Origin of the sequence: Paenirhodobacter ferrireducens, from assembly GCF_004022265.1 — a bacterium.
GTDB classification, from domain to species: domain Bacteria; phylum Pseudomonadota; class Alphaproteobacteria; order Rhodobacterales; family Rhodobacteraceae; genus Rhodobacter; species Rhodobacter ferrireducens.
Genome location: NZ_SAVB01000015.1, coordinates 1 through 54,634, shown reverse-complemented (window position 1 = coordinate 54,634; position 54,634 = coordinate 1). Strand labels below are relative to the sequence as shown.

The window sequence follows — 54,634 nt, the reverse complement described above, 5'->3', positions numbered from 1 at the left end:
CAGGAACACCGTGGGTTCCAGCACCGGGTGCGCGGCGGCGCTTGGCCGGGCCGACGGGCGGCGCGGCGCAAGATAGGAAAGCAGCATCAGCGCAAGGAGTGCGGCGCCGATCGACGTGGTCACGATGATCAGGGCCTCGAGCCAACCGCCTTGCATCACCGCATCCTTTCACCCTTTGCTCGATCCTCGGGGAAGATGGTTAACTCAACGTTAAGTTGAGTCGTCGGTGCCGGCTGGTGCCGGCCGATCAGGGCGTGATCGGGATATTTTCGCCCAGAGGGCCGGTTTCGGGGGCAAGCAGCCGCGCCGCGGGCCAGCGCACCTCGACCACGGCGCCCGAGCGGCGCGGGGCGGCGCCTTCTGCGGCCACCGGTTCGGCGCCATTGGCGAATCGCAAGCTGGCGCCGGTGCGCTCGAGCAGGGTCTTGGCGATGAACAGACCAAGGCCCATGCCCTCGTATTCCGGGCGGGCGCTGCGCTCGGTCGGGCGGCTGTGCAGGAACGGGTCGCCGATCCGGCCGAGCACGCCGGGCGCATAGCCGCGGCCGTCGTCGGTGATGCGCACGGTGATCTGCTGGCCGGTCCATTCGGCATCGACCCAGACCGTGCTTTGCGCGAAGTCGACGGCATTCTGCACCAGGTTGCGCAGCGCGTGGATGAGTTCGGGATAGCGATAGATCGACGGCTGCCGGTCCGAGCCGCCGGGGGCGGGGGCGGCCTCGAAGCGGATCTCCTTGCCGCGGTCGAGATGCGGCTCGGCCGCCTCGCGCAGTACGGCCAGCAGCGGCGCCGAGCGCAGGTGCAGGTCGTCCTTTCCGGCGCGGCCCATCGAGCGCAGGATGTCGCGGCAGCGGTCGGCCTGCTCGCGGATCAGCAGCGCGTCCTCGTAAAGCTCGGGCCGGTCGTCGAGCTCGTCGGCAAGCTCCGAGGAGACCAGCTTGATCGTCGCGAGCGGCGTGCCGAGCTCATGCGCCGCCGCTGCCACCACGCCGCCAAGGTCGGTCAGCTTCTGCTCGCGGGCCAGCGCGAGCTGAGTGGCCAGCAGCGCGTCGCCCATCGAATGGATCTCGCCGGCGATGCGGTGGGCATAGCCGCCGAGGAAGATCACCCCGACCACGATCGCGACCCAGGTGCCGAATTCGATCATCGGCGGCATCGCCAGCTCGACGCCCTCCTTCGTGGTCAGCGGCAGGTTGAAGAGCGCGACGCAGGAGATCATCGCGATCGTCGCGGTGCCCAGCAGCAGCGTCGGGCGCAGCTCGAGCGCGGTGGCGGCGATCGTGGCAGGCACCAGGATCAGCAGCGCGAAAGGGTTGTTCAGCCCGCCGGTGAGGGCGAGCAGCAGCGCGAGCTGCGCGGTGTCGAAGAGCAGCGTCGCTGTCACCTCGGCCTGGCTCAGCCGCCGGCTTTCCGGAAAGAGCCGGATCGCCACCAGGTTTGCCGCGACCGCGGCGCCGATCGTGGCCAGGCACAGCGGCAGATCGAGCGCGATGTCGAACCAGTAGCAGGCGACGAGCAGCGCGCCGAGCTGCCCGGCAATCGCGGTCCAGCGCAGGAAGATCAGCGTGCGCAGCCGGACCCAGTCCTGATGGCTTTCGGCCAGGCGCAGTCCGGGTTCGGGCCGTTCCGCCATCTCCGCTCCGATCCGGACCCGTATTTCATGGGTCCTGTTGTCACATTTTCCGTCGCGAACCTTGATAGTAGCGTCCCGCCCTGCGATCAATGCACAGCCCACCGGAAGGACCGATGATGAAGATCACCCCGAAAGCCGCCGCCATCGCCGCCGCCGTCCTCGTGGTCGCCGGACTGGGCGCCACCTGGCTTGCCAGCCGGGGCGGCGATGCCGACATGTTCGCGCAATGCCGCAAAAGCGTCGTCGGCGGCACCGCGAAGATCGGCGGGCCCTTCACTCTCGTCGACGAGACCGGCAAGACCGTCACCGACAAGGACGTTTTCATCAAGCCGAGCCTGCTTTATTTCGGCTATACCTATTGCCCCGATGTCTGCCCGATGGACAATTCGCGCAATGCCGAGGCGACCGATATCCTTGACGAGCGCGGCTATGACGTGACGCCGGTGTTCATCTCGGTCGACACCGACCGCGACACGCCCGACCTGTTGCGCGAATTCACCGACATCATGAGCCCGAAGATGATCGGTCTCACCGGCTCGAAAGAGCAGGTGGCGGCCGCCTCGCGCGCCTATCGCACCTATTTCAAGGTGCAGAACCCGGGCGACCCCTACACGCTGATCGACCACTCGACGCAGACCTATCTGGTCTTCCCCGAGATCGGCTTTGTGGAATTCTACAACCGGGATACCACCGCCGAACAGATGGCCGACTCGGTCGCCTGTTTCGTCGATGCGTGGAAGGGCGCGGAGAAATAAGGGATTTCCGCGGCAGCCGGAAATTGACCCGTTCCTCCGGACGCCTTAGAACCGTGGCAGGAACCATGCGGGGGACGGATGATGGCCGAGGACGAATTCGCGAAACTGGGGGCGGACCGGACGCTGCTTCTCGTCGATGACGACGTGCCGTTCCTCACCCGTCTGGCCCGGGCGATGGAGAAACGCGGCTTCGAGACCGAAACCGCCGAGACCGTTGCCGCCGGCAAGGCGATCGTGCAGGGCCGCCCGCCCGCCTATGCGGTGATTGACCTGCGGCTTGAAGATGGCAACGGGCTCGAGGTGGTCGAGGCGCTGCGCGAGAAGCGCCCCGATGCGCGGATCGTGGTTCTGACCGGCTATGGCGCGATCGCAACGGCGGTGGCCGCGGTGAAGATGGGGGCAACCGACTATCTGTCGAAACCCGCCGACGCGAACGATATCACCAGTGCGCTTCTGGCGAATGGCGAGGCCCTGCCGCCGCCGCCGGAAAACCCGATGAGCGCCGATCGCGTGCGCTGGGAGCATATCCAACGTGTTTATGAATTGTGCGACCGCAATGTTTCGGAAACGGCCCGCCGGTTGAATATGCATCGCCGCACCTTGCAGCGCATTCTGGCGAAGCGCAGCCCCCGCTGAGTTTTCGAAAAACTTGAAATCGACTCCATTTTGATGTTTATCTCCGGAAAACCCACCCTGGAGAGTCCGGAATGGATATCAATTTCGACGACCTGACACTTGCCGAACTCAAGACGCTGCGCACGAAAGTCGACCGTGCGATTGAAACCTATGAGGATCGCAAGAAACGCGAGGCGCTGCTCGAGCTCGAGGAAACCGCGCGCAGGATGGGCTATTCGCTCGCCGAGCTTGCCGAGCTGAGCAGCACGAAACCGCGTAAGGCGGTTGCGCCGAAATATGCCAACCCCGAAAATCCGGCCGAAACCTGGACTGGCCGCGGGCGCAAGCCGAAATGGGTCGAGGCCGCGCTGGCTGCCGGCAAGTCCCTCGAAGATCTGGCGATCTGAGGCTCAGACCTCGGTTTTCAGCCAGTCGACGAAAATCTGTGCCGCCGTGCTCAACGGGCCCGGCGGCCAGACCAGATAATAGCCGAGGCTTTCCTCGTTCAGCTCGCGGATTTTTATCAGCCAGCCGATTTTCAGGTCTTCCTCGATCAGCGCCTCGGTTTCGAGGTGCAGGCCAATGCCTTCGCGTGCGGCCGACAGCGCCAGTTCCTCGTTCGGGAAGTCAACGAATTTCAGCGCCGCGGGTTTCAGCCCGATCGATTCCAATAATTGCATTTGTTCGGGCCAATCGCCCTCGCGGATCCAGGGCAGCATCGACATTTCGCGCAGGCTGAGTTTCTGGCGCCCGCCCAGCAATTCCGGTGCGGCGACGACGATTTGCGGAGCCGAGGTGAGAAATTCGGAATTCACCCCCGGCCAGCGGCCATTGCCGAAACGGATGCCCAGATGCGCGCCCATTTCGCGCAGATCGCCGACCCGCGGTTCGGGCAGCAGCGACAGCGCAATCTCCGGATGCCGCTTCCAGAATTTCGCCAGTCGCGGCATCAGCCATTCGGCGGCGAAGGCCGGCGGCAGGGTGACGGTCAGCGGCCGCTCGGTCCGGGCCGTGCGCAGCCCTTCGACCGCAGTCTGGATCAGCAGGAAGCCATCAGTCAGCGCCGAGGCGAGCCGTTCCCCCTCGGCGGTCAGGTGCACATGCCGGCCCTCGCGCCATAGCAGCGCGACGCCGAGGTCCGCCTCGAGCGCGCGGACCTGCTGCTGCACGGCTGCCGGGGTGACGTTGAGCTTGCGCGCGGCGGCGCTGAAGCCGCCCTCCCGCGCTGTCGCGGCAAAGCCCCGCAGTGCCGTCAACGCCGGCATGTGACGCCAGTCGATTTCACTCATCTGTTAGATCACCTTGCAGGTCTGGAAAAATTCCTGACTCGCAAAAATCCACGAGTCAACGCAAATACAAGGCATCAACAGAACAAAGGAGATCAGAAAATGATCCGTATGCTTGCAGAAGTGATGACCCTCGCGATGGGCGGCTACGCGCCGCGGGCCGCGCGCAAGGGCGAATACACCTTCAATCGTTGAGCGCGCTCAGCAGGGCCATGTGGCGCGCGGTATACTCCGCGCGCACCTCGGCGGCGGGACGCAGACGGATCGCGAGCCCCCGCATCTGCCCCGGATCGGGGTGCCCGAAGATCCGGTCCGCCTCTTCCCGCGAAAATCCCGCGATCTGCTCGGCCTCGAGCCGGGCCGAAAGCGTATCAGCTTTCTTGATCGCTTTCTTGATCGGTGCGGGCAGCACCGCGGGCAGGCCGAAGCGCAGGTGCACCGCTGCGCTGAGCCGCGCATCAAGCTCGTGATAGCCTTCGCCGATCGCCGCCTTCACCGGGCTTATCATGTCGCCCAGCACGTATTCCGGGGCGTCGTGCAGCAGCGCGGCCAGCTGCCAGCGCGTGCCGATGCCGGGGTTCTGCCGGTCGAAGATCTGCTCGACCAGCAGCGAATGTTCCGCCACCGAATAGGGGTAGTCGCCGTGGGTCTGGCCGTTCCAGCGCGCCACGAAGGCCAGGCCGTGGGCGATGTCCTCGATCTCGATATCGACCGGCGTCGGGTCGAGCAGGTCGAGCCTGCGCCCCGAGAGCATCCGCTGCCATGCCCGTTTCATGCCGCCCTCCGCTGTGCTTTGCCTGTGCTAGCGAATGCGCGCCGGGCTGTAAACGCCGCGCGGCGCTGCGGCGCCGGCGCCTGCCCGGGCGATGATTGCCGCGCCGGCCCCGAAATGGTAGACAATGCCTTAATGCCGACATTTGGGAGCCATTCATGGCCGATTACATCGTCAAGGACATTGCTCTGGCCGAGTTTGGCCGCAAGGAGCTCGATATTGCCGAAACTGAAATGCCGGGCCTGATGGCCTGCCGCGAGGAGTTCGGGAAGACGAAGCCGCTCGCCGGGGCGCGGATCGCCGGGTCGCTGCACATGACGGTGCAGACCGCGGTGCTGATCGAGACGCTGAAGGTGCTGGGCGCCGATGTCCGCTGGGCCTCGTGCAACATCTTCTCGACCCAGGACCACGCCGCCGCCGCGATCGCCGCGACCGGCACCCCGGTCTTTGCGGTGAAGGGCGAGAGCCTTGAGGAATACTGGGCCTATACCGACCAGATCTTCCGCTTTGCCGAGGGCACGGCGAACATGATCCTCGATGATGGCGGCGACGCGACGCTCTACATCCTGCTCGGCGCGCGGGTCGAGGCGGGCGAGACCGAGCTGATCGCGGTGCCGACCTCGGACGAGGAAGTCTGCCTGTTCAACCAGATCAAGAAGCGCATGGCGGAAACCCCCGGCTGGTTCACCCAGCAGCGCGCCGCGATCCAGGGCGTGTCCGAGGAAACCACCACCGGCGTGCATCGTCTTTACGACCTGCACAAGAAGGGCCTGCTGCCCTTCCCGGCGATCAACGTGAACGACAGCGTCACCAAGTCGAAGTTCGACAACAAGTATGGCTGCAAGGAATCGCTGGTGGACGGCATCCGCCGCGCGACCGACGTGATGCTGGCCGGCAAGGTCGCCGTCGTGTGCGGCTATGGCGACGTCGGCAAGGGCTGTGCCGCCTCGCTGCAGGGCGCGGGCGCGCGGGTGAAGGTGACCGAGGTCGACCCGATCTGCGCGCTGCAGGCGGCGATGGACGGCTTCGAGGTGGTCGTGCTCGAGGATGAGGCGCCGAAGGCCGACATCTTCGTCACCACCACCGGCAACAAGGACGTGATCCGCATCGAGCACATGCGGGTGATGAAGGACATGGCGATCGTCGGCAACATCGGCCATTTCGACAACGAGATCCAGGTCGCCAGCCTGCGCAACCACAAGTGGACCAACATCAAGGATCAGGTGGACATGATTGAGATGCCCTCGGGCAACCGGATCATCCTGCTGTCCGAAGGGCGTCTGCTCAACCTCGGCAACGCGACGGGTCACCCGAGCTTCGTGATGTCGGCTTCCTTCACCAACCAGGTGCTGGCGCAGATCGAGCTGTTCACCAAGGGCGATGAGTATGCGCCGGGCGTCTACATCCTGCCCAAGCATCTCGACGAGAAGGTGGCGCGGCTGCATCTGGCGAAGATCGGCGTCAAGCTGACCGAGCTGCGCCCGGACCAGGCCGAATATATCGGCGTCACCGTCGACGGTCCTTACAAGGCGGATCACTACCGCTATTGAGCGCTGCAGGCGCCGAAATCGGGCCGCGCCTCCTTCCCCGGGGGGCGCGGCCTTCGCATTTTTAGGGGGCCCGATCGGCGGATTTTCCCCTGTGGGGATCTGCCGCGGAAGAATAGCTTTGTTCCCGGCGCGCCCTGTCCTAGGCTTCATGCGCGAGGCCGCCCCGAAGACGGTCGCGAGGTTGACATTTCAGGTGAGGATTCCGGGATGGGGAAGAGAGACGAACTGATTGCGAAATACGCCGAGGATCTGAAGACCAAGTGCGGCATGATGCCGGACATGGATCTGCTGACCAAGGTCACGATCGGCTGCGGGCCGGCGATCTACAACGCCGATGCCGAGACCGTCGCCGCCTCCGATCCGAGCGAGCTCGAGACGGTGAAGACCAATTTCCTGATGAAGAAGCTCGGCCTGGCCGACGGGCCCGAGCTGATGGACGCGATCGATGCGGTGATCGAGACCTATGGCCGGTCCGAGCGCAACAAGTATCGCGCCGTGGTCTATTACATGCTGGTCAAGCAATTCGGTAAGGAAGCCGTCTACGCCTGAGCCGCAGGGGTTTGGACGCGCCCGGGGCACTCCCGGGCGCGTTCGTCTCAGAACAGCGCCTTGATCCCGGCGATATGGGCGGGGGCCGCGGCGCGGGCATCGGTGGCCAGCGCCGCGACGGTCTCGGCCATCGCCTCGGGCGCGACGATGCGGTCGATCAGTCCCCAGGCCAGGGCCTCCTCGGCCTCGATCTTTTGTCCCGCCATCAGGATCATCTTCGCCCGTGCCGGCCCGATCAGCGCTGCCATCCGGCCCGGATCCGAGGGCTGCGGCAGGAAGCCGAGCTTCATCACCGGATAGAAGAACTTCGCGCCGGGCACCGCAAGGCGCAGGTCGCAGGCCAGCACCATCCCCATCGCCCCGCCCGCAAGCGTGCCGTTCAGCGCCGCGATCGTCAGGCAGGGCATCCGCGCGATCGCTCCCGAGAGCCGTTCCCAGACCGGGTTGGTGGCAAGCCCCGCCCGCGCCTCGTCAAGGTCGGCGCCGGCCGAGAACACCTTGCCGGTGCCGCGCAGCACGAAGACCTTCACCCCGGCCTCGGGTGCCGTCTCGGCGGCCGCGGCGAGCGTCGTCAGCATGTCGGTGGTCAGCGAATTGGCCTTCTCCGGCCGGTCGATGGTGACGGTGCGGACCCCGTCTGCGGTTTCAACCCGGATCATTCTTCTCCCCTCGCACGCGCGTTCGTGAAAGTCCTAGCAAGGCCGCGGGCTCTTGACCATCACCCCGGGTCAAAGGATGCTTCGCGCGACAGTTCTTTCGGAAGGGTGCAGGATGGCACGGGTCGGTTCCGCGGCGATGAGCGCGGCGATTTTCACGCTGATGGCGACGACGGCGCTTCGTGCCGATGTGACGGCGGACCAGGTCTGGCAGGCCTGGAGCAAGCAATATACGGCCTATGGCTATCAGGTTGCGGTCGGCGACAGCGCGCGCTCGGGCGATACGCTGACGCAACGTGATGTGCGGCTGGCGCACCAGGCCGAGGGCTCCGATTTCTCCATGACGATTCCCGAGCTGCACCTGCGCGAGCTCGGCGACGGCACGGTCGAGGTGACCGTGGCCGAGAAGATCAGCGCCGAGGCGAACAGCGCGATCGAGGGCCAGACGCCGCTGCAGATGGCGATCGACATCACCCAGGCGAATGCGGTGACGATCGTCTCCGGCACGCCCGATCAGCTTTCCTATCATGTCACCGCCCCCGAGATGGTGATCGACATGGACCAGACCACCGCGGGCGGTCAGACCGAGGTGCCGGTGAAGGTGTGGATGTCGCTCTCGGGCATCGACGGAACCTATCAGGTCACCACCGCGGGCGGCCAGCACGAGACCTCGGAGGTCGCTGTCGCCGGGCTGAAGATGACCGCCTCGGGGGCCGATCCCGAGACCAACGGCACCTTCAATATGGATGCGAGCCTCGTGAACCTGAACATGCGCAGCGAGGTGACCCTGCCCGAGGATTCCAACATGGAAAATCTTGGCGCCGCGCTGGCCAAGGGGCTGCGGATGGATGTCTCGGGGACCTATGGCGCCACGACCTTCACCGTCGATGCCAGCGCCGAGGAGGGGCCCAGCAGCCTGTCGGGTGGCGCGCAGTCGGGCAGCTTCACCATGACATTGGCGCCCGAGGGGATGAAATACGCCGCGACCGGCGAGGGCGCGACGATCGAGGCGAAGACTGCGCAGGTGCCGGTGCCGCTGTCGGCGACGCTCGACCGGGCGGATTTCGAACTCTCCTTCCCGCTCAAGGGCAGCGATGCGCCGCAGCCCTTCACCGGGCGGATCGGGCTCGACGGGCTCGGCCTCTCCGAGGAGGTCTGGAAGATGGTCGATGCGCAGGGCCTGCTGCCGCATGACCCCGCGACGCTGGTCGTCGACCTCACCGGCACCGCGCGGCCGACGATGGACCTGTTCTCGCCCGAGGCGGCGCAGGCGCAGATGCCGCCGGTCGAGGTCAACAGCCTCGAGGTGAAGCGGCTGCAGCTGACGCTGGCGGGCGCCGACCTCTCCGGCCAGGGCGCGGTCACCTTCGACAATTCGCAGGGCACGCCGATGCCGCTCGGCGCGGTCGACCTGAAGCTTGCGGGGGCGAATAAGCTGATGGACAGCCTGGTGAAGATGGGGCTGATGCCGCAAGATCAGGTGATGTTCGCGCGCATGATGCTTGGGCTTTATGCCGTTCCGGCGGGCGACGACCTGATGACCTCGAAGATCGAGTTCAAGGAAGGCGGCAAGATCCTCGCCAACGGTCAGCAGATCCAGTAAGAGAGCCACATTGCGGGGCCGCCCGGAGTTTCCGGGCGGCTTTTGAGTCACGGAGACCCCATGTCCGACACACGCCTGAGCGATCTGACCGAAGCCCTTCTCGACGCGGCGAAAAAGGCGGGTGCGGGGGCTGCCGACGCGATTGCCGTCGATGGCCGGGCGGTGTCGATCGACGTGCGCGAAGGCCGGCTTGAGCAGGCCGAGCGCGCCGAGGGCGTCGAGATCGGGCTGCGCGTGCTGCTCGGTCAGCGTCAGGCCTGCGTCTCGGCTTCGGACATTTCCACGCGCACCATCGCCGAGATGGCGGAACGCGCGGTGACCATGGCGCGGCTGGCACCCGAAGACCCCTATATCGGCTTGGCCGACCCCGCGCAGCTGGCGCGGGGCTGGGATATGGCGGCGCTCGAACTGGCAGACCCTTCTGCCGAACCGGCCGCCGCCGATCTCGAACACGACGCCCGCGCGGCCGAGGCCGCGGCGCTGGCCGTCGAGGGTGTGTCGCAGGTGCAGTCGGCCTCGGCCTCCTATTCCGCGCGGCGGCTGCATTTCGCCGCGACGAACGGCTTTTCCGGCGGCTATGCCCGCAGCTCGCGCTCGGTCTCGGCGGTGGCGATCTCGGGCGAGGGGCTCGCGATGGAGCGGGACTGGGCGGCCGAAAGCCGCACCTTCCAGTCGGATCTGCCGGCCGCCGACAGCGTCGGCCGGCAGGCGGGCGAACGCGCGGTCGAGCGCGCCAATCCGCGCCGCCCGAAGACCGGCGCCTTCCCGGTGCTGTTCGACGAACGGATTGCGGGCAGCCTGATCGGCCACCTTCTGGCGGCGATCAACGGCACGGCGATCGCCCGCGGCGCGTCCTGGCTGCGCGATGCGATGGGAACGCAGGTTCTGCCCGCCGGCATCAACCTGATCGAGGACCCGCTGCGGCCGCGGATCTCGGGCTCGCGCCCCTTCGACGCCGAGGGCCTGCCCACGGCGCGGCGCGCGATCGTGGCGGATGGCGTGCTGCAGGGCTGGACGCTCGACCTCGCCACGGCGCGCAAGCTCGGCCTTGAAAGCACGGCGAATGCCTCACGCGGAACGGCCTCGCCGCCCTCGCCCTCGGTCGGCAACGTGGCGCTGACGCAGGGCCGCCTTGGCCGCGACGGGCTGATTGCCGAGATGGGGACGGGGCTTCTGGTCACGTCGTTCATCGGCGCGACGATCAACCCGACGACGGGCGACTATTCGCGCGGCGCCTCGGGCTTCTGGGTCGAGAATGGCGAGATCCTCTATCCGGTGAACGAATGCACCATCGCCGGCAACCTGCACGAGATGCTGCGCCGGATCACCCCGGCAAATGACGCGCGCGCGCATCTGAGCCATCTGGTGCCGTCGCTTCTGGTCGAGGGGCTGACGCTTGCCGGGGCCTGAGAATGACGCGGATCTTCAGCTTCTGAGCGAGGCGGCCGAGGCGGCGGGCGCGCTTGCGCTGCGCTATTGGAAGCATGCGCCGAGTGCCTGGGAAAAGGATGCCGGCGCCGGGCCGGTGTCCGAGGCCGATCTTGCAGTCAACGACCTGCTCGAGGCGCGGCTGCGCGCGGCGCGGCCCGATTACGGCTGGCTCTCCGAGGAAAGCCTCGACGATCCGGCGCGGCTGCAGGCGGAGCGGATCTTCGTCGTCGATCCGATCGACGGCACCCGTGCCTTCCTGAATGAGGAGGGCGGTTTCGCCCATGCGCTGGCGGTGGTCGAGCGCGGCCGGGTGGTGGCGGGGGTGGTGCATCTGCCGGTGCTGAACCTGCACTACAGCGCTACCGCGAGCGGCCCGGCGCTGCTCAATGGCGAGCCGATCCGGCCAAGCGCCACGGCCGCGGTCGACGGCAGCACGGTGCTGACCTCGAAGCTCTCGGACGATCCCGCACAGTGGCGCGGCCCCGTGCCCGAATATCGGCGCAGCCTGCGCAGCTCGCTCGCCTGGCGGCTGTGCCTGGTGGCCGAGGGGCGGTTCGACGCGACGATCTCGCTGCGCCCGGCCTGGGAATGGGACATCGCCGCCGGCAGCCTGATCGCCGAGCGTGCGGGCGCCGTCGCCAGCGACCGGCTGGGTCGCCCGATCGCCTTCAACGCCCCCACGGCGCAGGCGAACGGGCTGGTCGTGGCGCCGCCGGTTCTGCACGAGGATTACATTCGTCGGCTGCGGCCCTGGCCGGGCTGAGCGGCACTTACCGGATGTAAAGATTCAGCCCCTAGCTTCGGCCTCGGCAAGAACTGCTGAAGCAGGGAGAAACCCATTGCAGACCCTCTGGCGCCTCGTTTTGGCCCTGCTGTCCCTTGTGGCCTGCCTGCCGGCTGTGGCGGCGACGCCGGCCGAGCTGTCGGCGAGCTGCGAACGCGCCGCAGAGGAGGCCTCGCGCCGCACCGGTGTGCCGGTCTCGGTGCTGAAGGCGATTGCGCTCAATGAAAGCGGGCGCAAGGTCGGCACGGGCTTCGGTCCCTGGCCCTGGACGGTGAACATGGAGGGCGCCGGGCACTGGTTCGACACGCCCGACGAGGCGCGCGCCTATGTCTATCAGGAGTTCAAGCGCGGCGCGCGCAGCTTCGACGTCGGCTGCTTCCAGATCAACTACAAGTGGCACAACGAGAATTTCTCGTCGATCGACGAGATGTTCGACCCGATGTCGAGCGCGGTCTATGCCGCGAAATTCCTGGCCGAGCTTTATGCCGAATCCGGGTCGTGGAACGCCGCCGCGGGGGCCTATCACTCGCGCACCAAGGAATTTGCCGACCGCTACGCCGCGCGCTTTGCCACCCTGCGCGCGCGTTTCGCCGCGCAGGACGGGATGCCGCTGCCGCCCGGCGGTTCCTCGACCTCGCCCGACGACATCCCTGAGATCCCGGATATCGTGCAGGCGATGAACGGGCCAGAGCGGCCGCCGCGGGTGAACACCTACCCGTTGCTGCAGCGCGGTGATGCCGCCCCGCCACCGCTCGGTGCCGCCGCGGGCGCCAGCCTGTTCGCCGCCGCGCTGACCCGCGCCGGGGTGGAGTGAGAATGCAGCGCCTTTTGCTGACCACCCTGTTCCAGCCGACGATCCTGCTCGCCCTCGCGCTGATGGCAGTGATCGTGATGATGATCCTGCCGGTGCCCTCCTTCGTGCTGGACATCGGCCTCGCCGCCTCTTTCGCGCTGGCGATCCTGATCTTCACCGTCACCCTGTTCATCGAGCGGCCGCTCGACTTTTCCGCCTTTCCGACGATCCTGCTCGCCTCACTGATGCTGCGGCTGTCGCTGAACGTCTCCTCGACCAAGCTGATCATCGGTCAGGGCCATTCCGGCACCGGCGCCGCCGGCCATGTGATCCAGGGCTTCGCCAATTTTATCATGGGCGGCTCGGTGCTGATCGGCCTTGTGGTCTTTGGTGTCATCCTGATCGTGAACTTCATCGTCATCACCAAGGGCGCCGGCCGCATGGCCGAGGTGGGCGCGCGCTTCGCCCTCGACGCGATGCCGGGCAAGCAGCTGGCCATCGACAGCGACATGAACGCCGGCGCCATCGACCATGCCGAGGCCCGCGCCCGGCGCGAGCGCGAACAGGCCGAGACCACCTTCTTCGGCTCGCTCGACGGCGCGTCGAAATTCGTCAAGGGCGATGCGGTGGCGGGGCTGATGATCACGCTTCTGAACCTCGTCGTCGGACTGATCATCGGCACCGTGGTTCATGGCATGCCGATCGGTCGTGCGCTGGAAACCTATGCGATCCTGACCGTGGGCGACGGGCTGACCAGCCAGATCCCCGCGGTCATCATCTCGATCGCCTCGGCGATCCTGCTGTCGCGCGGCGGTGCCAAGGGCTCGGCCGACATGGACCTGTTCCGCCAGCTGTCGCGCTATCCGCCGGCGCTTGGCACCGTCGCGGTGCTGATGGCGCTCTTTGCGCTGGTGCCGGGGCTGCCCTTCCTGCCGTTCATGGCGGGGGCGCTTCTGCTCGGCGGCACTGCCTGGATGGTGCAGCGCGCCGAGCAGAAGCGCGCCCGGCGCGAGGCGATGAAGATGCCGCTGCCGGCCGAGCCGAAGCGGCGCTCGATGGGCGATGTGCTCGACGTCGACGACATCCATGTCGAATTCGCGCCCGATCTGGTGGCGATGGCGCTCGACCCGGCCACCGGCCTCGATGCGCGGATCTCGAACATGCGCAACCATGTCGCGGCAAGCTACGGGCTGATCCTGCCCGAGATCCGGCTGACCGACGACCCGACGCTCGACCCCGGCTGCTATCGCATCCGCATCCAGGGGGTCGAGCAGGCGAAGGACCGGCTGCATCCCGACCGGGTGCTGGCGCTGATCGCTGACAACCGCGACCTGCTGCCCGAGGGCGAGGATGTGCGCGAGCCGGTCTATGGTGCCCCGGCGCGCTGGCTGCCGCGCGCGCAGCAGGAAGAGGCGTCGCTGTCCGGCTCGACCGTGGTCTCGCCGACCGAGGTGCTGGCGACGCATCTGCTCGAGGTCATCAAGCGCAACTTCCCGCGTCTGATGACGCTGCGCGCGCTGCGCCGGTTGCTCGAGGAGATGGGCAACCTGTCCGACCCGGCACGCGCCGAGTCGAACCGGCGCATCCTCGACGAGCTGATCCCCGACAAGGTGCCGGTCGATCTGCTGCTTGCGGTGCTGCGGCTGTTGCTCGAGGAGCGGGTCTCGATCCGCAACCTGCTGCTGATCGTCGAGGCGATCGCCGAGGTGCGCGCGCTGCCATCGCCCGAGGCGATCTGCGAGCATGTGCGCCAGCGTCTCGGCTTCCAGCTGGTGGCCGAACTGAAGCGCGAGGACGGCACGCTGCCGCTTCTGCAGCTTGCGCCCGAGTGGGAGGAGACCTTCGCTGCCCATCAGCTGCCGGGCGATCGCGGCGCGGGCGACGTTGCCTTGCCGCCCGACAAGTTCAACCGCCTTGCCACCAATGTGGCCGAGCGCATCGCGCGGGCGGGTGAGGCCGGGATCTTCCCGGCGCTCGTCACCTCGACCCGGCGGCGGCGTTTCCTGCGCACGGTGCTGGGGGCGAAGGGGCTCACCACGCCGGTGCTCAGCTTCGAGGAGATCGGCCTCGATGCGCGTCCGGCGATGGTCGGCGTGGTGCCGACATGACGGCCGATCTTGCGCAGCTGATGGCGCAGGCGCAGGGTTTTCTGGCCGCGGCCTTCGTCGTCTTCCTGCGCGTCGGTGCGGCGATGGCGCTGATGCCGGCCTTCGGCGAGCAGTTCCTGCCGATGCGGGTGCGCCTGGCGCTGGCCGTGGCCTTCACCCTGATCGTGCTGCCCGCGCTCGGCCCCGCACTGCCGGTGGCGGGTTTTTCGCCGGTGCTGTTTGCCGAGGTGCTGATCGGCCTTTTGCTCGGGATGATGCTGCGGCTTTTCGTGCTGGCGCTGCAGGTCGCGGGCACGATGATCGCGCAGTCGATCTCGTTGTCGCAGCTCTTCGGCGGCACCGATGGCGAGCCGCAACCCGCGGTCGGCAACCTTCTGATCCTGTCGGGGCTGGCGATGGCGGTGCATCTCGGCCTGCCGGTCAAGCTCGCGCAGCTTTTGGTGCTGTCCTATGACGCGCTGCCGCCGGGCCGCGTCCCGGACGGGGCGCTGGTGCAGGCCTGGGGGCTGTCGGGCGTCGCACAGACCTTCACCCTCGCCTTCTCCATCGCCATGCCCTTCGTGCTGGGCGCGCTGGTCTACAACGTCGCGCTTGGCGCCATCAACCGCGCCATGCCGCAGCTGATGGTGGCCTTCGTCGGGGCGCCGGCGCTGACGCTCGGCGGGCTGATCCTGCTGTTCATTGCGCTGCCCTCGGGGCTGATGCTCTGGTACGGCGCCTTCGACGCCTTCATCGCCGATCCGTTCGAGATCCACCGATGAGCGAGGAGGACGACAGCGAACGCGAGTTTGACCCGACGCCGCACAAGCTCGAGGAAGCGCGACGCAAGGGCGATATCGTGCGCTCGAGCGAGATCACCGTCGCCGCGGCCTATGGCGGCATCCTGCTGGCCTCGCTCGCGCTTGGCGGGCGGGCGCTGATTGCCTTTGGCGATCAGGCGATGGTGCTGCTCGATCAGGCGGACGGGCTGTCGCGGCAGATGCTGGGCGGTGGCGGCGCGGTGGCCGCGGGGGTGGTGGCGCGGATGCTGGGGCCGGCGATGCTGTGGCTGCTGGCGCCCGCTGTCCTCGTGCTGCTCGCGCTGCTGGCGCAGCGGGCGATTGTCGTCGCGCCCGACAAGATCATGCCAAAGCTCAGCCGCATCGACCCGCTGGGCAATGCGCGGCAGAAATTCGGCCGCACCGGGCTTTTCGAATTCCTGAAAAGCTTCGTCAAGCTGGTGGTGATCGCGGTGATCCTGGCGCGGTTCCTGTCGGGCAAGGTGGCGCAGATCATCGCCACGCAGGAAATGGGCGTGCAGATCGCGGTGGGCGAGATGCTGCGGATGCTGCTCGATTTCCTGACGCTGCTCGCGGTGATCGCGGTGGTGATCGCGGCGATCGACTATCTGTGGCAGCGCGCCGAATTCCTGCGCCGCAACCGGATGACGCGCAAGGAGCTGATGGACGAGATGAAGCAGTCCGAGGGCGATCCGCATATCCGTCAGCAGCGTCGGCAGAAGGCGATTGCGATCGCCACGCGGCAGATGATTTCCGAGGTCGCGAAGGCCGACGTGGTGGTGGTGAACCCGACCCATTACGCGGTTGCGCTGCAATGGCAGCGTGGCTCTGGCCGGGCGCCGGTCTGCGTCGCCAAGGGCGTGGACGAGATCGCCGCGCGGATCCGCGAGGTGGCGCAGAAATCGGCGGTGCCGATCCATTCCGACCCGCCAACGGCGCGCGCGCTCTATGCGACGATCGACATCGGCGCGGAGATCCGGCCCGAGCAGTATCGCGCCGTAGCCGCCGCGATCCGCTTCGCCGAGAAGATGCGCGCCCGCGCGAAAGGCAGGCGGTGATGCGTGCGAAGGATCTGGCCGGGCTGAACCGCATCGCACGGATGCGGCGCGAGATCGCGCTTGCCGAACTCGCGGCACGGGCGGACGAGGAGGTGCGGCTGCGTGCGGCGCGCGCCGAGCTGGCCGAGGCGGCGCAGAGCGCACGGCGCGACGGGCAGGGCTCGGTTGTCGCGGCGCAGGCGGCCGAGCAGTTCAGCCATTGGGTCGATGGCCAGGATGCGGCATTGCGCGCGGCGCTTGCCGAGGCCGAGGCGCAGAAGGCTGCGCAGCTCGCCGTGGCGGCGCAGGCGGTGGGCCGTCAGCAGGTGCTTGAACGGATCACCGAACGGTTGCGCAAGGGGCAGCGTCGCTGAGCCCGGGGGCCGGGCTCAGTTGTGGTCCTGGCGCGCGATGTCGGAGATCAGCACTGCCTTCACCGTCGGACCGAGGATGCGGCGCGCCGCCTCGAGCAGCGCGCGGCGCAGGTCCTCCATCTGCCCGGCGGCGGTGAAATCGCCGCGGAAGCCGCGGGCATTGGCATGGTCGAACAGCACCTGCAACAGCGCATCGCGCAGCTTCGGCTCGGCCGCATAGACCGCCTCGGTGCCGCCGGTTGTGACTTCGAGGCTGAGTGACAGCACGACGAGCGAGACGATTGCGCCGTCGTCCAGATCGGGCACGATGAACTGGTTGTTCAGCTTCACGAATTCGGAGCCTTCACCGGAGGCGTCGGGGTCCGGGCCCGGTGCCGGTGCGGCCGGTTCCGTTGCTGCACCGGTCTCGGCCTGCGCCGGCGCGGCCGGGCGCAGGACATAGCCGGCGCCAGCGCCGACGGCGATGCCGAGCAGGGCAAGGAGGAGCGGGAGGATCAGCCGGCGCATCGCAGGGCCTCAGAACGGCAACAGCACGTCGGCGACCTGCTGGCCGTAGCGCGGTTGCTGCACATCGGTGATCTGGCCGCGCCCGCCATAGGAGATCCGCGCGCCGGCGATCTTGTCATAGGTGATCTCGTTCTGCCGGCTGATGTCCTCGGGCCGGACGAAGCCCGAGACCAGCAGCTCGCGCACCTCGTAGTTCACCCGCACCTCCTGACTGCCCTGGATCCGCAGCACGCCGCTTTGCAGCCGGTCGAGCACCGTCGCCGCCACCCGCAGCGTCAGCTTTTCCTTGCGCGCGACCGAGCCGTCGCCCTGATAGGAGGAGCTTGAATTCGTCTCATAGGCATTGGCCATCGAGGCGCCGTCGGGCATGTGCCGGTCGATGCGCTGCGGGATGCCGCCGAGGTTCGGGATGCCCATCTTGTCCGAGCCCGAGCGGCTGCGGTCGGTGGTGTTCGAGATCTCGGCCTTGTCGTTGATCTCGATCACCACGGTCAGGATGTCGCCGCGCCCCATCGCGCGCCGGTCGCCCAGCAGCGAGCCGCGGTTGCCCGACCACAGCGAGGCCTCCTGCGCGGGGGTCTGCCGGTTCAGCCGGTCGGGCATCGCGGCGCTGTTCATCGCGAAGAACTCGTCGCCGTCCTCGACCGGGGTCATGCCGGGCACCTTGCCGACGTTCTCGAGCCTCTGGCAGGCGATAAGCGATCCGGCGAGCAGGATCAGGATCAGCGGACGCATGGCAGCCCTTTCATTGCGACTGGACCTGGGTTGAGCCGTCGGCCGCAATCGTGGCGAGGACGATGGCCTTGGAGGCGGTGTTCATCACCCGGATCGTGTCGCCGACGCCGCCGCGGTCGAGGGCGCGGCCTGCGGTCCGGATGTCGAGCGGGCCGCGGTGATAGGCGAGCGGCACGGTCTGGTTGCGCTCGATGATCGCGGGCGGGCCGAGATCGGCGAGCAGGATCGGCCGGCCGGGATAGATCGCGACCCGGGTCTCGAGCCCGATCGCGTCGCGCGGGTCGGTCAGCGCACCCGGCACCGTCTGCTCGTCGAGCGTCACGTCCGCGGCGGTCAGCACGGTCTGGGCGCGCAGCACGCGCGCCGCGACCAGCGTCTCGGCCGGGGCGGGGGCTGCGGCCAGCAGCGCAAGCGCAAGGGGCAGGGCGGTCCGCATCAGCGCAGCTGCGTGGTGGCGCCGAGCATCTCGTCGGCGGCGGTGATGACCTTGGCGTTCAGCTCGTAGCCGCGCTGCGCCTTGATCAGCTCGGTGATCTCGCGCACCGCATCGACCGAGCTTTCCTCGAGATAGCCCTGGCGCAGCGTGCCAAGCCCGTTCTGCCCGGGGTCGGAGACCTGCGGCGGGCCCGAGGCCTCGGTCTCGAGGAAGAGGTTCGAGCCGATCGCCTCGAGCCCCTTGTCGTTGCTGAAGTCGGCCAGCGTGATCTGGCCCAGAAGCTGCGGCTGCACCTGGGTGTTGAAATAGGCATAGACCTCGCCCGCGGCGTTGATCGCGAGCGTGCTGGCATCGTCGGGGATGGTGATGCCGGGGGCCACCGGATAGCCGTCCGAGGTGACGATCTCGCCATCGGGCGAGCGTTTCAGCCCGCCGTCGCGGGTATAGCCCGAGGCGCCCGAGGGCATTGTCACCTCGAGATAGCCGGGACCGTCGATGGCAAGGTCGAGATCGCCGCCGGTCTGGGTGAGCGTGCCCTGCGCGAGGTTCACGCTGACTGCCGTCGGGCGCACGCCGAGGCCGAGCTGCACCCCTGCCGGGAGCACCGTGCCGTCGGTCGAGCTGATCGTGCCGGGGCGGGTCTGCTGCTGGTAGAACAGGTCGGCAAATTCGGCGCGGCGGGCGTTGTATGCCGTCGTCGACATGTTCGCGAGGTTGTTCGAGATCACCTCGACCCGCGTTTGCTGGGCACTCATCCCGGTGGCGGCTATCTGCAGGGCACGCATTCAGATCTCCTATTTGCCAAGCGTCGAGATGACGCCGCGGATACGTTCATCCTCGCGGTCGAGGAAGTTCTGGCCCAGCTCGTAGGCGCGCTGAACCTCGATCATCCGCGAGATTTCGGACACGGGGTCGACGTTCGATCCCTCGACGAAGCCCTGAAGCAGGGTTGCCTTCTCGGCCGGCTCGACGCCCGAGGGGGCCGAGAAGCGGGTGCCGGCGACATGGCGCAGCTCGGTGGGCTCGGCGGGCAGGAACACCCCCACCTGCGCCACCGGCGCGCCGGCCACCGACAGGGTGCCGTCCTGCGCCAGCGCGACCGGGCCCTGATCTGTCGGCACGAAGATCGGTGCGCCGCCCGCATCGAGCAGGCGAAAGCCGTCGGGGGTGACCAGCTCGCCCTCGGCCGAGGGGGTGAAGCTGCCGGCGCGGGTCAGTTGGTTGCCCTCGGGCGTCTCGATCTGGAAGAAGCCGTCGCCCTCGATCGCGAAGTCGAAGGCGCCGCCGGTCTGGTCGATCGGGCCCTGCGACAGGTCGATGTTGCGGCCATGCGCATAGGCCATCGACAGCGGTTCGGCCCCGAGGCCGGGATCGGCGACATATTCCGAGAACACCACCCCCTCGCGCCGGAAGCCGGTGGTCGAGACGTTGGCGATGTTGTTCGCGACGCTCTGCATCTCGCGCATCAGGCCGGACTGGCGGGCAAGGGTGGCGTAGATCGCGTTGTCCATGGCTCAGCTCCCGGCGATCATCGGAATGATCCGTGTGGTGAAGAAATCGACCAGCGTCTCCGACATGAAGGACATCGACACCCAGAACACGACGAGCATCGCCCCCACCTTCGGCACGAAGGTCAGCGTCATCTCCTGCACCGAGGTCAGCGCCTGAAACAGGCCGATGGTGACGCCGGCGATCAGCGCCACGGTCAGCATCGGGGCCGAGATCATCACCGCGATCCACAGCGCCTGCCGCGTGGTGTCGAAGAAGACGAGGTCGTTCATCTCACACCGGCATCCGCAGGATTTCCTGATAGGCCTCGACCACCTTGTTGCGCACGGTGACCGCGGTCTCGACGGCCAGCTGGGTCTCGGCCAGGGCCTGCACCAGCGAATGCGGATCGGCCTTGCCGAGCATCGTGGCCTTGGCCGTCTCCTCGCCCGAGCGCAGCGTCGCCTCGAAGCTGTTGGCGAGAGAGCCGAGCGTGGTTTGCGCGGCCGAGCCCGTGTCCGGGGCTGCGGCGGATCGCGCGCGGGCATAGGCCTGAGCGGCGACGGACGTGCTGAGTTCCATGGTGGGGAGGGGGCCTTTCTGAATTAACGCCGCAGCAGGTCAAGCAGCGCCGAGGACATCTGTCGGGTCTGGTCGAACATCTTCAGGTTCGCCTCGTAGCTGCGCTGCGCCTCGCGCGCGTCGGCGATCTCGACCACGAGGTCGACGTTCGAGCCTTCGTAATAGCCGGTCTCGTCGGCGAGCGGGTTCGACGGGTCGTAGACCCGCCCGGGATCCGAGCGGTCGAGCTCGACCGGGCCGAGGGCGACCGCGCCGGTGGTCTCGCCCATCTCGGCGACCTGTTCGAAGGACGCGATCTTGCGGTGATAGCCGGGGGTGTCGGCGTTCGCGATGTTCTCGGACACATGCCGCAGCCGCTGCGCCTGCGCCTTCATCCCCGAGGCGGCGAGAGAGAAGGCCGAATTGAAATCGCTCATCGTCACTTCCCTCCGAGGCTGGTGCGCAGGATGTCGAGCGAGCTGCGATAGACCGCGAGCGCGAGGTTGTGCGAGCGCTGCACCTCGACCGACTTCACCATCTCGTCCTCGAGCGAGACGGAATTGCCGTCGGGCGAGGTCGCCTCGGCCTTCGGGTCGGGGGCCATCGCCACGGCGAGGCCGTTCGAGGCGCCCAGATGGCCCATGCGCGTTGCCCGCATCGGGGTGGCGAGCTCATCCTGATAGGTCTCGGCAAAGCTTGGCACGTCGAGGGCGCGATAGCCGGGGGTGTCGGCGTTTGCGACGTTCTGCGCCACGGCATTTTGCCGGAACGCGGCCTGCCGGGCCATCGATTGGGCCATCTGCAGCAGCTGGATCTTCTCGAACACCGGGGTTTCTCCTCCGCGCCATCAACACTCGCTTAACGGCGAATCATTTAAGAAAACCTTTCAGAAACAAGGGAGGCCGGAATGGCGTCGGCAGGGCTCGAGCGGTTGCGCGCGGAGATCGCGGAGATTGCGGCGCTGCGCCCGGTGGGGCGGGTGCTGGCCGTGGGCGGTGGCACGATCGAGGCGGGCGGGCTGTCGGTTCGGGCGTGCCTTGGCGACCGGGCGCAGATCCGCTGCAGCGCGGGAAAGCTCTTCGGCGCCGAGGTGATCGGGCTGCGGCCCGAGGCGGTGACGCTGCTGGCCGATTGTGCGCCCGAGGGGGTGTCGATCGGCGATGCGGTCGAGGTGCTCGGCCAGACCGGCATCGCCCCCGATGACAGCTGGATCGGCCGGGTGATCGATCCGTTCGGTCGTCCGCTCGATGGCCGGCCGATTTTGCGCGGCACCGCCGAGCGGCCGCTGCGCGCCGACCCGCCACCCGCCGCGCAGCGCCGCCGTCTGGGTGCGCGGCTGGAAACCGGGCAAGCGGTGTTCAACACCTTGCTGCCGCTGGTGCGGGGCCAGCGCATCGGGCTCTTCGCGGGCTCGGGCGTGGGCAAGTCCTCGCTGCTGGCGAAATTCGCGCGCGGGGTGGCGGCCGATGTCGTCGTCATCGCGCTGGTGGGCGAGCGCGGCCGCGAGCTGCGCGAATTCGTCGAGAAGGTGCTTGGCCCCGAGGGGATGGCGCGTTCGGTGATCGTCGCCGCCACCTCGGACCAGTCGCCGCTGGTGCGTCGCCGCTGTGCCTGGGCGGCAATGGCGGTGGCCGAGCATTTCCGCGACGCGGGCCGGCAGGTGCTGTTCCTCGCCGACAGCGTCACCCGCTTCGCCGAGGCGCATCGCGAGGTGGCGCTGGCTGCTGGCGAACCGCCCAGCCTGCGCGGCTATCCGCCCTCGACCGCGCATCAGATCATGGCGCTCGCCGAACGCTCGGGGCCGGGGCCCGAGGGGGCGGGCGACATCACCGCGGTGTTCTCAGTGCTGGTCGCGGGCTCGGACATGGAGGAGCCGGTGGCCGACATCCTGCGCGGCACGCTCGACGGCCATGTCATTCTCGACCGCACCATTGCCGAGCGGGGGCGCTTTCCGGCGGTGGATCTGCTGCGCTCGGTCTCGCGCGCGCTGCCCGATGCGGCGAGCCCGGCCGAAAATGCGCTGATCGCCCGGGCGCGCCGGCTGCTGGGCGCCTATGACCGGGCCGAGCTGATGATTCAGGCGGGGCTTTATGCCGCGGGCTCGGATCCGGTGATCGATGCCGCGATCCGGGTCTGGCCGGCGCTCGATGGCTTCATCGCCCGTGACGAGCCCGATGATACCGCCGCGAGTTTCACCACGCTTGCCGCGATTCTGGCCGAGACCCCCTGAGACCAAGCGAAGCCGAGTTGACGCCTCCGGGGGCCGGTCCTAGCATCGCCCCGGTTCGTTCAGTGTTTTCGGTGGAGTAGCATGGTCGAGAAATCCGACAACCCTTACCGGCATTTGCCGGCGAAGGCCTTCTGGCGCACGGGTGTCGCCGAGGCCGGCCTCTTCGGTCTCTCGCAGCTCTGGTCCTCGGCCTGGACGCTGCCTGCGGATGCACAGTTCGTCACCTTCGGCTCCTGCTTTGCCCAGCACATCAGCCGCGCGCTGATCAGCCGCAAGATGAACTGGCTGAACGCCGAACCGGCGCCGGGCCGCACCCCGCCGGAACTCGCGCAGAAATACAATTACGGCGTGTTCTCGGCGCGAACCGGCAACATCTACACCGCGGCGCAGCTGCTGATCTGGGCGCGGCTGGCGAGCGGTGCGGCCGGCGCGGGCAGTGTCGAATACTGGACCGACGGTGCCGGCCTCGTGCATGACATGCTGCGCCCGAAGATCGAGCCGCAGGGCTTCGTGTCGCGCAAGGAGGCCGAGGCCTCGGTCGCCTCGACGGCGCGCGCCTTCGCCCGCTGCATCACCGAGGCGGACGTGCTGGTCTTCACCCTCGGCCTCACCGAGGGCTGGATCAATACCGCGACCGGGCAGAGCTATTCGATCTGCCCGGGCACCGGCGTCGGCACCTTCGAGGAGGGGGTGCATGCCTTCCACAACTACACCTACCCCGAGATCCTGCGCGATCTCGAGGCGGCGTTGCAGATCATGTGGCAGATGAACCCGGATCTGCATGTGCTGCTGACCGTCTCGCCGGTGCCGCTGGTCGCGACCGCCTCGGGCGATCACGTCCTCGTCGCCACGCAATATTCGAAATCGGTGCTGCGGGCGGTGGCGGGCGACATGGCGAACAGCCACGCGCAGGTCGACTACTTCCCCTCCTACGAGATCATCGCCGCGCCCTCCTCGCGCGGGACCTTCTTCGAGCCGAACATGCGCGCCATTGCCCATGACGGCGTCGATCTGGTGATGCGGCATTTCTTCGCCGGGCTGGACCTGTCGGCGCCGGCGCGGCGGGCGGGGACGGGCGGCGATGCCGGCCGCGCCGCCGTCGAGGCGCAGATGCAGGCCGAGGAACTGGTCTGCGAGGAAATGCTGCTGGAGACCTTCAATGAGCGCTAAGCCCGACCTGCTGATCCTCGGCGACAGCCACGCCATCGCGCTGAAGCAGGGCGCGGATCTTCTGGGCCTGCCGGCCGAGGAGCTGCAATTCTCCGGTGCCGGCTGGCACGACCAGCGCTTCGCACTGGGCGAGAACGGGCTCGAGGTACGGGGCATTCCGCGCGCTGCGGGTCAGCTGCGTGCGCTGCGCGAGAAGCTCGGTGTCGCCGATGTCTTTGCCTCGGGAATCCCGGTGCTGACCACGGTCGGCTTCCACCTTGGCCGGCTGGTGCCGCCCTTCGGCTGGAACGGCCATCAGGTGCAGGAGGAGGACGCCGCCGGGATCACCGAAGGGCTGACCGCCTCGCGCGCCTTTGCGAAGGAATACGTGCAGCACTACCGGCGACGGCATTTTCGGCTGTTGCGCCGCCTTGCGCGGCTGACGACGCTGATCGTCGTAGTGCCGCCGCGGGTGCATGACCGGCCGAATTACGACAGCTTCCAGCACATCATCGTCGAGGATCTGCGCGGCGTCGGCCTGACCGTCTATGATCCGGCCGAGGATCTGGCGGGAGAGGACGGTTTCCTGCCGGACAACCTGATGGCGGAGGATGGCATCCACGCCACGGCGGAATGCGGCGCGATGATGATCGCGGCGATGCGTGAGCAGGGGCTGCTGGCGGCCTGAGGCCGCGTTGCGGTTCAGGCGCGGTGATAGGGCGTGCCGGCGAGGATCTGGCCGGCACGATACAGCTGTTCGGCCAGCATCACCCGCACCAGCATGTGCGGCCAGACCATCTTCCCGAAGCTGAGCGACCAGTCGGCCTTGGCACGCAGCGCGGGGGCGATGCCGTCGGCGCCGCCGATGACGAAGGCCAGATCGCGCCCGGCATCGCGCCAGCCCGCGAGTTTCGCCGCGAACTCGGGCGAGGTGACGAGATCGCCGCGCTCGTCAAGCGTGACGAGCACCGCGCCGGCCGGGATCGCGCGCTCGAGCAGCACCGCCTCCGCCTCCATCCCGAGGTTCTTCTTGTCCTCGACCTCGACGACCGAGGCCGGGCCCAGTCCGTAGGACCGCCCGGCCTTGGAGAACCGTTCGAGATAATCGGAGATCAGGTCGAGCTCGGGCCCCTTGCGCAGCCGGCCGACCGCGCAGACCGTCACCTTCATCGCCGGATCAGACGTGGGCGCCCGAAGGCATCCACATCTTCTCGAGCTGATAGAACTCGCGCACCTCGGGGCGGAACACGTGGACGATGACGTCTTGCGTGTCGATCAGGACCCAGTCACCCTGGTCCTTGCCCTCGATCTTGCTGTTGCGTCCGAAGTCTTCCTTCAGCCGCTCGACCAGCTTCTCGGCGATGGCGCCGACCTGACGCGAGCTGCGGCCCGAGCAGATCACCATGTAATCCGCGATCGACGACCGGCCGCGCAGGTCGATCGTGATGATGTCCTCGGCCTTGTCGTCCTCGAGCGAAGAAATCACGCGCGCCAGAATCTGGTCGCTCGTGGGGTCGGCCCCGGCGAGCTTGGTGCTCATGGGTGCCGCCTTTGCGTCCGAGACACCGGACGCGAGTGAGAGATGAGACAGGACATTGTCCTCCGAAGGTTCGCGCGCCGCCTCCGCCCCGGCGCGGGGCATGACAAAAACGTAGCATCGCGCCCCTGAAATCTCAACCGATCGGGGCGCGCAATCCGCGCCGGCTCTGCGATTTGGCGCCGATTGTCAACCCCTGCGGTCCTTGCTGCGCTGCGGCGGGGCGAGATTTTCTTGCCTGCGGGTGGTCGATCGCCTATATCGCCGGGCATGATCACCGTTTTCGACATGGATGACCGCGCTCGCCTGAAAGAGCGCTTCTACGGCGAAAGCCGCTCCATCCTCGCCCGACTTTGATGTCGGCGCGGGGGCGCCCTTTGCGCCCCTGTCGCCTGCGGCCGCGCCCTTTGCCCGGCCGCCCGCCCGATCCGTTACAAGCCATCGAAAGAGAGAGCCATGTCCGCTCCGAAGACCCTCTATGACAAGATCTGGGATGCCCACGTCGTCTCCGAAGACGCCGACGGCACCTGCCTGCTCTACATCGACCGCCATCTCGTGCACGAGGTGACCAGCCCGCAGGCCTTCGAGGGGCTGCGCATGGCTGGCCGCAAGGTGCGCGCGCCGGAGAAGACCATCGCCGTTCCCGACCACAACGTTCCGACCACCCCCGACCGCGAGCAGGGGATCAAGAACGAGGAAAGCCGGATCCAGGTCGAGGCGCTCGACAAGAACGCCAGGGACTTCGGCATCAACTACTACCCGGTCTCCGACATCCGTCAGGGCATCGTGCATATCGTCGGGCCCGAGCAGGGCTGGACGCTGCCGGGCATGACCGTCGTGTGCGGTGACAGCCACACTGCGACGCATGGCGCCTTCGGCTCGCTCGCCCACGGCATCGGCACCTCGGAGGTCGAGCACGTTCTGGCGACGCAGACGCTGATCCAGAAGAAGTCGAAGAACATGAAGGTGGAGATCACCGGCAAGCTGCGTCCGGGCGTCACCGCCAAGGACATCACCCTTGCGGTGATCGGCAAGACCGGCACCGCCGGCGGCACCGGCCATGTCATCGAATATTGCGGCGAGGCGATCCGCGATCTGTCGATGGAAGGCCGGATGACGGTGTGCAACATGGCGATCGAGGGCGGCGCCCGCGCCGGGCTGATCGCCCCCGACGAGACCACCTTCGAATACATCAAGGGCCGCCCGCATGCGCCGAAGGGCGCGCAGTTCGAGGCCGCGCTGACCTGGTGGAAGACCCTCTTCACCGACGAGGGTGCGCAGTTCGACAAGGTCGTCACGCTGAAGGGCGAAGAGATCGAGCCGGTCGTGACCTGGGGCACCTCGCCCGAGGACGTGCTGCCGATCTCGGGCGTGGTGCCCTCGCCCGAGGACTTCCGCGGCGGCAAGGTCGAGGCGGCGAAGCGCTCGCTCGACTACATGGGGCTGACGCCCGGCATGAAGCTGACCGACATCGCCATCGACACGGTCTTCATCGGCTCCTGCACCAACGGCCGGATCGAGGATCTGCGCGCCGCGGCCGAGATCGTGAAGGGCAAGAAGGTCAAGGACGGCATGCGCGCCATGGTCGTGCCCGGCTCGGGCCTCGTGCGGCTGCAGGCGGAAGAGGAAGGCCTCGCGCAGATCTTCATCGACGCGGGCTTCGAGTGGCGGCTTGCCGGCTGCTCGATGTGCCTCGCGATGAACCCGGACCAGCTGAGCCCGGGCGAGCGCTGCGCCTCGACCTCGAACCGCAACTTCGAGGGCCGTCAGGGCCGCAACGGCCGCACCCACCTCGTCTCGCCGGCGATGGCGGCGGCGGCGGCGATCACCGGCCATCTGACCGACGTACGGGAACTGATGTGAACATCGGGCGGATGGGGTAAGCTTTCGGCAAACCTCATAGGAGTGGACCCATGAAAGGCACGACTTCCCTTTTCGTCGCCGGCACGCTCGCCCTTCTGGGCGGGCTGGTCGCGATCCTGTTCCCGCTGCCCGCCTCGCTTGCCGTGGCGGTCTTCGTGGGCTGGATGTTCCTGCTCAGCGGCGTCTTCGCGCTCTGGGCCGGGTTCTCGGACAAAACGATCCCGGCGCGCGGCTGGCTGATGGGCTTTGGCCTGCTCGACCTCGTGGTCGGGGTCTGGATCCTGGCGCATCCGCTTGCCGGACTGGTGTCGCTGACCATCGTGGTGGGTGCGCTGTTCTTCGCCTCGGGCATCGGGCGGCTGATCGTGGCCTTCTCCTTCACCGGCACCTCGACCTTCTGGACGATGCTGCTCTCGGGCCTCATCTCTGGCGGGCTTGGCCTCTTCATCCTGTTCACTGTCCCTGAATCGAGCCCGGTCCTGCTCGGCACGCTGCTGGCTGTCGAGCTGGTGGTGATCGGCTCTTCCCTCATTGCTCTGGGCCTTGCGCTCAGGAAAATCGGAAAAGACTGAAAATGCAGAAATTCTCGAAACTCACGGGGATCGCGGCACCGATGCCGCTGGTCAACATCGACACCGACATGATCATCCCGAAAGGCTTTCTGAAGACGATCAAGCGCACCGGGCTTGGCGTGCATGCCTTCGACGAGATGCGCTACACCCTCGACGGCACGGAAAAGCCCGACTTCGTGCTGAACAAGCCGCAGTATCGCAACGCCGAGATCCTCGTCACCGGTGACAACTTCGGCTGCGGCTCCTCGCGCGAGCACGCACCCTGGGCGCTCGCCGATTTCGGTATCAAGGCGATCGTCTCGACCTCGTTTGCCGACATCTTCTTCAACAACTGCTTCAAGAACGGCATGCTGCCGATCGTGCTGCCGCAGGAGCAGGTCGACCTGCTGATGAAGGACGCCGAGAAGGGCTCGAATGCGCGGATGACGGTCGATCTCGAGGCGCAGGAGATCACCACCTCGGACGGCGTGGTGATTCCCTTCGAGATCGACCCGTTCAAGAAGCACTGCCTGCTGAACGGTCTCGACGACATCGGGCTGACGCTGGAAAAGGTCGCCGCGATCGACGCTTTCGAGTCGCAGGCCGCGCAGTCGCGCCCCTGGGTCTGATCCCTCTGGTGGCTGCAAGCCCTTGAAACACAAGATCAAGGCCGTCCTCCGGGGCGGCCTTATTTTTGCGCTGCATTTGATGTAATACCGCACCAGTTCCCGCGGCAAATGGCCTGATTGCCGCGCCATTGATGAAGCAGACATTGCCAGCCGAGGCAAAAATGGACAAAATCAAGGCAAGAATGAGGCATTCCGTCATAGTCGGCGGGTCCAGACGGCAAAACCCCGGCATCCGATCGGGGGCGCGGAAGGCAAAGGGCAGTATCGTGGTTTCTCGCTATGCAGGTGCATTGCTGCGGGCGTTGCTCGTGGCGTGGGTGGTGTCCATTCCGTCGCTGACGCTATCCATCGTCAGCGACGATTCCATCCAGATTGTCGCCCTCGTCTCCTTCTTTGCCGCCGCAATCACCTTCTTCGAATATGCCGCGGTCTATCCCGGTCTGATCGAGTTCCGCGACGCGCCGCCCTACAACCGCGTCCGATTCATCGCCCTTTTCGCTATGGTGACCCTGCTTTCGGTGACCGCGCTCGCACAGGTCGAGCCATCGACGCTGTCGCAATTCGTCTATGTGCTCGGCGCGATGATGGCACGCTCGGTCGACATCCCTTACAGCCCGGTGCGGCTTCTGGTGCTGATCCTGCCCGAGGATGCCCCCGCCGCGCGCATCGAGGCGCTGCGCACCGCGGCTGGCATCGCCTACATGACGGCGCTGATCGCGCTTGGCTATTTCGTGGTGACGATCCGGGCGCTCGGCTGGCCGAAGGCGCAGGGCAGCTTCAACGTCTGGGTGAACCTGCCCACGTTCGAGCCGACGGCGGGCGCCGATGTGGTGGAGCGGCTGCGTCGCGACGCCTGGTTCAACATCTCGCTGGGCTTCCTTCTGCCCTTCCTCGTGCCGGTGGTGATCAAGGCGGTCTCCGTCGCGGTTTCGCCGGTCACGCTCGACAATCCGCTGACGATGATCTGGGTGGTGACGGCATGGGCATTCCTTCCGGCAAGCCTTTTCATGCGCGGCATCGCGGTCGGCCGGATCGCGCAGATGATCGAGGACAAGCGCCGCGAGGCGGGTGCCGCCGGTCTGCTGCCGGCCTGATTGCCGCGCTGTGCCTTCTGGCCCGGCCCGCCGCGGCCGAGAGCCTGCGGCTCGCCACCTGGGACGCCGGGCTCAGCCGGCGCGGGCCGGGGCTCTTGCTGGCCGACATCGAGACGGGCGCGCCGAAGGTGGCCGCGGCGGTGGCGCTGATCGCCGGGGTGCGGCCCGACGTGCTGTTGCTCACGGGCTTTGACTGGGATCACGACGGCATGGCGCTTGCGGCCTTTGCCGCGGCGCTGAAGGCGGCCGGGCTCGCCTATCCGCATCGCTATGCGCCCCGCCCGAATGCCGGGATGCAGAGCGGGCTCGACCTGGACGGCAACGGCCGGACGGGCGAGCCGCGCGATGCGCAGGGCTATGGTCGCTTCACCGGGCAGGGGGGCATGGCGCTGCTGTCGCGGCTGCAGTTGCGGGCGGAGGCCGCGCGCGACTTCTCGGCCGTTCTCTGGGCTGATCTGCCCGGCAATCTGATCGACGGCGCCGGCCTTTCACCCGGGGCGCGGGCGGTGCAGCGGCTGTCCTCGACCGGGCATTGGGATGTGCCGCTCGTACTGCCCTCGGGGCGGGATCTGCACCTGCTGGCCTTCGCCGCGACGCCGCCGCTCTTCGACGGGCCCGAGGACCGTAACGGCCGGCGCAACCGCGACGAGACCGCTTTCTGGCTGCGCTATCTCGACGGCGCGTTGCCGGTGCCACCGCCGCTCGCACCCTTCGCGATCCTGGGGGATGCCGATATCGACCCGGTGGCGGGCGAGGGGCGGCGGGACGCGTTGGTGGCGCTGCTCGCTGACCCGCGGTTGCAGGACCTGCGGCCGGCAGGTGCGAAGGGCACGGCCACGGCCCTCTATGGCGCGCCGCTGCGGCTTGATTACATCCTGCCTTCGGCCGATCTGACGGTCACCGGCGCGGGGGTGATCTGGCCGGAAACGGGCGAGACCCCACCGCGCCGCGCCCTTGTCTGGGTCGATATTTCCCTGCCCTGAGGGGGGCTGCGCTTGACCCCGGGCGGGGCATTCGCTAGGCCGCTTGCAACCCTTTTTTCTATGGGAGGAAAGCATGTCGAACCCCTCTATCCTGATCCTTGCCGGCGACGGCATCGGCCCCGAAGTCATGGACGAGGTGAAGAAGATCATCACCTGGTACGGCGACAAGCGCGGCCTTGCCTTCGATGTGACCGAGGATCTCGTCGGCGGCGCCGCCTATGACGCGCATGGCGTGCCGCTTACCGACGAGACCATGGCCAAGGCACAGGAAGTGGACGCGGTCATGCTGGGCGCCGTGGGCGGCCCGAAATACGACGTGCTCGACTTCTCGGTGAAGCCCGAGCGTGGCCTGCTGCGCCTGCGCAAGGAGATGGACCTGTTCGCGAACCTGCGTCCGGCGCAGTGCTTCGACGCGCTCGCCGACTTCAGCTCGCTGAAGAAGGACCTGGTCGCCGGGCTCGATATCATGATCGTGCGCGAACTGACCTCGGGCGTCTATTTCGGACAGCCGCGCGGCATCTTCGAGGAGAACGGCGAGCGCGTCGGCCTGAACACGCAGCGCTACACCGAAAGCGAGATCGCCCGCGTCGCCCGTTCGGCCTTTGAACTTGCCAAGCGCCGCGACAACCGCGTGACCTCGGTCGAGAAGGCGAATGTGATGGAATCGGGCATCCTGTGGCGCGAAGTCGTCACCGCGATCCGCGACGCCGAATATCCCGAGATCGAGCTGAGCCACATGTATGCCGACAACTGCGCGATGCAGCTGGTGCGCCGGCCGAAACAGTTCGACGTGATCCTGACCGACAACCTGTTCGGCGACATCCTGTCCGACTGCGCCGCGATGCTGACCGGCTCGCTCGGCATGCTGCCCTCGGCCTCGCTCGGCGCGCCGATGGCGAACGGCCGGCCGAAGGCGATGTACGAGCCCGTGCACGGCTCGGCCCCCGACATCGCCGGCCAGGGCAAGGCGAACCCGATCGCCTGCATCCTCAGCTTTGCGATGGCGCTGCGTTACAGCTTCGACCAGGGCGATGAGGCCACCCGTCTCGAGAAGGCGGTCGAGAAGGTGCTGGCCGATGGCGTGCGCACCGCGGATCTGATGGGCCCCGAGGGCGGCACCCCGGTCTCGACCACCGAAATGGGCGCGAAGATCCTTGCAGCGCTGGACGCGAGCCTCTGATCCTTGCGGAAATGACGAAGGGGCAGCCTGCCGGCTGCCCCTTTTGCATGTCGTCCGGGGGGCTCAGTCGGCGCCGAAGAGGTCGCGGGTGAAGACCTTGTCGGCGACGTCACTGAGTTCGGGCACCATCCGGTTCGCCAGGATCAGGTCCGACGAGGCCTTCAGCTCGGCCAGGTCATGCGTCACCCGCGAGCCGAAGAACTCTGCGTCCTTCATCGCCGGTTCGTAGACGATGACCTCGACGCCCTTCGCCTTGATCCGCTTCATGATCCCCTGGATCGAGCTTTGCCGGAAATTGTCCGACCCCGCCTTCATCACCAGCCGGTAGACGCCGACGCGCTTCGGCTTCCTGGCAAGGATCTGCTCGGCGATGAAGTCCTTGCGGGTGCGGTTCGCATCGACCACCGCCTGAATCAGGTTCTGCGGCACATGCGCATAGTTCGCCAGAAGCTGCTTACTGTCCTTCGGCAGGCAGTAGCCGCCATAGCCGAAGGAGGGGTTGTTGTAATAGTCGCCGATCCGCGGGTCGAGGCAGACGCCGTCGATGATCTGACGCGAATCCATGCCAAGCGACATCGCATAGCTGTCGAGCTCGTTGAAGTAGGCGACGCGCAGCGCGAGGAAGGTGTTGGCGAACAGCTTGATCGCCTCGGCTTCGGCGGAATCGGTGAGCAGCACGGGCACATCCGGGTCGAGCGCGGCTTCCTTCAGCAGTCCGGCAAAGGCGGCGGCCCGGTCCGAGCGTTCGCCGACCACGATCCGCGACGGATGCAGATTGTCGTAAAGCGCGCGGCCCTCGCGCAGGAATTCGGGGCTGAAGAGGATGCGGTCGGTGCCGAGCTTGGCGTTCAGCCGCCCGGTGTAGCCCACCGGGATCGTCGACTTGATGATGATCGTCGCCGCAGGCGCGATCGCGAGCGCCTCCTTCACCACCGCCTCGACCGAGGAGGTGTCGAAATAGTTGGTGGTCGGATCGTAGTTCGTCGGCGTCGCGACGATGACGAACTCGGCATCCTCAAAGGCCACGGCCGGGTCGGTCGTCGCCATCAGGTCGAGCGGTTTCTCGGCGAGGTAGTTTTCAAGCTCGGTGTCGATGATCGGGCTTTTGCGGGCGTTCAGCATCTCTACCCGCGCCGGATCGACATCGAGGGCGCGGACCCGGTTGCGCTGCGCCAGCAGCACCGCATTCGAAAGGCCGACATAGCCGATGCCGGCGACTGCAATTTTTCTTCCAGACATGTGTTCAAAGACCCGTTTTCAAGATCAGGTGGTGGCCGGGCAAATGCGGCATCACCTAAAGGGCTAGCATCCGGCTGTCTCATTGGGGAGGGGAATTGCGGCGAAATCCGTCTCGGCCTGCGGCATTTCTGCGGCATCGGCCCCGGCCGGCGCCGGATTGCGGCGCACTGACCGTCGAGGCCACCATCTTTCGGGCGTGGCTGCCCGGTTCCGGCGGTTTCTGTGCGTGCCGTGCCGGTCAGAGCAGGAAGATATCCGCGGCATGGAGGTCGGGGTGGGTGGTGAACTCGGCCACCAGCTGCGCGCGGATGTCGCCGGTTCCGTCCGGATCGTACCAGAGTTCGCCGCTGTCGTGATCGTAGAAGAACCGGACATTGGCGTCCCGGGCCTCCGTGCCCTCGGCGAAAAGCGCGTTGCCAAGCCGGCCGGCGCCGATGCCGGTGAAGACGGCCATGCGCATCATCAGCCGGTCGCGTCCGGGTTCGAAGTCGAGGATGGTGTCGACATTCATCCCGCCCGGCCTTTCGTCGAAGACGAAGGCATCCGCGCCGGAGCCGCCGACCAGCGTGTCGGTGCCATCCCCGCCGATCAGGGTGTCGTTCCCCCGGCAGCCCTCGAGCCGATTATCGCCCGCGTTGCCGGTGAGCACATTGGCCAGCGCATTGCCGAAACCGTCCAGATCGGCTGCCCCGGTCAGGGTCAGGTTTTCGATATGGGCAACGTTGTTCAGCCGGTAGGTGACGCTGCTGAGGATGGTGTCCGTGCCCCGCCAGCGGGGCGCCTCGACGATCACGTCATCCGTCGAGTCGACGACGAACTGATCTGATCCGGTCCCGCCCACCATGCGGTCGACGCCGGCGCCGCCGATCAGCGTGTCGTTGCCGGCGCCGCCGAACAGCCGGTCGTTTCCGGCGCCGCCGAAGAGGGAATCGTTTCCGCCGCCGCCGATCAGGGTGTCGTCTCCGTTGCGCCCGGCAAGATAGTTGTCGCCATCATTGCCGGTGAGCACATTCGCCAGTGCATTGCCGAAGCCGTTCAGGTTGCGGGTTCCGGTCAGGGTCAGGTTCTCGACATCGGCGAAGTTGTTCAGCCGGTAGGTGATGCTGCTCATCACCGTGTCGGTCCCGGGCGCGCCGGCCTGCTCGATGACCCGGTCGCCCGGGTTGTCGACCCAATATCGGTCCGAGCCGTTCCCGCCCGCCATGCGGTCGGCGCCGGAGCCGCCGCCGAGCGTATCGTTGCCATCCCCGCCGATCAGGGTGTCGTTCCCCCGGCAGCCCTCGAGGCGATTGTCGCCGTCATTGCCGGTGAGCACATTCGCCAGCGCATTGCCGAAGCCGTTCAGGTTGCGGGTTCCGGTCAGGGTCAGGTTCTCGACATCGGCGAAGTTGTTCAGCCGGTAGGTGATGCTGCTCATCACCGTGTCGGTCCCGGGCGCGCCGGCCCGTTCGACGATCACGTCGCCCGGGGCGTCGACCCAATATCGGTCCGAGCCGTTCCCCCCCACCATGCGGTCGGCGCCGGCGCCGCCGATGAGGACGTCGTTGCCGGGGCCGCCAAACAAGGTGTCGTCGCCGCCGCGTCCGTCGAGCCGGTCGGGTCCACTGCTGCCTTCGATGCGATTGGCCAGATCGTCTCCCAGCACCTCGGAGACGGACGTGGCGGGCGCGGGTCCGGTGGTGTCGTCCGGATCCTCGGGCAGGTAATGCGCGATGCTGATGATGCCGTCCGCGACAAGGGCCGCAACGCCGATCGGCCGGCCATCGCGCGAGACGATGGTCAGGCTCTCGCGGCCGAAGGTGATCGTGGCGCCGGTCGCGGTCTCGGTGATCGTCAGCTGCGAGACCGAGCGCAGCATCGGCCAGAGCGACAGGTCGATGCGGTCGTTGGCGATGTCGAAGCCGGTGATGACGTTGCGCATCCCGTCGGGCGACAGCACGAAGATGTCGGTGCCGGCACCGCCGATCAGCGTGTCGGTGCCGGTGCCGTCGAGCAGCACGGCGCCGTCGCTGCCGGCCTCGATCCGGTCGTTGCCGGCGCCGCCGTCGATCACGTTGCGCCCGGCGCCGGCCCCCGAAAGCGTGTCGGCGCCGCGGCTGCCGAGGATCGTCGCGCCAAGCGGACCGAGCGTCGCCTCGAGCGTGGTGATCCCGGCCTCGGTGCCGCTCGCCACGTGGATCTGCACCGCCTCGTCGGTCGCGGTCATCGCCAGCGCCGAGATCGCGTCCAGCGTCATGTCGGCGCTGTCGGCCATGGTGTCGAGCAGCAGCAGATAGCCGCCGGGCAGCAGCTGGAACAGGCTGACGCCGTTGTCCGATCCGCTGACGGCGATGAAGCTTTGCCCGTTCACCTCGGTGATCGCGAGGTGTGAGGCATTGGCAAAGCGGGTGCCGAGATCGTCGATCACATGGTCATGCGCGACAAGGGCGCCGGTTGCCGTGATCTCGACCACGCTCAGGCTGTTCGAGGTGGCGCCGGTGAGCACCGCATAGGTGATACCGGCGACCGTCGTCGTCTGCATCTGCACCGCGCCGGCGATGCCGAGGCCGCTCGTCACGTCGAGCCGCGCGGTCTGGGTGACGGCGCCGTTCGGCCCGACGGAATAGACGGCGAAGGCGGTGGCGCCGTCGAAGCCCGCCAGCAGATAGGGGGTGCCGTCGATCCGCACCTGCCCGAGGCTGGTCATCCCGGTGGCCCCGCCGATTGCCGTGCTCGACAGGGTGACGCGGTCGCCAAGCGTGCCATCCGCCCCGACCTGCCAGCGCTCGAGCCCGTCCGAGCCATGCACCGCGCCGAAGGCGAAGCGGCGGGTGCCGACCTCGACCAGCTCGATCTCGGACAGGCCCGGGGGCAGGGCGGTGGTGGCGAAACTGCGCGTGCTGGCGCCGAGGGTGCCGGCATCGTCGATCGTGACTCCGGTCAGGCCGTTCCCGCCGACGCCGGTGAGGGTGACGACCTCGCTTTCGCCATCGAAGGAGACCACCTCGATCGCCGGCTCCACCCCGGTCACGGCGGCGCCGGCCAGGGGCTTGCTGCTGACCAGATCGAGCCCGTCGCCGGCCGTGTCGAGCTCCCACACCGCGAGGCCGAGCCCGTTGCCGGGGCGGGTGACGGAGAGGACCCGGGGCCCGTCGGGCCCGGGCTCGACGACGAGATCGGTGATCCCCTCGAGCCAGGTGTCGCCCGCCGCTCTTTCGGTCCCCAGATGGGTGAGTCTGACCTCCGCCATCCTGCGATCCCCCGTGTTCGCCAAGGCGGAATGATGCCCCTGTCGCCGTTAACAGCGGCTGAGCGGAATGTGGCGGAAACGAGGCTTTTGCATCCGATTTGAATGACATTGTGCGGACCCGGCCGGCGGCGGCACGGCCCGAAACCGCCGGTCACGGCCTTTTCTGGTGGCGTGCCCTTGCGGTCCGGTGGCAAAGGCGCTTGATACCGCCTATATCTCGCAAGACAGTATCGAGGGGGACCGGCGTGGCCATCCATCTGCACAAGAACGACCTGCCCGAGGGGCTCGACCTCGGTCCGGTGGTCGCGATCGACACCGAAACGATGGGGCTCGATCCGCGCCGCGACCGGCTCTGCCTTGTGCAGATGTCCTCGGGTGACGGCAACGCGCATCTCGTGCAGATCGCCAAGGGGCAGACCGAGGCGCCGCGGCTGTGTGCGATGCTGGCCGATCCGGCGGTGGAAAAGCTGTTTCATTTCGGTCGCTTCGACATCGCCGCGCTGTACAACGCCTTTGGCGTGGTGACGGCGCCGGTGTTCTGCACAAAGATCGCCTCGCGCATGGTGCGCACCTTCACCGACCGGCACGGGCTGAAATATCTGCTGCAGGAGCTGGTGGGCGTCGATGTCTCGAAGCAGCAGCAGACCTCGGACTGGGGCGCGGCCGAGCTGACCCCGGCGCAGCTCGATTATGCCGCCTCCGACGTGCTCTATCTGCACGCGCTGAAGGCCGAGCTGGTGAAGCGGCTGGCCCGCGAGGGCCGGACCGAGCTGGCGCAGGCCTGTTTCGATTTCCTGCCGGCGCGCGCGCGGCTCGACCTGATGGGGTGGGACGAGCCCAATGACATCTTCCACCACTGATTATCTGGCCACCGGCCGCAAGGTCATCGCGATCGAGGCCGAGGGGCTGACGGCGCTGGCCGCCAGCCTTGACGACAGCTTTGCCCGCGCGGTCGAGACGATCCTGAAGGCGAAGGGCCGGGTGATCGTCTCGGGCATGGGCAAGTCGGGCCATATCGCGCGCAAGATCGCGGCGACCTTCGCCTCGACCGGCACGCCGGCGCAATTCGTCCACCCGGCCGAGGCAAGCCATGGCGACCTTGGCATGGTCACCCGTGACGACGTGGCGCTGATGCTGTCGAATTCGGGCGAGACGCCCGAGCTCGCCGACATGATCGCCCACACCCGGCGCTTCTCGATCCCGCTGATCGGCGTGGCAAGCCGGCCCGAGTCGACGCTGCTGCGGCAGTCGGACGTGGCCCTCGTGCTGCCGCAGGCGCCCGAGGCCTGCGGCTCGGGCGTGGTGCCCACCACCTCGACGACGATGACGCTGGCGCTTGGCGATGCGATTGCGGTGGCGCTGATGGAGCATCGCCACTTCACCCCCGAGATGTTCCGCACCTTCCACCCGGGCGGCAAGCTCGGTGCGAAGCTGTCGAAGGTCTCCGACCTGATGCACACGGACATGCCGCTGGTCGGTGAGATGACGCCGATGTCGGAGGTGCTGCTCGAGATCTCGCGCAAGGGGTTTGGCGTCGTCGGCGTCACTGACGCGCGGGGCGATCTGGTCGGCATCATCACCGACGGCGACCTGCGCCGCCACATGGCGGGGCTGCTCGACCACAGCGCGGCCGAGGTGATGACCCGCAATCCGCGCACCATCACGCCGGGGGTGCTGGCCGAGGCTGCCGTCGCGGTGATGAACGAGCGCAAGATCACCTGCCTCTTCGCCGTCGACGGGCGGCGCCCGGTCGGCATTCTGCACATCCACGACTGTCTGCGCGCCGGAGTGGTCTGATGGTGTTCGACAACCGCCATTCGCGGCTCGTGGCCCTGGCCAAGGTGGCCCTGCCGCTCGCGGCGCTGGCGCTGTTGTCGACGCTGTTCCTGTTCTCCGACAAGGTCGATCCGACCACCGCCACGCCCTATGCGAATGTCGACGTGACCGAGCTGGCGAACGAGCCGCGGCTGACCACCCCCGAATATTCGGGGCTGACCGAGGATGGTGCGTCGATCACGGTGAAGGCGAAGACCGCCTTTCCCGGTGCGAAGGGCGGCTCCGGCGCCAGCGCGCAGGCGATCGTCGCCAAGATCGAGGCGAAGGACGGCCTGGTGACCGACGTGACCGCGAAGGCGGGGGTGATCGACCCGCAGGCGGGGCAGATCCACCTGAGCGACGGCGTCGCGGTGCAGACCTCGACCGGCTACCGGATGAGCACGGCCGCCGTCGACCTGGCGACCGACCGCTCGACCCTGGTGGCGCCCGGTGCGGTCTCGGCCGAGGCGCCCTATGGCACCATCACCTCGGGGGCGATGCAGATGTCGCGCGCCACCGCCGAGGCGCCCTATGATCTGGTTTTCAACGGCGGCGTGAAGCTGGTATATCAGCCGCAATGATGAGGTTCCGATGCGTTTCTCCGCCGTTCCCGCCGTCCTGCTGTGCCTTGCGTTCCTGCCCGGGCCGGTGCTTGCCCAGCAGATCGCGCTTGGCGGCATCCGCGCCGATGCCAAGGCTCCGGTCGAGGTGACGGCCGACAGCCTTGCCGTGAACCAGGCCGACGGCAGCGCCACCTTCACCGGCAACGTGCTGGTGGTGCAGGGCGGCATGCGGCTGAAGGCGGCGGTGGTGGATGTCGAATATGACCCGAAGGACCGCAGCAAGATCACCCGCATGCATGCGACGGGCGGGGTGACGCTGGTGTCGCCCGCCGAGGCCGCCGAGGCGAAGGAGGCGGTCTATGACGTCGCCGCTTCGAATGTGGTGATGACCGGCGACGTGTTGTTGACCCAGGGCCAGAACGTGATGTCGGGCCAGAAGCTGACCGTCGATCTGAAGACCGGCACCGGCCAGATGGACGGGCGGGTGCGCACCATCCTGCAGCCGGAGGCGAAGAAATGACCGATCTTGATCCGGTTGCGGATCTCGGCCTGACGGCACCGGCCGAAGCGGGCGGGCTGCGCGTCATCAATCTGCGCAAGAGCTATCGCAAGCGGCTGGTGCTGCGCGATGTGTCGCTGCATCTCGAGCGCGGCGAGGTGGTGGCGCTGCTCGGCCCGAACGGCTCGGGCAAGACCACCTGCTTCTACGCCATCGCCGGGCTGATCAGCCCCGACTCGGGCAAGGTGACAATCGACGGGCGCGAGGCCACCGGCCTGCCGATGTATCGCCGCGCCCGCATGGGCATCGGCTATCTGCCGCAGGAGGCCTCTATCTTCCGCGGCCTGACGGTCGAGCAGAACATCATGGCGATTCTCGAGATTGCCGTGCCCGAGCCGCACCGGCGGCGCGAGCGGCTCGAGGAGCTGCTTGGCGACTTCTCGATCGCGCATCTGCGCCAGGCGCCGGCGCTGGCGCTCTCGGGCGGCGAGCGGCGCCGGGTGGAGATTGCCCGCTGCCTCGCCGCCGATCCGAAATATCTGCTGCTCGATGAACCTTTTGCCGGCGTCGACCCGATCGCGGTGAGCGAGATCCGCGCTCTGGTGTCGCACCTCAAGGAACGCGGCATCGGCGTGCTGATCACCGATCACAACGTGCGCGAGACGCTGGAGATCGTCGAACGGGCCTATATCCTGCACGATGGTCAGGTTTTGATGTCCGGAACGACCGATGAGGTGGTGCGCGACGAGAACGTCCGCCGGGTTTATCTGGGCGAGAATTTCCATATCTCCTGAGGGGTGCTGCGGCGCGGCGTAGGTCCCCCGTTGACACCCCCGCCGTTCCGTTCCCAAATGAGACAAATGCGTGAACACCGCCCCCTTTCCCGAGCGAGCGCGCCGCTTCAAACCCGGCACCTTTGGGGCTTTGCTTCATCGGTGCAATGTGGCAGTTCCCCCAAGGATTTAACCAGCCTGCCGCGTGGACGCATCGTCCCGCTTGCAGGTCACTGACGTGAAGGAGAAGCCATGCGTTACCAGATCAGCGGCAAACAGATCGATATCGGGGAAGCGCTGCAAAGCCATGTGAAGTCCGAACTGGGCGAGACCGTGGACAAGTACATGCAGCGTCCGACCGATGCGACTGTCGTCTTTTCGCGCAATGCGCATGAATACATCTGCGAGGCCACGGTGCACCTGTCCACCGGTCTCACCGCTTCCGCCAGCGGGCGCGCCACCGAGGTCTATGCGGCCTTCGAAGCGTGCCGTGAGAAGATGGACAAGCAGCTGCGTCGCCACAAGCGCCGCCTGAAGGACCACCACAAGGAACGTTCGGAGCCGGTTGAATTCGGTGCCGCGGATCTGTATGTGCTCGCCTCGGATGAAGACGACGCGACGGCCGAGGACGAAAGCCTGACCCCGGTCATCGTCGCCGAGATGGAGACGCGCGTCCCCACGATCTCGGTCGGCGAGGCGGTGATGCAGATGGAGCTCGCTTCGAAGCCGCTGCTCGTCTTCCGCAACGAGAAACATGGCGGGGTCAACGTCGTCTACCGTCGTGACGACGGTCACGTTGGCTGGATTGACCCGCGCCACAGCAAGTGAGCGTCTGATCCATGACGGGCGCAGAAAAAGGACAGATGGATCTTTCGACATTGCTCAAGCCGGATGCCGTCAAGGTGCTGGCCACCGTGACGAGCAAGAAGCGCCTGTTCCAGGACCTTGGCGACATCGCGCATTCAGCCTACGGGCTGGATGCGATCCAGACCGTGGACGCGCTGCAGGAGCGTGAAACCCTTGGCCCCACCGGCGTGGGGCATGGTGTGGCGCTGCCGCATGCGCGTCTGCACGGGCTGAAGACGGTGATCGGCGTGTTCCTGCGGCTCGAGAAGCCGCTCGATTTCGACGCGGTCGACCGGCAGCCGGTCGACCTCGTCTTCGCGTTGTTCGCGCCGAAGGATTCCGGGGTCGAACATCTGAAGGCACTGGCGCTGGTGTCGCGCACGATGCGCAACGCCGAGACCTGCGCCAAGCTGCGGGCGAACACCGACCCGGCGGCGCTGCACGCGGTGCTGACCGCGGCGCAGGGTGCGCAGGCGGCCTGAGTCAGGCCACCTTCCAGTCCGAAAATCCGAACTGCATGAAGTCGCGCGTGTAAGCCTCACGCGCGGCTTTTTCCAATGACGGGGTCCAGATCTGGGCAAGTTTCACCGGCGCGGTGTCGCCGTCCTGCGCCACGAAGGCCGGCGCCTCGACCCCGGCGGCGTGGGCGAGATAGGCCAGATCCCCGGCGAGCTGGTCTTCGCGCGCGACGAGATCGGGCGGCGAGATCTGGGCAAAGCCCTGCAGCGTGGCCGACTGGCTGGCCCAGAGCGCGTGCACCGGCAGGCTCGTTTGCGCGTTCAGGTTCGATTTCAGCCAGATCAGGAAGGCCTCGAGCCCGTCGGCCCAGTCGGCGGCGGGCAGGGTCTTGCCTTCGGCGGGTAGCGGCAGCTTGTAGGTGTCGCGCAGCACGGTGCGGATCCCGGCCATGTTGTTCCAGCTCTGCACCGCGGCAAAGGCGAGATGGGCGCGCAAAAGCGGATGGCGCAGCACGGTGAAGCTGCGGTGCCCGGGGTGCTGGCGCTTCCATTGCCGCAGGGTCTTTTGCGAGAAATCTTCGGTCAGCGCCCCAAGCCCGCCAAGCCAGGCACGCAGCGGCCCGTCCGCGGTCGGGCGCAGCGGCATGTAGAGCAGCCCCGCCTCAGAGCCGATGAAGCCCGGCACGTTCGGGCCGCGGCGCGGCTCGAAGTTCGGCGTGCGCGACAGGTTGAAGCGGTCCATCCGGGCAAGCGAGGCTTCCATCTCCGGGAAGTTCGTCACCTTCTCCTCGAGCGCCTCGGGGTTCTGCACCACAAGGCTCGAGGGCAGGGCGCTCAGCCGCCCCTCGACGCCCAGCCAGGCGGCGAGCCCGTTCAGCACCGCAAGATCCTGCGCGTCCTCGTAGTCGATATAGAAAGCGCTTTGCCCCGACACCTGCAGCGCATGCATCAGCATCACCTGGAACCCCTGCAGCTCGGCCAGGTGCGTTTCGAAGTCCGCGGCGTCGAAGGCGGTGCGGGCCGCCTTGCGGTTCCTGGCATCGCCCAGCTTCCACTGCCCGGTGGCGCGGGCGATCTGCAGACTGACATAGCTCTCGATCGGGTTGCGGGTCAGCACGATCTTGGCGCAGCGCGGATCGTCCAGCATGGCGCTCAGCACGCGCGCGTCGTGATCGTGGAAGTAGCGGCAGCCATTCAGCCCCGGCGCCGTGCGGATCCGCTCCCACAGCACCAGCGGGTCGGCATCGCGCTCTGCCCGGCTGACGCCGAGGAGCGATGTCTTCTTCGGATAGCCGATCAGCTCGGGGTTGAACGGCTCGCCATGGCAGCTGACGCCGTCAAGCAGGTTCAGCGCCGCCTCGAGCAGATTTGAGCCGGTACGCATCTCGGCAAAGATCACGAAGCTGTCGAAGGAGGCCATGTCATTTCACCAGATAGGGGCGCCCGCGGCGCGTGTGTTTCGGATGCGGGTCATCGCCCACCGGGAAGTCGCCCATCAGGCGCGGCTGCATGCCCTGGTTCTTCAGGTTCTGCAGGAACTGGCCGAAGCCGGTCAGGTCAACCATCTGCGGCGCCTCGGTCAGCCGGCGGGTGCTGCGCGGGCTGATCTCGTCGATGATCGTCTGCAGCGGCTCCATCGGGTTCTCAATGAAATCGGCCATGGTCCAGATCCGCACCCGGGCCTTCACATACATCGAGCGCAGGATGTCGAGGTGATAGGTCTCGATCCGCTGCAGCCGCGCCGCCTCGCGCCGGATGTCGCGGAAGTTGCGGTTCGAGCGGAACAGCGGCACCGCCCAGGCTCCGCTGATCACCGAGATCTGCGCATTCGGATCGGTGGCGGTGAACCAGTCGATCGACTGGTTGTCGCGCGGCGAATACATGAAGCACTGCCGCTCGCCCCGCGCGTTCCAGATCAGGTTGGCGAGGAAGCCGCGCGGGTTGTAGTCACGCAACTTGGCGCTGTCGGAGAGGCAGCCGCTGAACATCGTCTCGCCGCCGCCGAACTCGACCCGGTCGGGGCCGAAGAGATGGCCGTGCACGCGGGCGACGACGTATTTCGACAGCCAGCCCTCGAAGTTTTCGAAAAGATCGGAAAAGCCCTGAAACACCGAGTAGGGCGCCGAGGTCTTGCCGTTTTCATGGTCCTGGCGCGGGAATCGGCTTTGCATGTAAAGCCCCGGCCGGCCCTTGGTGCGTCGCTCGACCGCCTTCGAGAACAGCCGGTCGATCTTCGCCGGGTTCGGCTCGGCCGGCGGGCTGATGGCGGCGCGGGGGCTAAGGAAGGTGGCGTAGAGCCGGTCGGCCTTGGGCCAGATCTTGCGCGCGACGAAGCAGTCCGAGCGGCGCAGGAGCTGCAGGTGATCGTCGTAGAAGATGTGCGGCTTGCCCTGATAGTCGAACTTCGACAGCGTCAGCGAGCGGCTTTCGATGCTGGTGGCGTAAAGCCGGGCGAGCGACTGGAAATAGCTTTCGTCGGGGATCCAGACGCGCTTGAAGAAGCGGTCGTACATCGGCCGGTCCGGGTCTTCGAGGATCGCGCTCAGCGTCTGCCTGGTCAGGCACCACCACTGGCTGCCCAGATGCGGCACGAGCCCCGCGGGCAGTCGCCGCTTGACGCCGATGCGGCGCTGGAAATCGACATAGCGGTCAAAAAGCCGGCGCTGCGTCTTCCAGGAAAACGGGAAGCGCAGGGTGAAGCGCTCCATGTCCATGCCGCCCACCGTCCAGCCGACCTCGGCGGTGGTGACGCTTTCGATGAAATCGGTGTGCGGGCGGGCATCGAGATAGGCGACCAGCTCCTCGACCGGGCGTAGTGGCAGGCACGAGCCCGAGGCAAGGAAGACATGGCGCACTTCGGCGTGGCGGGCAAGCATCTGCTCGGCCCCCGACTGTGCCGCGGCGACCAGGGAAAAGGTGCCCCATTCGCACTTGTAGCGCTTCGAGAACGAGACGGTGTCGAGGTCTGCCAGGCTTTTGCCGAGCGCGGCATAGTCCTTTGCCGGCACCCGTGCGTCGACGTGGATCACCACCGGCGCGCCACTTTCGGCCCAGTAGCGCGCGACCTCTGCCGCCCGGTGCAGCGCCGTGTGGCACATCATCACGAACCCGACTGTCACCGCCGCCCCCTCACGCCCAGTTGCCCTTCGACATGAGCCCGAGAATCTCGAGCTGGCGCCAGTTGATGTATTTCTCGGACCATTTCGTCCACAGGTCCGGCTCGGTGCTTAGGGTCTCCTGATAGGCGGCATATTCGCGTGAGCCGGAATAATGCTCGCGCCGTTTCATCTCTTCCGCCACCTTGGCGGTCAGCGGCGAGAGGAACTTCGCGTGCAGCAGGCAGCCCGAGGCTTTTTCGCCGCCCCATTCATCATAGACCATGTTCAGCCCGCGCGGCAGCAGCATGTGGGTCGAGGAGGCGAAGACGAAGTCGCGCTCCCATTTCACCAGCGGGATCTTGTTCAGCGAGGGCGCCGCCTCGGGCGTCTTCGAGAAGAACATCCGCGCCCGCGGCCCGCCCTGGATCCACAGGTTCTGGAAATACCAGTTGCGTTCGATCGTGTAGTTGCCGGCGTCGAACCAGGCGGCGATCTCGAAGGGATTCTGGCCTTCGCGATAGGGCACGGCGTCGATCGGCCCCTTCGGATACATGTCGAGCAGCATCGCCGGGAAGGAGCGGATGTCGTAGGTGTCGAGCCAGTCGGTCAGCGCCTCGATCGGGCGGGTGTCGCAAAACGGGTAGACGAAGAATTCGTCCGGATCGACGGTCAGCGTCCAGTGCCCGGTGCCGTAATGGCGCAGCAGGTGGTTGAGCCAGTCGACGCCGAAGGACGCGGCCTTGTAGCTTGCCCCGGTGCTCCACAGCGAGACATCCTCCTGCGCCTCGAGATAGGCGGCCGAGCCGTCGTCCGAGCCGTTGTCGACGATCAGGAAATGCCTGATGCCCAGATTGCGATAGTAACGCAGGAAATAGGGCAGGCGGATGCGTTCGTTGCGCAGGGTGACGAAGGCGAGGATGTCAGAGGGCGCAATCGCCTTGGTGCGGTCGATGACGGTGGTCAGCTCCCGCCGCTTGCGGAATGCGCGCAACTGACGTCGCCGGCGCTCCATCCTCAGGCGATATAGGCTTCTCAGGTTCACCGACCGTCTCTCACCCAGCAAGCTGCACAGGAGGCAATGTCGGACGGAGTGCTATTGAAACAGGGTAAACAGTTTCCGGATCGGAAACCTTTTCCGCTGTTGCCTGCCCATCCCGCCCAGCCTCATCAAATCCTTGGCAGAATAGGCGCTCCCGGCCGGCGCGTAAACAATTGCCTCAGTGCGGTCAACGGTTTGGCCCGGACCAGTTGCCCCGCGTCATCAGTCCGAGCGCCTCGAGGTCACGCCAGTCGGAGAGCCGGTGCGACTGCGCATCGCACAGGACCGGATCGGCGATGATCCCGTCATAGTAACCATCATAGCGCTCGGCATGGGTGAAATGCTCGCGCCGCAGCTTCTCGTCGCGCGATTTCGCGATCACCTCGCCCAGGAACTTGGTGTGCAAAAGCACCCCGGTCGGTGCGTCGAGGCGCGCGTCGAAGCCCGCATTCAGCCGCCGCGGCAGAGCGATATGGGTCGAGCTGACATAGGCATAGCGCCAGTGCCAGCGGATGAGCGGGGTCTTGTGCAGATGCGGGGCGCGGTCCGGGGCGTCGGCGAAGAAGACCCGCTGCCGGACTCCGCCGCGGATCGAGATATTGCCGAATTTCCGCTGGTATTCCCAGTCGTAGCCCTCGGCATCGAAAAGCGGCAGGGCCTGTGTCGGGTCTTCGCCGGGCGCGGCATGGGCGGTGGACAGCGGCCCCTCGGGATAAAGGTCGAGCATCATCGCCGCCATCATCGGCAGGCCGCGGGCATCAAGCGCCGCGGTCAGCTCGCGCAGCGTCGCGCGATCGCCATGCGGAATCAGCAACAGCTCGTCGGCGTCGACGGTCAGGCACCAGTGCCCGCTGCCGTATCGCGCGAGCAGCCCGTTCAGCCAGTCCATCCCGAAGCGGGAACCGCGATAGCTTGCCCGGGTCGTCCAGAGCGAGACGTCGGGTTCGGCCGCCAGCGCGTCGATGCTGCCGTCGGTGCTGGCATTGTCCACGAAGAGGAAATGATTCACCCCGAGCGCCCGGTAATGGCGCAGGAAGAACGGCAGTCGCGCCGCCTCGTTCCGGATCGTGGCGAAGAGAAGGATATCCCCCTTGCGGATCTGCGCCGTCCGGTCGACGCGCGACGTGAGATGACGTCGCCGCCGCCGGATCGCGCGGGCCAACAGGTAGCGGCGCTTCGCGCGCAGCCGCCCTGCCTGCCACAGATCGGCAAATGACGTCATGGCACCCCCCGTGGGGTGTCATTTTTCATAATGGCCGCTCTGATGCCAGCGCCAAGCATCGGCGATCATCGTCGCGAGCTCGGCGCGCTTCGGGGTCCAGCCCAGCGTGCTGACCGCCTTGGTCGAGCCCGAGACCAGCACCGCGGCATCGCCCGGCCGCCGCTCGCCCTCGAGGATCGGCACGTCGCGGTTCGTCACCGCCCGCGACTGCGCGATGACCTCGCGCACCGAGAAGCCCTTGCCGGTGCCGAGGCAGAACACCTCGGAAGGTTTGCCGGCCTCGAGCCATTTCAGCCCGAGCACATGCGCGTCGACCAGATCCGAGACATGGACATAATCGCGGATGCAGGTGCCGTCGGGGGTGGCATAATCCGAGCCGAAGACGGTCAGCGCCGGGCGCCGCCCGTCGATCGCGTCGAGCATCAGCGGGATCAGGTGCGTTTCGGGGCGGTGGAATTCGCCGACCTCGGCCTCCGGGTCGCCGCCCGCCACGTTGAAGTAGCGGAAGATCACTGAGCGCAGCCCGTGGCTGGCGCCGAAGTCGCGCAGCATGTCCTCGATCGCGCGTTTCGAGCCGCCATAGGCGTTGATCGGCATCTGCCGGGTCGTCTCGTCCAGCACCACCCCGTCCTGATCGCCATAGGTGGCGCAGGTCGAGGAGAAGACGAAATCGAGGCAGCCGGCGGCGACCGCCGCCTCGATCAGGGTGAGCGAGGAAAGCACGTTCGCGCGCCAGTATTTGCCGGGGTCTTTCATCGACTCGCCGACGAGGCTGAGTGCGGCGAAATGCATCACCGCGACCGGCTGCCATCTGGCAAAGACCTCGTCGAGCCGCGCGCGGTCGGCAAGGTCGCCTTCCTCGAGCGGGCCGAACTTGACCGCATCACGCCAGCCAGTGACGAAGCTGTCATAGGTAACGGGCACATAGCCCACCGCGCGCAGCGCCTTGCAGGCGTGCGAGCCGATGTAGCCGGCACCGCCGGTGACCAGAACGTGCTTGTCCATCGTCGCTTACTCGGCCGCCTTCTGCATCGCCATGATGTCGCCGAGGAAGCCCGCGAACTCATCGCGCAGGTCGGGGCGCGCCAGGCCGAAGGCCACCGTCGCCTGCAGGAATCCGGCCTTCGAGCCGCAGTCATAGCGCTGGCCGCGGAAGCGGAAGCCGTAGACCGGGTTGCCCTTGGTCAGTTCCTCGGCGATCGCGTCGGTCAGCTGGATCTCGCCGCCGGCGCCTTCCTTCTTCTGGTTGAGGTTGTTCATCACCTCGGGCGTCAGGATGTAGCGGCCGATCACGGCGAGGTTCGAGGGCGCCTCTGCCGCCTTCGGCTTCTCGACCATGTGGCGCACCTTGACCATCTGGCCGTTCTCGCTCTCGATGTCGAGGATGCCGTAGGACGAGGTCTTGTCCATCGGCACTTCCATCGCCGCGACGACGTTGCCGCCGGTTTCGGCATGGGCTTCCATCATCTGCTGCAGGCAGGGCGTGTCAGCGGCGATCACGTCATCGGTCAGGATCACTGCGAAGGGCTCGTCGGCGACGAGCTTGCGCGCGCACCACACCGCGTGGCCAAGGCCGAGCGGGCGGTTCTGACGGACATAGGCGATGGCGCCGGAATCCATGTTGGTGGCCTGGAGCGCTTCGAGAAGCTCGGTCTTGCCCTTCTTGCGCAGCGACTCTTCGAGTTCGGGGGCGTCGTCGAAATAGTCTTCAAGGGCGGACTTGCCGCGCGAGGTCACGAAGATGAATTCCTTGATGCCGGCCGCACGGGCCTCGTCAATCGCGTATTGAATGAGCGGCCGGTCGACCAGGGTCAGGATCTCTTTCGGGATCGCCTTGGTCGCCGGGAGGAAGCGGGTCCCGAGGCCGGCGACAGGGAAAATCGCTTTCGTGACCTTGCGTTTCATTATGCACCTTTTTGATATGAGCCTGCCGGCTCGCGTAGACACCGCGATATTCTCGTCCAGAACAGGCGGGTTCTCAAGCGCGCTGCAGAGCGGAAAAATCAGTTGAGGAAAAAAGCCGCGGATTTCAGCTCATTGTTGCCGGAAGGAGACCTTCCGGTGGGGGGGGGCACATCCTGCGGCGGGCTGGGACTGCCGCGGCGAATCGGGGTGACGCCGCGGCAGACCGGGTCACTTTGCCAGCAGCACACCGGGGGCATAGGCGATGAAGAACGGATTGGCGAAGCCGTCCTTGCCATAGACGAAGGGGGCGTGGTCCTCGAAGCGGACCATCTTGCCGCCGGCGCCGCGCAGCACCGCATCGCCCGCCGCGGTGTCCCATTCCATGGTGCGGCCGAGGCGCGGGTAGAGATCGGCCTCGCCGGTGGCGACGAGGCAGAACTTCAGCGAGGAGCCGGCCGAGGTCATGTCCTTCACCGCATAGCGCGCGATGTAGTCATCCGTCGCCTGGTCGCGATGCGATTTCGAGGCGACGACCATCAGCCCGCGGTTGTCGGGCACCGAGACGGTGATCGGGCGCTGCTCGCCGGGCGCGTCCTTGGCGAAGACGGGGCCGACCTCCTCGACCGAGCGGCCGTCGGCGAGGGTGTAGAACAGCCGCCCCTTCGCCGGCGCATAGACCACGCCGCGCAGCGGCACACCATCCTCGACATAGGCGATGTTGACGGTGAAATCGCCGCGGCGCTGGACGAATTCCTTGGTGCCGTCGAGCGGATCGACGATCAGGAAGGTGCTGACATGCTGGCCATGCGAGGCGGCCTGCTCCTCGGTGATGAGGGCCATCTGCGGGAAAGCCTCGGCGAGCCCTTCCGAGATCAGCGCGTCCGCGGCCTCGTCCGCCTCGGTGACCGGAGAGTTGTCGGATTTCGACTTCACCTCGAATTCGGGGGAGGTGTAGATCTCCATGATCTTGTCGCCGGCCTCGAGGGCGAGCCTGCGCATGATCGTCACCAGACGGTCGAAATCCATTTTACACTCCATTCCGGCCACATCCGGGCCCAATTGCCATGCTCTGTCCGAGAACTTAAGGTGAGTGACAAGGGATCGGCAAGTTTTCCGCGCCAGAATCGTCACAGGGAGCAGGGCAGCAGCATGTTCAGGGCGGAGCGCAGCAAGAGCACCCTCGGGTCGACCTTCAGTCTGCTGGAGCTGATCTACCATGCGACGGTGCGCCATATCCGTCGCTCGCAGGGCAATGCCATCCTCGGTCTGCTGCGCAACATGGTGCAGACCTTCCTGCTCGTGGTGAGCTTTTACGTGATGTACACGGTGCTCGGCATGCGCGGCAATGCGATCCGGGGCAACTTTCTGCTCTACATCATGAGCGGGATCTTCCTCTACCTGACCCACACCAAGGCGATGGGCGCGGTGTTCGGCGCCGAAAGCTCGACCTCGGCGATGATGAAACACGCGCCGATGACCACCGCCGTCTCGATCACTGCCGCGGCGCTGAGCGCGCTTTACCTGCAGGTGCTGTCGATGGTGGTGGTGCTCTACATCTACCACGCCGCCTGGGGGCCGATCGAGATCTATGACTGGGTCGGCGCGATGGGAATGGTGCTGCTGTCGTGGTTCACCGGGGTGGCGCTCGGGCTCGTGTTCCTTGCGGCCAAGCCCTGGGCGCCGGGGTTCGTCGGCATCGTGCAGGCGGTCTATTCCCGCGCCAACATGATCGCCTCGGGCAAGATGTTCGTGGCGAACAACCTGACCCACAAGATGCTGGCGCTGTTCAGCTGGAACCCGCTGTTCCACACCATCGACCAGGCGCGCGGCTACACCTTCATCAACTACAACCCGCATTTCTCGAACTGGCACTATTCGCTGATCGTCGGGCTGGCGCTTTTGATGATCGGGCTGATGGGCGAGTTCTATACCCGGCAATATGCCTCGCTCAGCTGGAGTGCGCGGCGCTGATTAGCGCCGGCGGATCGTGTCGCCCAGCTGCAGCACGGGTTCGAGTTCGATCACCTCGCCGCCGATCATGCCGCCGTGCGGGCGCCCGGCGATGATCTCGGCGGCCTTGCGGCCGATCTCGCGCCGGCAGGCGTCCATCGTGGCCAGCCGCCGCGGCAGCCCCTCGAGCAGGTCGACGCCGTTGAACCCTGCAAGGCCCAGCCGTTCGGGCACGTCATAGCCGTTCTCGAGGCACCACAAGAGCCCGCCCGCGCCGATCATGTCGTTCGAGTAATAGAGGAAATCGAGGTCGGGGTTGCGCGCGAGGATCGCCTGCGTCATCTCGCGCCCCTTCAGCAGCGCCGAGCCGCCCGAGTAGAACTCGGTGTCACTCACCGCGAGACCGGCCTCGGCGAGCCCCTCGCTGAAGCCCTCGAAGCGTTTGCGGGCGCGGTGGTCCTCGGGCATCTTGGTGCCGAGGAAGCCGATCTTGCGATAGCCCGCGGCGACGATCGCCTCGGCCATGTGCCGCCCGGCGCGGCGGTGCGAGATGCCGACGACCGAGTCGACCCCCTCGCCGTCGACATCCATGATCTCGACCACCGGCACGCCGGCGTTTTCAAGCATCGCGCGCGCCGCCTCGGTGTGCTCGAGCCCGGCGATGATCACCCCCGAGGGGCGCCACGACAGCATCTCGTAGAGCACGGCCTCTTCCTTGTCGGGGCGGTAGTTGGTGACGCCCACGACCGGCTGCAGCCCGGTGTCCTCGAGCTCGGCCGAGATCCCCGAGAGCACCTCGGGGAAGACCAGGTTCGACAGCGACGGGATGATCACGCCGACCAGATTCACCCGCTGTGAGGCCAGCGCGCCGGCGATCTTGTTCGGCACGTAGCCGAGCGTGCGCGCCGCTTCGAGCACTTTCACGCGTGTCGCTTCCGACACGTCGCCGCGGTTGCGCAGCACGCGGCTGACCGTCATCTCGGAGACCCCCGAGGCCTCGGAAACGTCACGCAGGGTCAGGGGGCGGCGCGGGTCGGCTGGAAAGCGGGCCAATCGAAAACCTTTCGTGAATGCCTCTCATCCTTAGCGCCAAATATTTCCGTTGCGCAAGCGGCTGGCAAGCGCTATGTTAGCGATAACGGTAACGGGCGAGACTCCGAAAAACCCGAAGCCGAACAGCTGCCGCGTGTAGACTCCGATCGCAGCAGGGAATTGAGGGGGGGAGCGGTGGGCCAAAACGCTCCCCCTTTTCATGTCCGCAGTTTCGCCCTGCTCTTCCTGTCCGCGCGCTTGCGTTTCGGCAGTTTTCCTCGCAAAAGAGACGGGTGTGGCCCCGTGGCTCAACTGGATAGAGCAGCCCCCTCCTAAGGGGCAGGTTACAGGTTCAAGTCCTGTCGGGGTCACCATTTATCTTTGTTTTTACAGTGCCTTATCCGAAATTCGCTGCTGCGGATTTCAGGGTTCTACGTGAATTTCCGACTTCTGACGCGGAACACGCAGGGAACGCTTGCACAAACCCTGCACAGTTTGGCCCTAGAATTTTGTGGGGCGCAGCATGAGCTGGAAGGTCGCGAACCTCTGTGCCGAGCGGAAATTCGGCAGCCCCGTGCGTAAGCAGATCATCATGTTCCTGGCCGATAAGGCCAGTGATGACGGTTCAGGGATCTGGTGCTCCAAGGGCACCGTGCAGCGTCACACCGAATTAGGCGAGAGTACGGTCAAGCGAACGATCACCGATTTCCTAAACGAAGGCATCCTGATCGAGACCGGGCGCCGCGCCTGCAAGAACGGCTACACCGTGATTTACCGGATCGTGTTGTCGGCGATCTCGGGCCTCGAACCCATCGCGGAACCCGACGATGAGCCCCCCACCGACACGGGGTTCTCAGCGGACGGGGTCCAGAGAGAACCCAGAACCGGGTCCGCTCTGGACGGGGTACCGGGTCCACAGCGGACCCCAAACCATCCTAAAACCATCCAGAAACCTCCTCCGCGCGCGAGCGCGCTCGAGGCCAAGGAGGATCCGGAATTTGAAAAGGTCTGGCACTGCTACCCCGAGGATAGGCGGCGCGGGAAGGCTTTTTGCCAAGCCTCCTACCGGCGAGTGGTCGATGCTGGCAGTTCGGCGGCGGAAATCGCTAGCGCAGTTCGGGCATATGCTCAGGAAAGCGCGGGTTACACGCGCTCGAAAGTCAGCTTCTCGGATAATTGGTTTCGTCAAGAACGCTGGAAGGCGCATGCTGAGGCGCTTCGCGCTCAGAGCGAGGCCGCGGCGGAGAGCCTCGAAGGACAGCTCGAACAGTTGGCGGGATGGATCAAGGGGCAAAACTATGTTTGCCGCCATATTACCACGAAACAGGCCCGGGCGGTGCTGGCGAGTGGCCTCGTATCGCGAGCTGAGATCGAGAGCGCTGGGGTGCGGTTGTGAACGGTCCCGCGGCAGTTTCTCAGATGAAAGGCTTGGCTTATGAGCAAAGAGCAAGGCGACCCCTGTCATACGCGGACGCTTCTGACCGGGGACCTTGCGAGGGGCGGCAAGCCTCCCCTTCGAACCCCACCGGCGTGGGCGATGCCCCCGCCAAGGAGCGGCTGAGCGAAATCTTCGTCTTTCGCTGCACCCCGACCGAAAAGGCCGTGCTTCGGGCCAAGGCCGAAGCGGCGGGCCTGTCGGCGGCCGATCTGTTGCGCGAGGCTCTGGGCCTGACCGAGGTCCGCCGGCGCAAGCCGATCCCCCGCGCCGCGCCAGAGCTGGTGCGGGCGGCGGGGCGGATCGGCGGCAACCTCAACCAGATCGCCCGCTGGCTCAACCGGGCCGCGCGTGCCGGCGAGAGCCGCCAGATCGACGCCTTGCAGGTCGCTCGGCAACTGGTCGCCATCGAGCGCCAGCTTGCCCGGCTGATCGAGGGAGACCGGCGATGCTGATCAAGTTCTTTCCGAACGGCAAGGGCACCGGGGCCGGGCCTGTTGGCTATCTCGTCGCGCGCGAGGTGCTGGCTTACGATGAAAACCGAGATCTGATCCGGGGCGACGATGGCCAGCCGCTGACCGTAATCCGCACCCCCTTGCCCGAGGTGCTGCGCGGCGATCCCGGGCGCACTGAGGCGCTGATCGACGCCTGCCCGCATGACTGGAGCTATCGCGCCGGCGTCATCGCCTTCACCGCCGAGGACGCGCCGAGCGAGGCCGACCAACAGCAGGTCATGGACCGCTTCGAAGAGCTGGCCTTCGCCGGGCTCGACCCCGACCGCTACGACATGCTCTGGGTGCGCCACAGCCATGAGGGGCGGGTTGAGCTGCATTTCTGCACGCCACGCATGGAGCTGGAGAGCGGCAAGAGCCTCAATATCGCACCGCCCGGCTATGAACGCGCCTTCGACAGCCTGCGCGACCTGATGAACGAGACACACGGCTGGACCGATCCGATGGACGCCTCGCACGCGCAGGAGGTGCGGCGGGTGCAGGAGCGTCCCGACAGGGCCGAGGGGCGCGAGGGGCTGCAGCGCTGGATCCTCGATCAGATATCTGTGGGTCTGATCGAGGATCGCGCCCAGATGGCCGCCGCGCTGACCGAGGCGGGCTTCGAGCTGCCGCGCCAGGGCAAGGATTACATCACCGTCAAGGACCCGGAGACCGGCGAGCGCTGGCGGCTGAAAGGGGAGATTTTCCATGAAGACTGGCAAGCCGGGCCCGATGCGCCTGAGCGAGAAGCTGAACGCGGAGCTGGACACGATCCGGGCGGAAGCCGCCGCCTCGATGCGGTCTCAACTGACGCGCTTCAGGCAGGATTTGCAGAGCATTGCGACCGACGCGCGCGATACAATCGAGAGCGATACCCGGAGCTTCCTTCTGTGGAACGAGCAGGTGCTGAACAATCGGCGCCAAGAGATCTTGCGCGGGATGCGGCGCGCGCCCTGGGCGATGGTGGGGATCTTCCTCCTGAACTTGGTGATCTGCATCGGGCTGAGCTGGCTTTGGAGCCGGGCGTTGATCCCGGACAGATTGGGCTTTCTGGGGCCGTCGATGCAGATCGAGGGGGAGAGCTACCTGTTGTTGCCGCCCGAGACGGCGGAGCTGCGTCAATGCACGGTGATGGGGCAGGTGATGCCCTGCTTGCGGGAGAGGAGACCCTGAATGGAGGAGGCGATGACCGCGCTGGAGCGCGAATTGCTGGGCTACGTCGAACGGTTGGCGAGCGCCTGCGAGATGAGCTACTCCCGATCCCTTGGACAGTTTCCGGGATGATTTAAGCTACTCTCTGCGCCTGCTGGTCGGTTTCGATCTGGTTGAAGTAGACCACGGCGGGCGGCTTTCCGCCATGGGCGGCGTGGGG

Annotated in this window: 59 protein-coding genes and 1 tRNA gene (1 of these 60 cut by a window edge); 34 read left to right on the top strand and 26 right to left on the bottom strand. The window is 66.8% G+C overall.

The window, feature by feature from the left end; all coding sequences use genetic code 11:
- Positions 1-156: the beginning of a PAS-domain containing protein gene (locus tag EOW65_RS11690; protein ID WP_128149624.1), read on the bottom strand. Its footprint begins 1,407 nt before the window's first position; only the first 156 of its 1,563 coding nucleotides appear in the window; the start codon lies at positions 154-156; its stop codon lies off the left edge, out of view.
- A 91-nt stretch (positions 157-247) separates the two neighbouring features.
- Positions 248-1,633, bottom strand: a complete 1,386-nt coding sequence (gene regB / locus EOW65_RS11685; RefSeq protein WP_128149622.1) for a sensor histidine kinase RegB — start codon at positions 1,631-1,633, stop codon at positions 248-250.
- Between the two features lie 113 nt (positions 1,634-1,746).
- Between regB and EOW65_RS11680 the strand changes: the two genes are divergently transcribed.
- The 3 genes from EOW65_RS11680 (at position 1,747) to EOW65_RS11670 (ending at position 3,410) form a co-directional block, all read left to right on the top strand.
- Complete coding sequence (locus EOW65_RS11680) at positions 1,747-2,388, top strand: SCO family protein (RefSeq protein ID WP_369407174.1); 642 nt, start codon at positions 1,747-1,749, stop codon at positions 2,386-2,388.
- A gap of 81 nt (positions 2,389-2,469) precedes the next feature.
- On the top strand, positions 2,470-3,024 hold the full coding sequence (locus tag EOW65_RS11675; protein WP_113898663.1) for an ActR/PrrA/RegA family redox response regulator transcription factor: 555 nt from the start codon (positions 2,470-2,472) through the stop codon (positions 3,022-3,024).
- A 71-nt stretch (positions 3,025-3,095) separates the two neighbouring features.
- The gene (locus EOW65_RS11670) at positions 3,096-3,410 is read left to right on the top strand and encodes an H-NS histone family protein (protein ID WP_128149620.1); all 315 of its coding nucleotides are present in this window, start codon (positions 3,096-3,098) and stop codon (positions 3,408-3,410) included.
- Positions 3,411-3,413: 3 nt separating this feature from the next.
- On the opposite strand, the gene EOW65_RS11665 is transcribed toward EOW65_RS11670, so the two are convergent.
- The gene (locus tag EOW65_RS11665; RefSeq protein WP_128149618.1) at positions 3,414-4,292 is read right to left on the bottom strand and encodes a LysR family transcriptional regulator; all 879 of its coding nucleotides are present in this window, start codon (positions 4,290-4,292) and stop codon (positions 3,414-3,416) included.
- A gap of 181 nt (positions 4,293-4,473) precedes the next feature.
- Positions 4,474-5,064 carry an HD domain-containing protein gene (locus EOW65_RS11660; protein ID WP_128149616.1) on the bottom strand — a complete coding sequence of 197 codons (591 nt, stop codon included), beginning with the start codon at positions 5,062-5,064 and terminating at the stop codon, positions 4,474-4,476.
- Between the two features lie 155 nt (positions 5,065-5,219).
- Between EOW65_RS11660 and ahcY the strand changes: the two genes are divergently transcribed.
- A complete protein-coding gene (gene ahcY / locus EOW65_RS11655; RefSeq protein ID WP_128149614.1) occupies positions 5,220-6,611 on the top strand; it encodes an adenosylhomocysteinase in 1,392 nt (463 codons plus the stop codon).
- A gap of 207 nt (positions 6,612-6,818) precedes the next feature.
- Entirely contained in the window at positions 6,819-7,160 is a 342-nt protein-coding gene (locus EOW65_RS11650; protein WP_128149612.1) for a DUF2853 family protein, read from the top strand.
- 47 nt (positions 7,161-7,207) lie between these two features.
- On the opposite strand, the gene EOW65_RS11645 is transcribed toward EOW65_RS11650, so the two are convergent.
- On the bottom strand, positions 7,208-7,819 hold the full coding sequence (locus EOW65_RS11645; RefSeq protein ID WP_128149610.1) for an enoyl-CoA hydratase/isomerase family protein: 612 nt from the start codon (positions 7,817-7,819) through the stop codon (positions 7,208-7,210).
- Positions 7,820-7,931: 112 nt separating this feature from the next.
- Between EOW65_RS11645 and EOW65_RS11640 the strand changes: the two genes are divergently transcribed.
- The 8 genes from EOW65_RS11640 (at position 7,932) to EOW65_RS11605 (ending at position 16,725) form a co-directional block, all read left to right on the top strand.
- A complete protein-coding gene (locus EOW65_RS11640) occupies positions 7,932-9,419 on the top strand; it encodes a DUF2125 domain-containing protein (RefSeq protein WP_164880078.1) in 1,488 nt (495 codons plus the stop codon).
- Positions 9,420-9,479: 60 nt separating this feature from the next.
- Positions 9,480-10,829 carry a TldD/PmbA family protein gene (locus tag EOW65_RS11635; protein WP_128149606.1) on the top strand — a complete coding sequence of 450 codons (1,350 nt, stop codon included), beginning with the start codon at positions 9,480-9,482 and terminating at the stop codon, positions 10,827-10,829.
- Positions 10,816-11,613, top strand: coding sequence for a 3'(2'),5'-bisphosphate nucleotidase CysQ (locus EOW65_RS11630; RefSeq protein WP_128149604.1), 798 nt, complete (start codon positions 10,816-10,818; stop codon positions 11,611-11,613). The genes EOW65_RS11635 and EOW65_RS11630 overlap by 14 nt, the downstream gene beginning before the upstream one ends.
- A 76-nt stretch (positions 11,614-11,689) precedes the next feature.
- A complete protein-coding gene (locus EOW65_RS11625; RefSeq protein ID WP_128149602.1) occupies positions 11,690-12,448 on the top strand; it encodes a transglycosylase SLT domain-containing protein in 759 nt (252 codons plus the stop codon).
- Between the two features lie 2 nt (positions 12,449-12,450).
- A complete protein-coding gene (gene flhA / locus EOW65_RS11620) occupies positions 12,451-14,535 on the top strand; it encodes a flagellar biosynthesis protein FlhA (protein WP_128149600.1) in 2,085 nt (694 codons plus the stop codon).
- Positions 14,532-15,296, top strand: a complete 765-nt coding sequence (locus EOW65_RS11615) for a flagellar biosynthetic protein FliR (protein WP_128149598.1) — start codon at positions 14,532-14,534, stop codon at positions 15,294-15,296. Before flhA ends, EOW65_RS11615 begins: the two co-directional genes overlap by 4 nt.
- Positions 15,293-16,372 (top strand): EscU/YscU/HrcU family type III secretion system export apparatus switch protein, encoded by a 1,080-nt coding sequence (locus EOW65_RS11610; protein WP_128149596.1) that lies wholly within the window; start codon positions 15,293-15,295, stop codon positions 16,370-16,372. Before EOW65_RS11615 ends, EOW65_RS11610 begins: the two co-directional genes overlap by 4 nt.
- The gene (locus EOW65_RS11605; protein ID WP_128149594.1) at positions 16,372-16,725 is read left to right on the top strand and encodes a hypothetical protein; all 354 of its coding nucleotides are present in this window, start codon (positions 16,372-16,374) and stop codon (positions 16,723-16,725) included. Before EOW65_RS11610 ends, EOW65_RS11605 begins: the two co-directional genes overlap by 1 nt.
- A gap of 15 nt (positions 16,726-16,740) precedes the next feature.
- Here EOW65_RS11605 and EOW65_RS11600 read toward each other — a convergent pair whose 3' ends face one another.
- The 9 genes from EOW65_RS11600 to EOW65_RS11560 are packed head-to-tail and all read right to left on the bottom strand — an operon-like array spanning position 16,741 to position 21,278.
- Positions 16,741-17,232 (bottom strand): flagellar basal body-associated FliL family protein, encoded by a 492-nt coding sequence (locus EOW65_RS11600; RefSeq protein ID WP_128149592.1) that lies wholly within the window; start codon positions 17,230-17,232, stop codon positions 16,741-16,743.
- A 9-nt stretch (positions 17,233-17,241) separates the two neighbouring features.
- Positions 17,242-17,967, bottom strand: a complete 726-nt coding sequence (gene flgH, locus EOW65_RS11595) for a flagellar basal body L-ring protein FlgH (RefSeq protein WP_128149590.1) — start codon at positions 17,965-17,967, stop codon at positions 17,242-17,244.
- A 10-nt stretch (positions 17,968-17,977) separates the two neighbouring features.
- The gene (flgA, locus tag EOW65_RS11590; protein WP_128149588.1) at positions 17,978-18,403 is read right to left on the bottom strand and encodes a flagellar basal body P-ring formation chaperone FlgA; all 426 of its coding nucleotides are present in this window, start codon (positions 18,401-18,403) and stop codon (positions 17,978-17,980) included.
- The gene (gene flgG, locus EOW65_RS11585; protein WP_128149586.1) at positions 18,403-19,188 is read right to left on the bottom strand and encodes a flagellar basal-body rod protein FlgG; all 786 of its coding nucleotides are present in this window, start codon (positions 19,186-19,188) and stop codon (positions 18,403-18,405) included. Before flgG ends, flgA begins: the two co-directional genes overlap by 1 nt.
- 9 nt (positions 19,189-19,197) lie before the next feature.
- Complete coding sequence (locus tag EOW65_RS11580) at positions 19,198-19,914, bottom strand: flagellar hook-basal body complex protein (RefSeq protein ID WP_128149584.1); 717 nt, start codon at positions 19,912-19,914, stop codon at positions 19,198-19,200.
- A gap of 3 nt (positions 19,915-19,917) precedes the next feature.
- On the bottom strand, positions 19,918-20,184 hold the full coding sequence (locus EOW65_RS11575; RefSeq protein ID WP_128149582.1) for a flagellar biosynthetic protein FliQ: 267 nt from the start codon (positions 20,182-20,184) through the stop codon (positions 19,918-19,920).
- 1 nt (position 20,185) lies between these two features.
- Positions 20,186-20,473: a flagellar hook-basal body complex protein FliE gene (fliE, locus tag EOW65_RS11570; RefSeq protein ID WP_128149580.1), complete on the bottom strand. Its 288-nt coding sequence runs from the start codon at positions 20,471-20,473 to the stop codon at positions 20,186-20,188.
- Between the two features lie 23 nt (positions 20,474-20,496).
- Positions 20,497-20,889: a flagellar basal body rod protein FlgC gene (gene flgC / locus EOW65_RS11565; RefSeq protein ID WP_128149578.1), complete on the bottom strand. Its 393-nt coding sequence runs from the start codon at positions 20,887-20,889 to the stop codon at positions 20,497-20,499.
- 2 nt (positions 20,890-20,891) lie between these two features.
- Positions 20,892-21,278, bottom strand: coding sequence for a FlgB family protein (locus EOW65_RS11560; RefSeq protein WP_128149576.1), 387 nt, complete (start codon positions 21,276-21,278; stop codon positions 20,892-20,894).
- 81 nt (positions 21,279-21,359) lie between these two features.
- On the opposite strand from EOW65_RS11560, the gene EOW65_RS11555 reads away from it, so the two are divergent.
- The 3 genes from EOW65_RS11555 (at position 21,360) to EOW65_RS11545 (ending at position 24,519) form a co-directional block, all read left to right on the top strand.
- Positions 21,360-22,682 carry a FliI/YscN family ATPase gene (locus EOW65_RS11555; RefSeq protein WP_128149574.1) on the top strand — a complete coding sequence of 441 codons (1,323 nt, stop codon included), beginning with the start codon at positions 21,360-21,362 and terminating at the stop codon, positions 22,680-22,682.
- Positions 22,683-22,763: 81 nt separating this feature from the next.
- Positions 22,764-23,852, top strand: a complete 1,089-nt coding sequence (locus EOW65_RS11550; RefSeq protein ID WP_128149572.1) for a GSCFA domain-containing protein — start codon at positions 22,764-22,766, stop codon at positions 23,850-23,852.
- A complete protein-coding gene (locus EOW65_RS11545; RefSeq protein ID WP_128149570.1) occupies positions 23,842-24,519 on the top strand; it encodes a hypothetical protein in 678 nt (225 codons plus the stop codon). The genes EOW65_RS11550 and EOW65_RS11545 overlap by 11 nt, the downstream gene beginning before the upstream one ends.
- A gap of 14 nt (positions 24,520-24,533) precedes the next feature.
- On the opposite strand, the gene rlmH is transcribed toward EOW65_RS11545, so the two are convergent.
- Positions 24,534-25,001, bottom strand: a complete 468-nt coding sequence (gene rlmH / locus EOW65_RS11540; protein ID WP_128149568.1) for a 23S rRNA (pseudouridine(1915)-N(3))-methyltransferase RlmH — start codon at positions 24,999-25,001, stop codon at positions 24,534-24,536.
- 7 nt (positions 25,002-25,008) lie between these two features.
- Positions 25,009-25,371 (bottom strand): ribosome silencing factor, encoded by a 363-nt coding sequence (gene rsfS / locus EOW65_RS11535; protein WP_121530766.1) that lies wholly within the window; start codon positions 25,369-25,371, stop codon positions 25,009-25,011.
- A 453-nt stretch (positions 25,372-25,824) separates the two neighbouring features.
- On the opposite strand from rsfS, the gene leuC reads away from it, so the two are divergent.
- The 6 genes from leuC (at position 25,825) to leuB (ending at position 31,668) form a co-directional block, all read left to right on the top strand.
- Positions 25,825-27,231, top strand: coding sequence for a 3-isopropylmalate dehydratase large subunit (gene leuC, locus EOW65_RS11525; protein WP_128149567.1), 1,407 nt, complete (start codon positions 25,825-25,827; stop codon positions 27,229-27,231).
- Between the two features lie 50 nt (positions 27,232-27,281).
- Positions 27,282-27,803 carry an HdeD family acid-resistance protein gene (locus tag EOW65_RS11520; RefSeq protein ID WP_128149565.1) on the top strand — a complete coding sequence of 174 codons (522 nt, stop codon included), beginning with the start codon at positions 27,282-27,284 and terminating at the stop codon, positions 27,801-27,803.
- 2 nt (positions 27,804-27,805) lie between these two features.
- Positions 27,806-28,411: a 3-isopropylmalate dehydratase small subunit gene (leuD, locus tag EOW65_RS11515; protein WP_128149563.1), complete on the top strand. Its 606-nt coding sequence runs from the start codon at positions 27,806-27,808 to the stop codon at positions 28,409-28,411.
- A 266-nt stretch (positions 28,412-28,677) separates the two neighbouring features.
- Entirely contained in the window at positions 28,678-29,505 is an 828-nt protein-coding gene (locus EOW65_RS11510; protein ID WP_128149561.1) for a hypothetical protein, read from the top strand.
- 95 nt (positions 29,506-29,600) lie between these two features.
- Positions 29,601-30,488: an endonuclease/exonuclease/phosphatase family protein gene (locus tag EOW65_RS11505; RefSeq protein ID WP_240664651.1), complete on the top strand. Its 888-nt coding sequence runs from the start codon at positions 29,601-29,603 to the stop codon at positions 30,486-30,488.
- Between the two features lie 73 nt (positions 30,489-30,561).
- On the top strand, positions 30,562-31,668 hold the full coding sequence (leuB, locus tag EOW65_RS11500) for a 3-isopropylmalate dehydrogenase (RefSeq protein WP_128149557.1): 1,107 nt from the start codon (positions 30,562-30,564) through the stop codon (positions 31,666-31,668).
- A 63-nt stretch (positions 31,669-31,731) separates the two neighbouring features.
- On the opposite strand, the gene EOW65_RS11495 is transcribed toward leuB, so the two are convergent.
- Positions 31,732-32,907: a nucleotide sugar dehydrogenase gene (locus EOW65_RS11495; protein ID WP_128149555.1), complete on the bottom strand. Its 1,176-nt coding sequence runs from the start codon at positions 32,905-32,907 to the stop codon at positions 31,732-31,734.
- A 238-nt stretch (positions 32,908-33,145) separates the two neighbouring features.
- The gene (locus EOW65_RS20395; RefSeq protein ID WP_128149553.1) at positions 33,146-36,136 is read right to left on the bottom strand and encodes a calcium-binding protein; all 2,991 of its coding nucleotides are present in this window, start codon (positions 36,134-36,136) and stop codon (positions 33,146-33,148) included.
- Between the two features lie 245 nt (positions 36,137-36,381).
- Here EOW65_RS20395 and EOW65_RS11485 point away from each other — a divergent pair, with 245 nt between their 5' ends.
- The 7 genes from EOW65_RS11485 to EOW65_RS11455 all read left to right on the top strand — a co-directional run bounded on the left by EOW65_RS11485 (position 36,382) and on the right by EOW65_RS11455 (position 41,114).
- Positions 36,382-36,996 (top strand): ribonuclease D, encoded by a 615-nt coding sequence (locus EOW65_RS11485; protein ID WP_128149551.1) that lies wholly within the window; start codon positions 36,382-36,384, stop codon positions 36,994-36,996.
- On the top strand, positions 36,977-37,933 hold the full coding sequence (locus EOW65_RS11480; protein ID WP_128149549.1) for a KpsF/GutQ family sugar-phosphate isomerase: 957 nt from the start codon (positions 36,977-36,979) through the stop codon (positions 37,931-37,933). Before EOW65_RS11485 ends, EOW65_RS11480 begins: the two co-directional genes overlap by 20 nt.
- Complete coding sequence (locus EOW65_RS11475) at positions 37,933-38,532, top strand: LPS export ABC transporter periplasmic protein LptC (RefSeq protein ID WP_128149547.1); 600 nt, start codon at positions 37,933-37,935, stop codon at positions 38,530-38,532. The genes EOW65_RS11480 and EOW65_RS11475 overlap by 1 nt, the downstream gene beginning before the upstream one ends.
- 10 nt (positions 38,533-38,542) lie before the next feature.
- Positions 38,543-39,034, top strand: coding sequence for a lipopolysaccharide transport periplasmic protein LptA (gene lptA / locus EOW65_RS11470; protein ID WP_128149545.1), 492 nt, complete (start codon positions 38,543-38,545; stop codon positions 39,032-39,034).
- Positions 39,031-39,807, top strand: coding sequence for an LPS export ABC transporter ATP-binding protein (gene lptB, locus EOW65_RS11465; RefSeq protein WP_113898432.1), 777 nt, complete (start codon positions 39,031-39,033; stop codon positions 39,805-39,807). Before lptA ends, lptB begins: the two co-directional genes overlap by 4 nt.
- A 231-nt stretch (positions 39,808-40,038) precedes the next feature.
- The gene (gene hpf, locus EOW65_RS11460; RefSeq protein ID WP_113898433.1) at positions 40,039-40,614 is read left to right on the top strand and encodes a ribosome hibernation-promoting factor, HPF/YfiA family; all 576 of its coding nucleotides are present in this window, start codon (positions 40,039-40,041) and stop codon (positions 40,612-40,614) included.
- A gap of 35 nt (positions 40,615-40,649) precedes the next feature.
- Positions 40,650-41,114: a PTS sugar transporter subunit IIA gene (locus tag EOW65_RS11455; RefSeq protein WP_128149543.1), complete on the top strand. Its 465-nt coding sequence runs from the start codon at positions 40,650-40,652 to the stop codon at positions 41,112-41,114.
- Position 41,115: 1 nt separating this feature from the next.
- Here EOW65_RS11455 and EOW65_RS11450 read toward each other — a convergent pair whose 3' ends face one another.
- The 7 genes from EOW65_RS11450 to cysQ all read right to left on the bottom strand — a co-directional run bounded on the left by EOW65_RS11450 (position 41,116) and on the right by cysQ (position 49,380).
- Complete coding sequence (locus EOW65_RS11450) at positions 41,116-42,510, bottom strand: nodulation protein NodH (RefSeq protein ID WP_128149541.1); 1,395 nt, start codon at positions 42,508-42,510, stop codon at positions 41,116-41,118.
- A 1-nt stretch (position 42,511) separates the two neighbouring features.
- Positions 42,512-44,209: a DUF5927 domain-containing protein gene (locus EOW65_RS11445; RefSeq protein WP_128149539.1), complete on the bottom strand. Its 1,698-nt coding sequence runs from the start codon at positions 44,207-44,209 to the stop codon at positions 42,512-42,514.
- Positions 44,210-44,219: 10 nt separating this feature from the next.
- Positions 44,220-45,200 (bottom strand): glycosyltransferase family 2 protein, encoded by a 981-nt coding sequence (locus tag EOW65_RS11440; protein WP_206364061.1) that lies wholly within the window; start codon positions 45,198-45,200, stop codon positions 44,220-44,222.
- A 214-nt stretch (positions 45,201-45,414) separates the two neighbouring features.
- Complete coding sequence (locus tag EOW65_RS11435; RefSeq protein WP_128149537.1) at positions 45,415-46,449, bottom strand: glycosyltransferase family 2 protein; 1,035 nt, start codon at positions 46,447-46,449, stop codon at positions 45,415-45,417.
- 18 nt (positions 46,450-46,467) lie between these two features.
- Positions 46,468-47,454 (bottom strand): UDP-glucose 4-epimerase GalE, encoded by a 987-nt coding sequence (gene galE / locus EOW65_RS11430; protein ID WP_128149535.1) that lies wholly within the window; start codon positions 47,452-47,454, stop codon positions 46,468-46,470.
- A gap of 6 nt (positions 47,455-47,460) precedes the next feature.
- Positions 47,461-48,354, bottom strand: a complete 894-nt coding sequence (gene galU, locus EOW65_RS11425; RefSeq protein ID WP_164880077.1) for a UTP--glucose-1-phosphate uridylyltransferase GalU — start codon at positions 48,352-48,354, stop codon at positions 47,461-47,463.
- A 228-nt stretch (positions 48,355-48,582) separates the two neighbouring features.
- Positions 48,583-49,380 (bottom strand): 3'(2'),5'-bisphosphate nucleotidase CysQ, encoded by a 798-nt coding sequence (cysQ, locus tag EOW65_RS11420; protein ID WP_128149533.1) that lies wholly within the window; start codon positions 49,378-49,380, stop codon positions 48,583-48,585.
- A gap of 123 nt (positions 49,381-49,503) precedes the next feature.
- Here cysQ and EOW65_RS11415 point away from each other — a divergent pair, with 123 nt between their 5' ends.
- Positions 49,504-50,325, top strand: coding sequence for an ABC transporter permease (locus tag EOW65_RS11415; protein ID WP_128149531.1), 822 nt, complete (start codon positions 49,504-49,506; stop codon positions 50,323-50,325).
- Here the strand turns inward: EOW65_RS11415 and EOW65_RS11410 are convergent, their stop codons facing one another.
- Entirely contained in the window at positions 50,326-51,357 is a 1,032-nt protein-coding gene (locus EOW65_RS11410; protein WP_128149529.1) for a LacI family DNA-binding transcriptional regulator, read from the bottom strand.
- Positions 51,358-51,633: 276 nt separating this feature from the next.
- On the opposite strand from EOW65_RS11410, the gene EOW65_RS11405 reads away from it, so the two are divergent.
- The 4 genes from EOW65_RS11405 (at position 51,634) to EOW65_RS11390 (ending at position 54,551) form a co-directional block, all read left to right on the top strand.
- Positions 51,634-51,710: transfer RNA gene (locus tag EOW65_RS11405), tRNA-Arg, on the top strand.
- Between the two features lie 149 nt (positions 51,711-51,859).
- Positions 51,860-52,732 carry a hypothetical protein gene (locus EOW65_RS11400; protein ID WP_128149527.1) on the top strand — a complete coding sequence of 291 codons (873 nt, stop codon included), beginning with the start codon at positions 51,860-51,862 and terminating at the stop codon, positions 52,730-52,732.
- A gap of 134 nt (positions 52,733-52,866) precedes the next feature.
- Positions 52,867-53,226 (top strand): plasmid mobilization protein, encoded by a 360-nt coding sequence (locus EOW65_RS11395; RefSeq protein WP_240664649.1) that lies wholly within the window; start codon positions 52,867-52,869, stop codon positions 53,224-53,226.
- The gene (locus tag EOW65_RS11390; protein WP_128149525.1) at positions 53,220-54,551 is read left to right on the top strand and encodes a relaxase family protein; all 1,332 of its coding nucleotides are present in this window, start codon (positions 53,220-53,222) and stop codon (positions 54,549-54,551) included. The genes EOW65_RS11395 and EOW65_RS11390 overlap by 7 nt, the downstream gene beginning before the upstream one ends.
- Positions 54,552-54,634: the final 83 nt, after the last annotated feature.

Bases quoted from the DNA above. Each gene is read 5' to 3' on its own strand.
- regB (WP_128149622.1), bottom strand. From the start codon at position 1,633: ATGGCGGAACGGCCCGAACCCGGACTGCGCCTGGCCGAAAGCCATCAG.
- EOW65_RS11680 (WP_369407174.1), top strand. From the start codon at position 1,747: ATGATGAAGATCACCCCGAAAGCCGCCGCCATCGCCGCCGCCGTCCTC.
- EOW65_RS11675 (WP_113898663.1), top strand. From the start codon at position 2,470: ATGGCCGAGGACGAATTCGCGAAACTGGGGGCGGACCGGACGCTGCTT.
- EOW65_RS11670 (WP_128149620.1), top strand. From the start codon at position 3,096: ATGGATATCAATTTCGACGACCTGACACTTGCCGAACTCAAGACGCTG.
- EOW65_RS11665 (WP_128149618.1), bottom strand. From the start codon at position 4,292: ATGAGTGAAATCGACTGGCGTCACATGCCGGCGTTGACGGCACTGCGG.
- EOW65_RS11660 (WP_128149616.1), bottom strand. From the start codon at position 5,064: ATGAAACGGGCATGGCAGCGGATGCTCTCGGGGCGCAGGCTCGACCTG.
- ahcY (WP_128149614.1), top strand. From the start codon at position 5,220: ATGGCCGATTACATCGTCAAGGACATTGCTCTGGCCGAGTTTGGCCGC.
- EOW65_RS11650 (WP_128149612.1), top strand. From the start codon at position 6,819: ATGGGGAAGAGAGACGAACTGATTGCGAAATACGCCGAGGATCTGAAG.
- EOW65_RS11645 (WP_128149610.1), bottom strand. From the start codon at position 7,819: ATGATCCGGGTTGAAACCGCAGACGGGGTCCGCACCGTCACCATCGAC.
- EOW65_RS11640 (WP_164880078.1), top strand. From the start codon at position 7,932: ATGGCACGGGTCGGTTCCGCGGCGATGAGCGCGGCGATTTTCACGCTG.
- EOW65_RS11635 (WP_128149606.1), top strand. From the start codon at position 9,480: ATGTCCGACACACGCCTGAGCGATCTGACCGAAGCCCTTCTCGACGCG.
- flhA (WP_128149600.1), top strand. From the start codon at position 12,451: ATGCAGCGCCTTTTGCTGACCACCCTGTTCCAGCCGACGATCCTGCTC.
- EOW65_RS11615 (WP_128149598.1), top strand. From the start codon at position 14,532: ATGACGGCCGATCTTGCGCAGCTGATGGCGCAGGCGCAGGGTTTTCTG.
- EOW65_RS11610 (WP_128149596.1), top strand. From the start codon at position 15,293: ATGAGCGAGGAGGACGACAGCGAACGCGAGTTTGACCCGACGCCGCAC.
- EOW65_RS11605 (WP_128149594.1), top strand. From the start codon at position 16,372: ATGCGTGCGAAGGATCTGGCCGGGCTGAACCGCATCGCACGGATGCGG.
- EOW65_RS11600 (WP_128149592.1), bottom strand. From the start codon at position 17,232: ATGCGCCGGCTGATCCTCCCGCTCCTCCTTGCCCTGCTCGGCATCGCC.
- flgH (WP_128149590.1), bottom strand. From the start codon at position 17,967: ATGCGTCCGCTGATCCTGATCCTGCTCGCCGGATCGCTTATCGCCTGC.
- flgA (WP_128149588.1), bottom strand. From the start codon at position 18,403: ATGCGGACCGCCCTGCCCCTTGCGCTTGCGCTGCTGGCCGCAGCCCCC.
- flgG (WP_128149586.1), bottom strand. From the start codon at position 19,188: ATGCGTGCCCTGCAGATAGCCGCCACCGGGATGAGTGCCCAGCAAACG.
- EOW65_RS11580 (WP_128149584.1), bottom strand. From the start codon at position 19,914: ATGGACAACGCGATCTACGCCACCCTTGCCCGCCAGTCCGGCCTGATG.
- EOW65_RS11575 (WP_128149582.1), bottom strand. From the start codon at position 20,184: ATGAACGACCTCGTCTTCTTCGACACCACGCGGCAGGCGCTGTGGATC.
- fliE (WP_128149580.1), bottom strand. From the start codon at position 20,473: ATGGAACTCAGCACGTCCGTCGCCGCTCAGGCCTATGCCCGCGCGCGA.
- flgC (WP_128149578.1), bottom strand. From the start codon at position 20,889: ATGAGCGATTTCAATTCGGCCTTCTCTCTCGCCGCCTCGGGGATGAAG.
- EOW65_RS11555 (WP_128149574.1), top strand. From the start codon at position 21,360: ATGGCGTCGGCAGGGCTCGAGCGGTTGCGCGCGGAGATCGCGGAGATT.
- EOW65_RS11550 (WP_128149572.1), top strand. From the start codon at position 22,764: ATGGTCGAGAAATCCGACAACCCTTACCGGCATTTGCCGGCGAAGGCC.
- EOW65_RS11545 (WP_128149570.1), top strand. From the start codon at position 23,842: ATGAGCGCTAAGCCCGACCTGCTGATCCTCGGCGACAGCCACGCCATC.
- rlmH (WP_128149568.1), bottom strand. From the start codon at position 25,001: ATGAAGGTGACGGTCTGCGCGGTCGGCCGGCTGCGCAAGGGGCCCGAG.
- rsfS (WP_121530766.1), bottom strand. From the start codon at position 25,371: ATGAGCACCAAGCTCGCCGGGGCCGACCCCACGAGCGACCAGATTCTG.
- leuC (WP_128149567.1), top strand. From the start codon at position 25,825: ATGTCCGCTCCGAAGACCCTCTATGACAAGATCTGGGATGCCCACGTC.
- EOW65_RS11520 (WP_128149565.1), top strand. From the start codon at position 27,282: ATGAAAGGCACGACTTCCCTTTTCGTCGCCGGCACGCTCGCCCTTCTG.
- leuD (WP_128149563.1), top strand. From the start codon at position 27,806: ATGCAGAAATTCTCGAAACTCACGGGGATCGCGGCACCGATGCCGCTG.
- leuB (WP_128149557.1), top strand. From the start codon at position 30,562: ATGTCGAACCCCTCTATCCTGATCCTTGCCGGCGACGGCATCGGCCCC.
- EOW65_RS11495 (WP_128149555.1), bottom strand. From the start codon at position 32,907: ATGTCTGGAAGAAAAATTGCAGTCGCCGGCATCGGCTATGTCGGCCTT.
- EOW65_RS20395 (WP_128149553.1), bottom strand. From the start codon at position 36,136: ATGGCGGAGGTCAGACTCACCCATCTGGGGACCGAAAGAGCGGCGGGC.
- EOW65_RS11480 (WP_128149549.1), top strand. From the start codon at position 36,977: ATGACATCTTCCACCACTGATTATCTGGCCACCGGCCGCAAGGTCATC.
- EOW65_RS11475 (WP_128149547.1), top strand. From the start codon at position 37,933: ATGGTGTTCGACAACCGCCATTCGCGGCTCGTGGCCCTGGCCAAGGTG.
- lptA (WP_128149545.1), top strand. From the start codon at position 38,543: ATGCGTTTCTCCGCCGTTCCCGCCGTCCTGCTGTGCCTTGCGTTCCTG.
- lptB (WP_113898432.1), top strand. From the start codon at position 39,031: ATGACCGATCTTGATCCGGTTGCGGATCTCGGCCTGACGGCACCGGCC.
- hpf (WP_113898433.1), top strand. From the start codon at position 40,039: ATGCGTTACCAGATCAGCGGCAAACAGATCGATATCGGGGAAGCGCTG.
- EOW65_RS11455 (WP_128149543.1), top strand. From the start codon at position 40,650: ATGGATCTTTCGACATTGCTCAAGCCGGATGCCGTCAAGGTGCTGGCC.
- EOW65_RS11450 (WP_128149541.1), bottom strand. From the start codon at position 42,510: ATGGCCTCCTTCGACAGCTTCGTGATCTTTGCCGAGATGCGTACCGGC.
- EOW65_RS11440 (WP_206364061.1), bottom strand. From the start codon at position 45,200: ATGGAGCGCCGGCGACGTCAGTTGCGCGCATTCCGCAAGCGGCGGGAG.
- EOW65_RS11435 (WP_128149537.1), bottom strand. From the start codon at position 46,449: ATGACGTCATTTGCCGATCTGTGGCAGGCAGGGCGGCTGCGCGCGAAG.
- galE (WP_128149535.1), bottom strand. From the start codon at position 47,454: ATGGACAAGCACGTTCTGGTCACCGGCGGTGCCGGCTACATCGGCTCG.
- galU (WP_164880077.1), bottom strand. From the start codon at position 48,354: ATGAAACGCAAGGTCACGAAAGCGATTTTCCCTGTCGCCGGCCTCGGG.
- cysQ (WP_128149533.1), bottom strand. From the start codon at position 49,380: ATGGATTTCGACCGTCTGGTGACGATCATGCGCAGGCTCGCCCTCGAG.
- EOW65_RS11415 (WP_128149531.1), top strand. From the start codon at position 49,504: ATGTTCAGGGCGGAGCGCAGCAAGAGCACCCTCGGGTCGACCTTCAGT.
- EOW65_RS11400 (WP_128149527.1), top strand. From the start codon at position 51,860: ATGAGCTGGAAGGTCGCGAACCTCTGTGCCGAGCGGAAATTCGGCAGC.
- EOW65_RS11390 (WP_128149525.1), top strand. From the start codon at position 53,220: ATGCTGATCAAGTTCTTTCCGAACGGCAAGGGCACCGGGGCCGGGCCT.